Below are 57,671 nucleotides of genomic sequence, written 5' to 3'. Positions count from 1 at the left end.
ACCTTCGGCGGCATCAATACCAGTTGCCACAACGGATACACGCATCATGCCATCCAATGTTGGATCCATTGTAGAACCAACGATGATGTTTGCATCTGAATCCACTTGGTTACGGATACAATTTGCAGCTTCGTCGACTTCGAACAATGTCAGATCGGAACCACCAGTGATGTTGATCAACACACCTTTGGCACCGTTCAATGAAATTTCGTCTAGCAATGGGTTTGCAATGGCTTTTTCTGCCGCTTGGATCGCACGATCTTCGCCTGCTGCTTCGCCAGTACCCATCATCGCTTTGCCCATCTCGTCCATGACAACGCGAATATCGGCAAAATCGAGGTTGATAAGACCTGGGCGAACCATCAGATCGGTCACGCCTTTCACACCTTGGTATAGAACATCGTCGGCAAGGCTGAATGCTTCGGTGAATGTAGTTTTTTCATTCGCAATCCGGAACAAGTTTTGGTTTGGAATGATGATCAGTGTATCGACAACCTTTTGTAGTGCTTCCACGCCTTCTTCGGCTTGGCGCATACGTTTGTTGCCTTCAAACTGAAACGGTTTGGTGACAACACCAACAGTCAGAACGCCCAATTCACGTGCAGCTTGTGCAATGATTGGCGCGGCACCTGTGCCTGTACCACCGCCCATACCGGCCGTGATGAAACACATGTGGCTGCCTGCCAGATTATCAACGATTGTTTCGATGCTTTCTTCGGCGGCGGCTGACCCAACGGATGGGCGCGCACCGGCACCCAAACCTTCGGTGATTTTTTCACCCAGTTGGATACGGTTACCTGCTTTATTGCCTTGCAGCGCTTGCGCGTCTGTATTGGCGACAATAAAATCAACGCCTTCGAGGTTTTTCTCGATCATGTTATTGACCGCGTTACATCCTGCGCCACCAACACCGAATACGGTGATTTTTGGACGCAGATCGGCCACTTCGGGGATCTGGAGATTCAGAGTCATGGGTCTGTCCGCCTGTAGTTTGTTTTTGTTTTTATAAATGCCGCGTTGAACGGTCATACTGCTGCAACCATGGTAACAAAGCGATTCGCATTCGTCACGAAAAATCGTAACGAAAACAGATAAAATCAGTGATTTAATTGGGATTTTTGCGAAATCTTGCCGAAGATTATTCCAAATCTACCAATTTTCTCGCAACCATTGCGCTGCACGCTTGAACGAACGTCCGCCAACACGCGGTGCTGGCATGGCAAAATCCCAACATTCGTCCTGTGGGTGGGCAGCATATAATGACAATCCGATACAGGCCGCGAAATCCGGCCCCGTTGCAGCCTGTGGCAATCCGTGGATACGCAACGGGCGACCAAGGCGCACGTTTTGCCCCAAAATACGGCTCGCCAATCCTTCCATTCCGGGGATTTGGCTACTGCCACCGGTTAATACGATGCGTTGGCTTGGCAGATTGTTGAACCCTGCCCCGTCAAGTTTTGTGCGCACCTCTTCCAGGATTTCTTCGACGCGTGGGCGCATCACACCGATCAATTCGGAACGCGATACCTGACGGCGATCAATTTCCCAATCACCCGTATCCCCGCCCGTGTCGATCATTTCGCGATCATCAAGCCCCGTGGCAACCACGCCGCCATGCAATGCTTTGATTTTTTCGGCCATGGATTTTGGAACTTGCAACCCTTGTGAAATATCAGAGGTAATATGATTACCCCCCATGCGCACGCTGTCGGCAAATATCATGTGTTTGCGTAAAAATACGCTTACAGCCGTGGAGCCCCCGCCAATATCAACGCAGGCTGCACCCAATTCTTGTTCATCCTCAACCAATGCGGAAATTCCGCTGGCATAGGATGATGATGCGACACCTGCCAATTCCAAATCACAGCGTTTGATACAGATCAAAAGATTCTGCATTGAACGGCTGTCGATGGTCAACAGATGCATATCAACGGCCAATTCATGGCCGATTTGCCCGCGCGGATCAGACAGACCAGATGTTTGATCAAGTGCAAAATTCACGGGCATAGCGTGGATCGCCTCGCGCCCAGCACCATAATCAGGCACATCACATGACGCCAAAACGCGCCCGATATCTTGGTCTGTAACCAGCCCTTTGTCCAAATCAACCTTGCCAACCAGACCGTAAGATCGTGGGCGTGCGCCCGAAAAACATGCGATCACGTGATCAACACGGATACCCGCCATTTTTTGGGCACCTTGAACAGCCGTGCGAATGGCACGCTCAGATTCTTCCATGGAGTTGATTTCGCCAAACCGCACACCGCGCGATTGGGTTTTGGCAACACCTGCCACACGAAACGCGCCGTGATTGGCAATGGCACCCATGCCGCTGGCCGCGTCCACCTGCACGGATGGATCAAATTGCAAAATCATACAGACAACCTTGGATGTCCCAACATCCAAAATCGCAACCACACCGCGTTGTAATGCGGCACGACGTTTTTGGCGCATGGCCTTTTGGGATTCATACAGGCTGCTCATAATTTTGTTTCCACCCCTAAATTTATGGAACGCACACGGCGCAATTCTTCCATCGCAAATGGTGTCAGGCGCAAATACGGGCGCGACGGATTGCGAAGATCAATGGTTTTAATATCGCGCGCCAAAATTTGCTGCGCAGATTGCCAAGCGACAAGCCGTTCCACGGCGGCCACAGGTTCGGTTTCGGGCAATTGAATAATTTGCCCACGATCCAAAACCAAATCCCAGCGACGCGCACCAATGCGCATCAAACCGCGCACACGGTTTTCAAACGGGCGGGCAGCGGCGAAAATCGACATGGCCTGTGCGATATTTGCATCCGCACCTTCGCCCGCGATCAGCGGCAATTCGGCATAATCAAGGCGCGATTGAGATACGCCAGCACGCACACCGTCGCCATCCAACAATTCCAGACCTTTTTGATTGCGCCAAATCACAACAGGGTTGCGCTGTTCGACCACGATATCAAGCACACCACCCGTGCGCAAAAACAACGATGCGGCCTTGACGGAATCCAATGCTTCGATCCGTTTGCGGATGATGGGTAGATCCAGTTCGAACGAACTGGCGGGCAATGTGATTTTACTGGCCTCGCGAACCTGATCGCCAACACGATCGGTTGCACCGTTGACTTTCATCAAGTCGACCATGAATTCGGGGCGCGTTTGAATGGATTCACGTGTTTCAGCGTAACGTGTTGAAATATGATCGCGAAGCCCTTGGTTATTCACCAAATAAAACCCAATCGCAAACAAACCAAGCGTTGGGATTGCAGCCTTGGCCATAGACCGCACTATCGGAGTGAGCCAGAGGCGTTGCAATTTATATGATGTACGGCTGGGCGCAGGATCGCGTTTTGGCAATTGTTTTGAAGCCTTTTGCCCAAACAATGTTTGCGCGGTTCCCTGTGCAACAGACCCCAAGGGTTTTATGTTGCTGGAATAGCTCAGATGCTGTTTGCGCTGTTGCTGCGCGTTTGGCGTGCCCTGATTTGGGCGCTTGTTGTTTATCGGTTGCATGACGCATCCTCCACCATCCAGCGCAACAATGTGCCAAAGCTCATGCCCGTTTTGACCGCCTGTTCAGGGGTCAATGATGTGGGTGTTAATCCTGGCTGTGTGTTGGTTTCCAACAGGATCAAACCATCCAAACCTTTGGTGTCATCCCAGCGAAAATCGGTGCGCGAAACACCACGACACCCCAACGCGTTATGCGCACGCACTGCGTATTCCATACAAGCGTCAAAAATTTCGGCGGGAACATCGGCGGGGACCTCGTGGCGGGAACCGCCAACCTCGTATTTCGCGCTGTAATCATACCAGCCATCGGTGATGATATCGGTCACAGTTAATGCGCGATCACCCATTACACTGGTGGTTAATTCGCGCCCCGGAATGAACTGTTCGACCATCAATTCATCGGGCATGTCATCAGTCATTGACGCAATCGCGTTTGACCCTTCTTGCACGATATATACCCCCACTGATGATCCCTCGTTATAAGGTTTCACCACGTAAGGTGCGGGCATTGGATGCCCCGATAAAACGTCTGATTTTGAAACCAGTTTGCTGTCGGCCACAGGCAGACCCGCCATGCGGTATGCAACCTTGGTTTTTTCTTTGTCCATGGCTAGTGCGGATGCGTAAACGCCCGAATGAGTATATGGAATTTGCAACCATTCCAATATGCCCTGAACACAACCATCTTCGCCCCAACGACCATGAAGTGCGTTAAAAACAACGTCTGGATTAAGTGCTTGCAGATCGGCCGCCAGCGTTGGACCTGCATCCAATTCTGTAACATCGTATCCTTCGCCGCGTAACGCAGATGCAACTTCATGCCCTGAACTCAACGAAACATCACGTTCCGCCGAAGGGCCGCCCATTAATACCGTCACACGGGTGATTGCCTTGCTCGACATGCCCGCCTCTTTCCCCGACATTTATGATGCCTTTGGGGTTTCTTATTATTCGTTTGCGAATTCTCCGACCCGCATTATTTCCCACACTAATTCAATTCCGCTATTTTGGAAAACCTTTTTTCGCACTTCTTCGCCCAAGTTTTCTAAATCTGCGGCAGATGCGCCACCCTTGTTAATCAGAAAGTTAGAATGCATCGGCGACATTTGTGCGCCACCGATGGTTGCACCGCGCATTCCTGCATCATCAATCACCTTCCATGCCTTTAAATCATGGGTATCATCGGCACGCCCAGTGGAGCTGTAACCGGCGGGATTGCGAAATGTGGAACCGCATGATCGTTCCTTGGTCGGTTGGGTTATTTCGCGTTTTTCCAACGCCTCGATCATTTTTTGCTCGATGGTTTCAGGATCATCCGCGATCCCTTGTAAAACAACGGATGTGATAATCATCCCATCGGGAATATTTGTGCTGCGATAGGCAAAGCCCATATCATCAGGCATTAACGTCACACGTTGCCCATCGCGTGTGATTGCATCGGCGGATACAAACGCATCGGCGGTGTACACACCATAACAGCCAGCGTTCATTTTGACCGCGCCACCAATTGCACCGGGGATCGTGCGCAAAAATGCCAGATCAATACCAGCAGCGGCCGCTTTGCGTGCCACATGTGCATCCAATGCCGCACATCCCACGCGCACACGGTTATCATCCAAAATTTCAATGCCGTTAAATCCACGCCCCATGCGCACAACCACACCGCGTATCCCACCATCACGGATAATCAGATTGGAACAAACACCAATCGGAAATACGGGGATGTCAGCGGATAGGTTTTGCAAAAACGATTGCAGATCATCAACATCAACCGGTTGAAACAAAACCTCTGCGGGGCCGCCAACACGCAGCCACGATAAATCCGCCATCACGCGATTGGGTGTTAGTGTTCCACGGGTTTCCGGCAGATTTTTCATAAACTTCACTCTTTGGTAAACAGGCCTTCGATATAGCGCCAAGCATAGTAAACAGGCCAGCGCAAAATCCAACCGCCCCCCAGCAACGCCAGAAAACCAATCAACCAGCCGTTTTCATAGGTTAACCACCCCAAAAGTGGAATACCGACGACCATCAAAATATAGGCATGGCGCCAGTGGTTATCATTGGATGGGATCATCGCCAGCACATTCGCGATCAAAAACCAAATACCAGCGCAAAGAATGGACAAGTTCATGGCAATTTCTCAGTTTCAAAGCCACGCGCGCGGCGGTAAAAATAACGTAGCGGATTGCGAAACATGGATACAAATGCGGCTAGGCCAGCAACAGATATCCACCCGCCGTAATCATATCCAATCCAGATGATTAAAATAGGTGCGGCGACCAGCAATAAAAAACCCGGTTTCATCTGCCAGCGCATCGGGAACATTGCCACCACCGTGGAACAAATTACCCAGATTGCCGCGAGCAGAATTGACCAAGACATCAGCCAATCGCCTTTGGCAGGTTATTCGCCCAAGCACTGATCGTGCCCGCACCCAAACAGATTAACATATCACCTGGTTTGCATTCATTTTTCACAAACGCTTGCAATGCAGGCTCGTCATTTACCGCCATTGCGGCCTTGTGGCCATGACGGGTTAGGCCAGTCACCAAATCTGATTGGCTCGCACCCTCTATCGGGTCCTCGCCAGCGGCATAAATTTCGGTGATACCGACGATATCGGCATCATTGAAACAGCCACAGAAATCTTCGAAAAGATCATGCAAACGCGTAAAACGGTGGGGTTGGTGCACCGCAATTACGCGCCCTTGTGTTGATTGACGCGCAGCAGATAACACCGCCTTTATTTCCACGGGGTGGTGGGCGTAATCGTCGATCACGGTCACACCGTTGACATCACCCACACGGGTAAAGCGACGGTTCACTCCTTTGAAGTTTTTCAAGGCATCTTTGATTTCGTCCAGCTTTACACCCAAATGGCGCGACACAGCGATGGCCGCCAATGCGTTGGACACATTGTGATCGCCGGGCATGGGCAAGATAATACCATCGATGCGTTTATCTTCGCCTTGTAATGCGACATCAAACACCGCCATGCCATGTTCATAGCGCAGGTTTTCCGCACGCACATCGGCCTGCTTATTAAAACCATACGAAATGACGCGTCGATCATGCATATTGCCGACCAATGTTTGCACAACGTTGTGGTCGGTGTTGCAGATCGCCACGCCGTAGAATGGGATGTTATGCACGAACTGGTTAAACGCGGCGTGCAAGTTTTCCACCGTTCCATAATGTTCCATATGCTCTGGATCGATATTTGTGACAACGGCAATGGTCGCGGGCAGTTTGTTAAAAGTGCCATCGGATTCATCCGCTTCGACCACCATCCATTCGCCACCACCCATACGTGCATTTGACCCAAACGCGTGAATGATACCACCGTTAATCACGGTTGGATCAACGCCGCCTGCTTCCAGCAAGGTGGCAACCATTGTGGTGGTTGTGGTTTTGCCATGCGTGCCCGCAATCGCCACGTTTGATTTCAAACGCATCAATTCGGCAAGCATTTCTGCGCGGCGCACCACAGGCAAACCCATTGCGCGCGCGGTGTCCAATTCGGGGTTACCCGGTTTAATCGCAGATGAAATGACGATAACCTCTGCCCCATCAATATTTTCGGCACGCTGGCCTTCGAATATTGTGGCACCCATTTGTTCCAAACGATCCGTTATCTTGCTGGTTTTAAGGTCAGACCCTTGCACGGTATAACCGTGATTTAATAAAACCTCTGCAATGCCAGACATGCCAATGCCACCGATCCCCACAAAATGTATCGGACCAAGTTGGGTGGGGAGTTTTGTTACTGCGTTCACGATACTATCCTTTGTGGGCCAAGTTTTGCACAAGATCGGCCAATTCTGTTGCTGCGTTGGGCTTGCCTGCGTTCAACGCCGCTGTTGCCATTTTTAATGCACCATCTGGTTCTTGCAAAACCGATGTGATGCAATTTGCCAATGTTTCTGGGGTGAGTTCATGTTCAGGGATCAAAATCGCCGCATCCACACCCGATAATCCACGCGCATTGGCGGTTTGATGATCGTCCATCGCAATGGCCAGTGGGATCAAGATTGACGGGCGCCCAATCACGGAAATGTCCGCCACCGATGATGCGCCTGCACGCGATACGACCAATTGTGCCTCGGCGATCCGTTCGGGGATATCGTCAAAAAATGGCGACACCTCGGCGGTGACGCCAGCGTTGGCGAAAGCGGCCATTGTTGTTTCAACATCTTCTTCGCGTGCTTGTTGCACCACGCGTAAATTCCCGCGCAGTTTTTCGGGCAACAAGGCGACAGCCTGTGGCATGGTTTGGGATAAAATCCGCGCGCCTTGTGATCCACCGATGGACAGGATGCTCATCGGCCAATCGCCTGGGCTTATGTAGTTTGCACCAGCGCGTTCGCGCACAACACCGCGCACAGGGTTGCCCACATGCACCGCATGTGCACCCGCTGGCAGGATTGTTGGCCAAATCGAACAGGCGACAACATTCACGGATTTTGCAAATTTCTTGTTCACGCGCCCCAAAACACCGTTTTGTTCATGGATAATGCGTGGGATTTTCAACCAACCCGCGGCAACCATTGCGGGGATGGCAGGGTATCCACCAAAACCCGCAACCACATCGGGGCGATCTGCGCGCATTGATTTTTTCGCGGCCATCGCACCTGAAAATAATTGAAATGGCACGGCAAGTTTGGCCAGTATTCCACCACGTGCAAATGTGCCTGATTGCACAACCTCGATTTCAACCGCGTCGGGAAAACCGCTGGTGTAGCGTGCGCCGCGTGGATCGGTGGATAATTTCACCCGCCAGCCACGGTTCAACATTTCTTCGGCAAGCGCTTGGGCGGGGAACATATGCCCCCCTGTTCCACCTGCAGCAATCGTTAACAAAGGTTGCACCATGATAAAACCCTAACCGTTGCGAAGCGCGTCAGACATGTCACCCTGTGGGCGGCTACGAGTGAATGCGAGCAACATGCCAAGTGCGATGCCCCCCGCCACAAGCGATGAACCACCATAGCTGATAAACGGAAGAGTCATGCCCTTGGCAGGTAACAATCGCACTGCAACGCCCATGTTGATCAAGGCCTGCATGCCAAACAGCGCAACAAGCCCTGTGCCCGCAAGGCGAATGAACACATCGCGTTCATTCATAAGGCGAAACAATGATCGTACAGTCAGCGCCATGAATAATGCGATGATGAATAAAACCATCACCAGCCCGTATTCCTCGGCGGCGACGGCGATAATGAAATCGGTATGCGCATCGGGCAATGACCATTTCACGGTGCCTTCACCCACACCAACACCAAAAAATCCGCCTTCTTGGATTGCGTTGGTGGCATAGCCAAGCTGTGTGCGTGGATCGACCTCTGGGTTCAAAAAACCATCAATACGACGGGCAAAGTGTTCGGAATTGTTATAAGCAAGGTAGCCAAACCCAGACACACCCAGCGCCATCAGTATCAACAAGATCACGGGTGCACCCGCCACGAAATACATCAAACCCCATGCCGCCAAAACCAACGAGGCCTGACCAAAATCAGGCTGCATTGCCAAAATGAATGTTACCACAATGGCCACAATAAACGACCAGCGTTTACCAGGTGGACCACCGACATCAAATGATGCCGCCATCAACCATGCGCAAAACACAACAAAACAAGGTTTCAAAAATTCGGATGGTTGTAATGAGGTAAAGCCAAGCGAATACCAACGCGTTGCACCCTTGCCAAAATCCGTACCCAAGACAGGCAGCAATAAAATGGCGACAAATCCGATGATAAAACCAAATACGCCCAAACGGCGGATGGTGCGCGGTGACATCATTGATGTAACGATCATCGCCGTGAGCGCAACGCCACCAAAAAATGCTTGTTTATAGACGTAATAAAACGGCGTCAGCCCGTTTCGCTGTGCCAAAGGCACCGATGCCGCAAGGCCAAGCAATATCCCGACACAAAACAAAATCACCACCGCGAACAGTGACCAGCGATCCAAACTGCGCCACCAGCGCGGAAGAATCGGATCACCCGGCTGCGACGCAACCGTACCAAATACCATATCTGTCATGAGAGCCTGCCTGCCTTCATATCTGTAATACTGCCTGATGCTGCCTCATTTTTTTGGGTCAGCTTTTTATTATGGGGTAACTATACACGAAAATTCATACAGTTCCAGCATTATGACCCAAGCGTTGCGATCCAATGAGTAAATCCACCGCAATCTGGATCTTGGGTGGTGTATTGAATATCTGAAAACCCATTTTCGGTAAATAATTGACAATAATGATCGGGGGCAAGGCTTGAATGATAAACTGGAGTGTCGGCAACGGTTCCATAAACTTCGCCATCTTGATCCCCCGTGGCCACAAGGATTGCACCCTGTGGTGTCAACCAACGCGCGAATTTGGGAAACATCGCGATTTGATCGGGGCGCGTTAGGTGAAACAAGCCAGACCAACTGATGATCGCATCAAATTTCTGATCCGTTTCGAAATCACGCATGTCCGCGGCGATCCAGGTATGATCGGGAAAGCGTTTTTGGGTGGTCGCCACCATTTCAGCTGCGAAATCAACGCCCGTAATTTGGGCACCCTTTGCAATCAGATAGGCCGCCATCGGTTCGCCTGCGCCACTTCCAAGGTATAATATACGTGCATTGTCAGGACAGCGCGACAACAGCGCATCCAAAACGGTTTTTTCAAACAGCGATTTGTTGCGCCCCGCATCATATTCCGCCGCCGCGCGACGGTATAGTTTTTGGGTATCGCCGTAAGGATCAGCCATCCAAATGCGGTGTTACCGCTGCGATAAACGCATCACCACGTTTTTCAAAATTGGGGTATTGATCAAAACTGGCGCAGGCAGGAGCAAGCAGTATCACATCGCCCGCATCCCCATCAGCCACAGCCGCCGCGACCGCGCGTTCAATGGTTTCACATTGCGCCTGTGGCGTGGTTCCCAATTGGCTGGCGAATTCGGTTGTTGCCTCGCCAATCAAATACGCTTTTTTCACACGATCAAACAGCGGGGCAAGCGCGGTAATACCGCCCTCTTTCGCCTGACCCCCAACAATCCAACGAATATTTTTGAATGCTTTCAACGCCTGTTCAGCGGCATCAATATTGGTGGCCTTGCTGTCATTTACAAATGTCACACCGTTCCCAGTGCCAAGCACCTGACAACGATGGGGCAGACCTGGGTAGGTTTTCAATGCCGCCTCAATCACCTTGGGCGGGATATTCAAGCTGCGACATGCAGCATAGGCAGCACAAGCATTTTGGTGATTATGCGCACCGGGTAAACCGATAATATCGCGCAGATCAATTGATGCGACCTGTCGGTTTTTCCGCCATTCGGCAAGGAAACCTTTGCGCGCAAAAACGGACCAACCTTGGCCTTGCAACTTTTGCCCTGATGAAATGGCGATCACGGGATCACCTGTTTTATCTTGGCGAATTTGGTTGGCCAAAAAACGACCTTCGGGTTCATCAACGCCAATGATAGCCTTGTCTGGGCCACCCTCGACAAACAAACGCCGTTTGGCGGCGAAATAGCCCCCCATGCCATTGTGACGATCCAAATGATCAGGGGATAGGTTCATAAACACAGCAACATCGGGCGCAAGCGCACGTGCCAGATCGGTTTGATAGGATGATAATTCCAACACCACCACATCGCCATCTTGTGCAGGTGGCAGATCAAGCACACCGCGCCCGATATTACCCGCCATCGTGGCATTACGCCCCGCAGCGTTCAGGATGTGTTGGATTAACGCAGTTGTCGTGGATTTCCCGTTCGACCCTGTGACACAAATCACCTTGGGAATGGTGTCGAATTGTTCCCAATCCTCTGTTGCATAGGATCGGAAAAACAATCCGATATCATTATCAACGACAACCCCGTGCGACCATGCCTTTTGCACAATCGGATGGGGTGTTGGATAAAGATGTGGAATGCCAGGGGATACGATCAGGCTGACCACTTCTTCCCAAGATTTATCCTTGGTCAGATCGGCAACTTCGATCCCCTCGTCCATAGCCTTTTGGCGTGCGGCCTCGTTATCATCCCAAACTACGGGGATTGCACCACCAGCGCGCAGCGCCAGCGCCGCTGTCAGACCGGATCGCCCAAGGCCCAGAACAGCAACGCGTGCACCGCGATATCCACGAACAGGAATCATTAGCGCAGCTTCAACGTTGCCAGACCAATCAACGCCAAGATCAGCGCGATAATCCAGAAACGAATAACGATTTGCGATTCATGCCAGCCCTTTTTTTCAAAATGGTGATGAATGGGCGCCATCAAGAAAACACGACGACCCGTGCGTTTGAAATAGAGCACTTGGATAATCACCGACAATGCTTCGACCACGAACAGGCCACCGACAATAGCCAACACCAGTTCGTGTTTCGTAGAAACCGCGATTGCACCAAGTGCACCGCCCAATGCCAATGAACCCGTATCACCCATGAACACCGCGGCAGGTGGTGCGTTATACCATAAAAATCCAAGTCCCGCGCCGATCAATGCCGATGTGAACACCAGCAATTCACCCGTGCCAGCCACATAATGCACATCCAAATATTCGGTAAAGTCGGTCCGCCCAACCACATATGAAATCGCACCAAGCGTGCCGCCCGCGATAATCACAGGCATAATCGCCAAACCATCTAACCCATCCGTCAAGTTCACCGCATTTGCAGCACCCACAATCACAATCATTGCAAATGGAACGAACAGAACACCAAGGTTAATCAATGTATCCTTGAATACCGGCAGTGCGAGCTGATTTGTTAATTCCGCGGGATGTAATTGCGTGGCCCAATACCCCGCCACCAGTGCGATAACCAACCCAATCCCCATACGTGCCTTGGACGAAAACCCTGCAACGGTTTGTTTTGTCACCTTAAGGTAGTCATCGACAAACCCGATCAAACCAAAACCAACAGTCACCATCAGAACCAGCCAGACAAAGCCGTTGTCAGAGCGCGCCCAAAGCAGTGTTGATATAATCAGCGTGCCCAAAATCAGCACACCACCCATGGTGGGCGTGCCTGCCTTTTGGATGATATGGCTTTCGGGGCCATCATCACGAATTGGCTGACCTCTTTTTTGTTTGCGCTTTAGAAAATTGATCAGTGGACGACCAAAAATAAAGCTCAGGAACAATGCGGTAAAAAACGCGGCACCTGCGCGAAAGGTGATATATCGGAAAATATTGAAAATATCCCCGCCGTCAGACAGCTCACTCAGAAAATAAAACATTGTTGTCCCCTATTTATACTGTAGCTTTTGGATGGATTTCACCACCAACGCCAGCCGCGACCCTAACGAGCCTTTGACCATAACCACATCGCCTGCGTCCAGCAATTGATGTGTTTTGTCCGCCATTTGTTGCGCATCTGCAAACCATGTGCCGCGTTTTTCAACGGGCAGCGCATCATGCAGCGATTGCATTAATGCGCCTGCAGAATGCACGATATCGACCCTTGCGATTGCAGGGTGATCGGCCAATTCTGCGTGCATTTGGCGTTCGTCTGGTCCCAATTCCAGCATATCACCCAACATCGCAATGCGTCGCCCCTTGCGGATACGCCCGACGTTATCAATCGGCTGTGCCGCCGCGAGCACGTCCAGTGATGCCCCGACAGAGGTTGGATTGGCGTTATAACTTTCATCAATCAATTCAAGCGATGCGCCATCAATGTTTGCCAGTTCAATAGTTTGACGCGCACCGCGACCGCTTGGTGCGGTAAAATCTTGTAATGCCAACATCGACATCGCCAGATCTGCACCCGCACCAACGGCACCCGCCAGAACCGCGAGCGCATTCATCGCCAAATGCTTGCCAGGCGCCGATAATTTAAACATAATCGGATCGCCAAATGCGGTGGCCGATACATTCGTGGTGTCATTTCCAACAATGACATCGCCCAAATGATAATCAGCACCATCCGTTTGCCCAAACTCGATCAGTTTCGCACCTGCATTATTCGCACCATCACGCAAAATCTGTGCAGTAGGGATATCGATGTTGATCACCGCCGTGCCACCCTTGCGCAAGCCATCGAAAATTTCAGCCTTGGCATGAGCGATTTCATCGACATCCTTGAACGCCGCCATATGAACCGCCGCCACCGTGGTGACAATCGCCACATCCAGATCGGCCATGCGCGCCAGTGGTGTGATTTCATTGGGGTGGTTCATGCCAATTTCAATCACGGCATAATCCGTGTTCATTGGCATGCGTGCCAATGTCAGGGGCACACCCCAATGATTGTTAAAACTACGCTCGGCGGCATGAACGCGACCCTGCCCTGCCAATGCGGTGCGCAACATTTCCTTGGTTCCCGTTTTACCAACCGAACCGGTTACGCCAATCACTTTGGCGCTTGTGCGGTTGCGTGCAAACCGTGCCATGTTTTCCAAGGCATGCAAAACATCATCGACAATCAAAAGTGGTGCATCGGAGGATACGCCGTTGGGAATGCGTGAAACCAATGCAGCGGCGGCACCTTTTTCCAACGCCTGCGCGACAAAATCATGCCCATCGCGCTGGTCTTTCAGCGCAACAAATATATCGCCTGCTTCGATTTCGCGCGTATCAATCGACAACCCGTTGGCCACCCAATCGGTGGTGGATCGACCACCTGTTGCCAAAACCGCGTCTTGAGAAGTCCACAAATTCATTATGCGCCCATCCCATCCAAAGCCGCAACAGCAACGCTCGCCTGTTCCACATCGTTAAACGGCAGCACATCATTGCCGATGGTTTGCCCTGTTTCATGCCCCTTGCCCGCGATCAACAATGCATCACCCGGTTGCAATGCATCGACGCCGCGTAAAATCGCCTGCGCGCGATCACCCACGTTATTGGCATCTGGGCAGCCCTGCATCACCATTTCGCGAATGCTGGCGGGGTCTTCGCTACGCGGGTTATCGTCCGTCACGAACACCACATCTGCATTTGCCGCGGCTGCCGCGCCCATCAATTTACGTTTGGATGTATCGCGATCACCGCCCGCGCCCAACACTACGATCAGGCGCCCCATGATATGGGGGCGCATCGCGCGCAATGCGGTTTCAACGGCATCCGGCGTATGGGCGTAGTCAACAAAAACGGGCGCGCCGTTTTGACGTGTTGCTGCCAATTCCATACGTCCAGAAACCGTGCGCATTTCAACAAGTGTGTCAAAAACATCCTTGGCCTGTTCACCACTGGCAATCACAAGCCCCGCCGCCATCATCACGTTTTGCACCTGAAACCCACCGATTAACGAGAGGCGCACCGTGCGCACATCACCGCGCCATGAAAAACGCACATCTTGGCCAGTCGCATCAAAGCGGCTGTTTAATATTGTAATATCGCAATCGTTTGATCCGATGGTAATCACATCTTGGCCACGTGCATCCGCAAGTTTTTTGATGTCAGCGCCGCGCGGATCATCCATGTTGATCACGGCCGACCCTTCGGGCGGCAGGACGCGGGTAAACAACCCCGCTTTAGCATCAAAATACGCCTCGAACGTTTCGTGATAATCCAAATGGTCTTGGGTGAAATTGGTAAATCCAGCCGCCGTTAGATACACGCCATCAAGGCGACGTTGATCAAGCCCGTGGGATGATGCCTCCATCGATGCATGAGTGATGCCAGCATCGGATAATTCGGCCAATAATTTGTGCAAGGTGACGGGTTCTGGCGTGGTGTGACTGAGCGGGGCGGTATATGCGCCCTCAACCCCAGCCGTACCAAAATTGGTTGCCTGTTTGCCAAGGTTTTCCCAAATCTGACGGGTGAAATTGGCCACCGATGTTTTGCCGTTTGTGCCCGTGACCGCTGTCATCGTGGCGGGTTGTTTGGCATAAAAACGCGCCGCAGCACGTGCCAGATCAAGACGCGGATCATCTGATATAATAAATGGTACATCCAGCTTGGCCACATTGCGCTTGGCAATTTCCAGCCCTGCCGCATCGGTCAACACGGCCGCTGCATCCATGCGTAATGCGTATTGAATGAATTCGCCGCCGTGTCCATTCACACCAGACATCGCCACAAACAAATCACCCGCATTGGTTTTGCGGCTATCAACACAAATGCCCGTAATGCGAGGATCAGCATCCATCGCTCCTGCATTGGCACGAAGCCCCATTTCCAAAAGAGATTTGCCAGCAGGTTTCGCGTTTGCCATTTATATGCCTTTGACTCTGTCGATCAGTTACCAGCGGACGTGTATGTTATCTGATCGATGGCTGCAACTGCTGGACGCAAATCCAATACGGGTGCAACACGCGAAATAAGTTCGGCGGCAACAGGCACTGCTGTCCACCCTGCCGTGCGGCGTTTTTCGCCGTGAACGAATATTTCTGGTTCATCAAGGCTTAGGATCAGCACATATTTTGGATTGCTCGCAGGAAACACTGTCGCGAATGTTGCAATCACGCGGTCCTCGTAATACCCACCCGATGGCTTGGGTTTGTCCGCCGTACCTGTTTTACCCGCAACTTCGTATCCTTCGACTTCACCAAGGCTCGCCGTGCCTTTGGCGACAACTTGGCGCAGCATATAGCGAAGTTGCGCTGATGTTTTTTCCGAAATCACCTGTGGGCGATCCTTGGCAACACCGCGTTGTTTGATCAAGGTCGGTTTCACCCTGTATCCACCATTCGTTATGGATGCATATGCGGTTGCCAAATGCAGCGGCGTTGCGGCGATCCCGTGGCCATATGAAATGGTCATGGTCGAAATATCAGACCAGCGTTTTGGCAAAATCGGGCGAGTTTGCGTCGCAGATCCCAATTCAACATCGACAGGTTCGAAAAAGCCAAGATCAGACAACATTTGTTGCTGCGCACCTGCGCCTGCCTCCAGCGCCATACGCGCGGTGCCAACGTTGGATGATTTAACGATCACATCGGTCAGGCTGAGCGTTTTGCCGTAATTATGAAAATCGCGAATACGAAATTTGCCAACGCGCATCGGGCTTTCTGTGTTGATCAAGGTATCAGGTGTTGCCAGACCCTTTTCAAGGTGGGTCGCAGCGGCAAATAATTTGAATGTTGAGCCAAGCTCGTAAACACCTTGAGCTGCGCGATTAAACAATGGGCTGTCGGATGGATCACCATCAACGGCGGGGCGTGGGCGATCATTTGGATCAAAGTCGGGCAATGATACCATTGACACGATTTCGCCTGTGTTCACATCCATCAACACAGCGGATGCACCTTTGGCACCCATGATTTTCATTCCGCCGCTCAATACGCGGCGTGTGGTGGCCTGTGCAGTTAAATCGATCGACAATTGCAACGGAGCGCCGTTCATCGCAGGATCGCGCAGCAATTTGTCGTGGTATTTTTCAATGCCTGCAACGCCCACGATTTCGGCGGCCTGAACACCCTCTTTACCAAAACCAGCACCGCCCAAGATATGCGCCGCCAAATTCCCATTTGGATAGAGACGCATTTCACGCGGCCCAAACAACAGACCGGGTTCACCCAAATCGTGCACAGCCTGGCGTTGCTCGGGGCTAATTTTACGTTTCACCCACAAAAATTTTCGTTTGCCGCCCGTGAAATCACGCGTCAGGCGTTTTTCATCCAAATCGGGAAAGATTTTGATCAAATCTTTGGCCGCCTTGGCTGGATCAATCATCAATGGCGGTTGGGCATAAAGCGATTGCGTGGTCAAGTTTGTTGCCAACACCGTACCGTTACGATCAACGATATCGGCGCGTTGGTTCAAAATTTGGCTGGTCGATGCAATGGCATTGGGTTCGGCCGGTTCGGTTGCCGCCAACATCCCCATACGTGCACCAATCGCACCAAATGCGAAAAAGAACGCCACCCCCATTATCATCAACCGATTTTCGGCGCGTTTACGTTGGCGGGTCATCATTGCCTGATTACGTTTGGCACGTTCGCGGGCTTCGATCCGATCGGGATTTTCGCCCTTGGATCGTGCGGAAATAACAGATGCCAATGGGCGCAATGGGGTGCGTTTCATATCATTCAACCCCTTCGGAGTTTTGAACAGAAATGGGTTCGTTGACGATTTCCAGATTTGTTGGACGCGGAGGGAAGGCCACCAAATTGGTATCGCCAAAATGTTGTGATGACAGTGGGATCAAACCCAATGTTTCAAAATTCAAATCCGCCAATTCACGCAGACGTTCAGGGCGGTTTAAATATGCCCACTCGGCCTTTAACACGGAAATTTCTTCACGTTCGGATGCAATGGCTTGTTGCAATTTTTGCACACGTTTCGCCGTCGCTTGGGTGCGATAGTTTTCGGTATAAGCCCAATAGGCCATCCCAACGACCAATGCACAGCATAACAAATAGAGAAAATTCTTCATTTTACCGTAGCCTTTCCAAATCAAAATTGGGCAACCCTAATTTGCGCCCTTCAATACCACCCGCAGGTGCGGACAAGCGCCGCGCCAGACGTAATTTCGCCGAACGCGCACGTGGATTTGCATCTATTTCATCATCCCGCGCTGAAATTGCTTTGCGGCCGATGCGTTCAAACCGTGGTGCATCTTGCACTTCTTCGGGTTGATAACGGCTCCCGCGGGGCATTTCGGCGCTGCGTGCCTGTAAGAACCGTTTCACAATGCGATCTTCGAGCGAATGAAATGTGACCACGGCCAATATTCCACCCTCGCCCAATGCGGTTTCCGCCGCGATCAAGCCATCTACCAATTGGCCAAGCTCATCGTTTACCGCGATGCGCAATGCTTGAAAGCTACGCGTTGCAGGATGTGCTTGGTTTGGCTTTGCGCGTGGTAGCGAATTTTCAATCACGCGCGCTAATTCAGCCGTGGTTTGAAACGCGGTCTCTGTGCGTGCCTTGACGATATTGCGCGCTATGCGGCGCGATGCGCGTTCTTCGCCGTAAAGATACAACATGTCGGCCAATGTCGCTTCATCGGCAGTATTGACGATATCGGCGGCGGTCATACCCGATTGCGACATGCGCATATCCAATGGACCATCCTGCATAAACGAAAATCCGCGCTCTGCCTGATCGATTTGCATGGATGAAACACCGATGTCCAAAACCACACCATTCAGTGGCAATCCATCGTTTTCATCCGCAAGCGTATCAAGATTGCCAAATTCACCTGCAATCAGGCGCAAACGATCACCATATTCACCCGCCCAACTCGCCGCGCGTTCGAACGTTTCGGGATCGCGATCAATTGCATAAACCGTGTCGGCCCCTGCATCCAACAATGCGCGTGTATAACCACCCGCACCAAATGTGCCGTCTAACCAACGCCCAGAAACAGGTGCGATTGCATCCAAAATTGGGGACAATAATACGGGAATGTGCGGCGCGGTGGCTGTATCTTGCGAAGCCTGAACCATCGCTTATACCCCAGGTGTCGCATCAAGAAGGGTTAAAACATCAAACCCGTCTTCGAATTCATCTAGGTAATCATCCATCGCACTTGCTTGCGCTTCGTAGGTATCTGGATGCCAGATTTGAAACGTGTCGCCAGAGGCAATGAAAAACACTTGATTGCTGAGACCCAGTTTTTCACGCAATTTCGGGCTAAGCACGATTTGACCTGTTTCGTTCACCTGCAATTGCACGGCTTGCCCTGAAAAGGTGCGTTCCAAGGCGCGGCGCGGTTTTGATCCGCGTGGCAATTGTGCGATTTTATCATCAACCTCTTCCATCGCAGAAATTGTGAATCCTTCGATGAATTCACGGCGGTGGTCGCCGTAAACCAAAACCAATTGTGGTTCGCGATCTGGGTTGTGTTCTGGGTCACAATCTTCGAGCACACGTCGAAAGGCAGCCGGGATAGACACCCGACCTTTTCCGTCCATCTTTTGGACGAATTCACCTTTAAAACGTTGTGCCACCTTTGTGACTCCNGGGCCAGAAATGGAAACGGCGGATTGAGCTGCTGCCACTGCTCAATCCGCCGCTCTCTGTCCCACTTTGGACTGTCTGATTTGTGGTGCCACCTTGGGGGGGTGTCTGCTCGCACGCACGTCAGATCTTTCTTTCAATAAGGAGGGTGCCTGTACGAAACCTGCGAGGTTTTCTAATGTGGGTCTTAACGCCCGTTTAAAATTGCCCTAAACCTTATCTTGCAATTAGGAATACATGGGAATGCATAGTCTGCAAAGGGATTTTTTTAGGACATAGAGCAAAAATAGCGTATCTGATAGCGATATTTTGCATAACACCGCTGTGAAACCCGCATTCGAACACACATTATTGTGTCTAAATTTGTGATTTCCACCAGATATAGTGAAATCTGAAGAATTCCCATTTATTCCTATTTTTCTCGCTGTCAGGACTAAGTCTTGTGCCGATACGTCAGAACATATGCGGAACATACTGAAAACTATGTGATTTTCGCGGAATCGATGGTCGTTTTGATTCGTAACAACCCGCAGAAATGAAAAGACCGCCAAGCATCTTGGCGGTCTCAGTTCTGTGAATCGTTGTGATAACGGGTGTTAGTCGAGCGTGATGCGGAAACGCGCAAACCCATCGGGGCCGTCCCCTGCGGATGCAAGGTTTACACCCTTTACATCAGCGATGCGCTCTTTGGCCATTGGACCTGTGTCAAATAACACGCTGGTGTCTGGCAATGATTTAAACCGCCAGTTGGCATCGGCGCGAGGATTAATCGTGCCTTGTTCAACGATATAGCGCACGATCACATCACGGTTGGTATCTGGACCCTCAAATATAATTGTATCCCCCATGGCACCTGGGAACGATCCACCACCCGATGCACGGTAATTATTAGTGGCGATCACAAACGTCATATCGGGCGTGACGGGCGCGCCGTTATATTGCAGATCAACAATGCGGTTCGCATCTGGGTTCAACGCACCACCCTTTGAATCGAATTTGGATGGTTGGGACAAATCAACCTGATAGGTTACGCCATCAATCACATCAAAATTGTAGGATGGGAAATCAGGGTTCAGCAATACCTGATCCGCCTGCCCCACAGTTACCTGATTAAACATACCTGCAGAGCGTTCCAACCAATCCTTCACTTGTGCGCCAGATACCTTTACCGCGCGCACGGTGTTTGGATACAGATACAGATCAGATACGTTTTTAATCGCAACATCGCCCACGGGAACATCGGTGTAATATTCAGGACCCCCACGGCCACCCGCCTTGAACGGAGCAGCGGCGGATAGGATGGGCAAGCCTTCCCATTCAGTGCCTTGCATCATTTCATTGATATACCAAGTCTGTGCTTGGGATACGATTTGCACCGATGGGTCATCCGCGACAAGTGCGAAATAGGAATGCAATGGCGCCTCTGTTTGACCAACAGAGCGGCGCACATAGGCCAAGGTCGCATCATGTTCGGCGGCGATGCTTGCCTCGACCGATGCGACGCTTTCGACCAATGGCGTGATTTTGCGATCTTCGCCGCGCTGAGAAATGGGGCGTGCTTCGACGGATGATGTGACCACCTGCCATTCATTACCCGATTTTTCCAACATCAAATCGATCACACCCAAATGCGAACCCCAGAAACCACCCATCGCGGCAGGTTTGCCATGGATCGTGCCTTTGGCTGCATCAACAGCTGCAAAATCTGCATATTTTTCGCTTGGGAATACCAGATGGCTGTGGCCCGTCATCAATGCATCAATGCCGTCCACCTCTGCCAATGGAACAGATGCGTTTTCCATACCCTCTGTGTGGTTCGCAGAACCGATGCCCGAATGGGACAGCGCGATGATGATATCCGCGCCCTTCTCTTTCATTTCGGGAACGTATGCCCTGGCGGTCTCAACGATATCGCGCGCATTCACATTACCCTCTAGGTGGCGGCGATCCCAGCCCATGACCTGTGGCGGGACGAAACCGATCAAACCGATTTTAATGGTATGTGTTTCGCCATTCCCGTCTTTGATCTGTTTGTCGATCAACACATATGGTGGCAACAGCGTTTGATCGTCACGCGGGTTTGCTCCCATTTCCTTGGCGATATTCGCACTAACCACTGGAAAATCAGCACCCGCGACGGATTTCATCAAAAAATCCAAACCATAGTTGAATTCGTGATTACCAAGTGTGGATGCCTCGTAACCCAACGTATTCATTGCGGTAATGATCGGGTGCATATCACCCTCTTTCATCCCACGCTCATAGGCGATGTAATCCCCCATCGGATTACCTTGTAGAAAATCACCATTATCAACCAACATTGCATTGGTGGATTCTGCACGGATGTCCTCAATGATGGCGGCGGTACGTGCCAAGCCAACCGTATCGGCCGGGCGATCACCATAATAATCATATGGCATGACATGCACGTGCAAATCGGTTGTTTCCATAATGCGCAGATGCGCCTGATTGCCAGCAGCATTGGCCGAAAACGGGTGCAATGCAAACAGTGAACTGGCGGCAACACCCGTTCCAAGCAATGTGCGACGACTAAGTTTGGTTTTATCAATTGGCATGTGTGGCTCCGACGTTTTGAAAGACCAATGGTTTTCTTCTTTGCGGGCAAAGATGAAAAACATTGAAATCTGTGGTTCAAATTGACTATGCGGCGATTGTATCAATATCACGACACTGGATCAGACTAGCCATCAAAATTTTAAAAATCTAGGGTTGAACACAGATATTTTGCGGATGGCCTGTAAGCCGGATTTTGTTCAGGGCTTGCGCCCGTTGATGACCATTCATCTGGGCCTGCTGTTGCCAACAGGCTCTTGCAACCAACCCGGATCTGCTGGGGCCAAAGCAACCCCGACCGCAAGCGGTCACGCGATCCCTATTTGGTTTTGCACCAGGCGGGGCTTGCCTTGCCAGTGATGTTACCACCACCGCGGTGGGCTCTTACTCCACCGTTTCACCTTGACCTGCGTAAACGCGGGCTGTCTGTTCTCTGTGGCGCTTTCCCTTGGGTTACCCCAGGCGGGCGTTACCCGCCGCCGTTGCCTTGTGGTGTCCGGACTTTCCTCACGTAAACGTGCAGCCATCCAGCCATCCGCAATTGCGCATTACGCACAAGTTTGCCCAAGGTCAACATCCGCGCAGGGGTAATCGCGTGCCAGTGTTTCGATGATTGCAACATCTGCGCCTGTCAGTTTTCCAACCGCGGATGGGTTAAACCGCAAACGAAACGCATCCAGCACGGTTTTCCATGCCGTCAAATCATCATTGGGCGCACGATAACCAAAGGCCGTCGCGGCCATGCTGAACCGATCCCAATCCGGCACGGCCAAAAAATCGGGGCTTGGCCAAATGGATAGCCTCTTGTGGGCAAGGCGTTGCCAATCAAAATTGGGACCTGGGTCAAATTTGCGCCCTGGCGCCATGTCCGAATGGCCAATCACACGGGCAGCGGGTATATTGTTGCGATCACGAATACCCGCAAGCAATCCTTGCAGTGCAATCATTTGTGTATCAGGAAAATCGGGTGCATCGCTTTCTGGGCCTTTGTTGGCGATTTCAATGCCGATGCTGTGGGAATTGACATCAACCACATTACCCCAGCGCCCAGCGCCCGCATGCCAAGCCCGCATGGATTCATCAACCAATTGGGTGATCACGCCGTCTTCGGCAATGACATAATGCGCGGAAACTTCGACAGAAGGATCACACAGCCGTTCAATTGCTGCGTCTGCGGTTTCCATCGCGGTGTAATGCAGCACCACCATGTCGGGGTGCAGCCCGTGTTTACGCGGGCCGCAATTTTGGGATTTCACGTGGTGAATATCAACCATTCAACGCTTACTGTGCGGATGCACTACGCGAATTGAAATAACCATAAGGTGTCCATGAACAGGCAAAACCATCACCATCGGCATCCAGTTTCAATGGATCCTTGCGTGGGCCACCCTGCAATAAAAATGTCACCTGCGCCAAATCGCGATCAGTATAATTTGTACAGTTATTTGCGGTGTAATCTTTTTTGTTACGACGATAACGCGAACGACCAACGGTGCGATCTTTGTTATCTTGGGCATAGCTAGCCAAATCTGTGCCCCCTTGTTTTTGCGGCAATTCTTTGGCGTCAAACACGGTGTATGTGCGTTTCAATTCATCCAATTTCGCAGCGTCCGTTTCGATGGTCTCACGTTGTGTCACCGCCTCGAAATCTTGGGAATTGGAAATCGTTGAACGATCTGTTTCTGGCAGAGGCGCGGGTGTATCCGTTGCGTTCAATTCATTTTCGGCCTGTTCCAACAGATTATCAACCGAAGCGTCATTGCTTGGTGCGGTCGCCAATGTGTTTTCAGCCGCCAATTCACGCTGGGCTTGTGCCTGTTCAGCGCGTTGCAAACGTTGTTCTTCGATGGATAGCGCGGGCGACTGTGGCGTTACAGATTCAAAATAATCATCCGGCGTTGGCGGTGGTGGTGAACACGCCGCCAACAAACCCGCAGTAATCGTCATACCCAAAATTAAACGCATATTTGCCTCTTACAATTTTTAGGCATTCTATGCCCTTAACAAAAACTTACCACCATTTATTTGGTTTGGAAACAAAACCTGCGGATTGTTCCAAGCGATAAGCGATATTTAGCATATCACCCTCTTCCCAAGGGCGTCCAATCAACTGTAGCCCCAATGGCAACCCATTGGCATCCATGCCCGTTGGGATCGCCACGCCAGGTAAACCAGCCATGTTGACCGTCACGGTGAATACATCGTTGAGATACATTTTAATCGGGTCTGCGTTTTTCATTTCACCAATGCCAAACGCAGCGGATGGTGTTGCAGGTGTTAAAATCGCATCCACACCCGATGCATATACATCGTCGAAATCTTTCTTGATCAATGTGCGTACACGCTGTGCACGGCGATAATAGGCATCATAAAATCCTGCGGATAATACATATGCGCCAATCATCACACGGCGCTTGACTTCGTCACCAAAACCTTCGGCGCGAGTGCGTTCGTACATTTCATTGATGCCTTCGCCAGATTGCAACGTCGCGCGTTTGCCATACCGCACACCGTCGTAACGGGCGAGGTTTGATGATGCTTCGGCTGGTGCCAAAACATAATATGCAGGCAATGCGTATTTGGTATGAGGCAGTGAAACATCCACGATTTCAGCACCCGCATCGCGCAACATATCCGCACCATCGGCCCACAGTTTTTCAATTTCGGCGGGCATGCCATCAATGCGATATTCATTTGGAATACCGATTTTCTTGCCTTTGATATCACCCGTCAGCATCGATTCAAAATTTGGCACAGGCAGGTTTGCAGATGTGGAATCTTTGGCATCATACCCAGCCATGGCTTCCAACATGATCGCGGCATCGCGCACGTCTTTGGTCATTGGGCCCGCTTGATCCAGCGATGATGCAAATGCGATCACACCCCAACGCGAACAACGCCCGTATGTTGGTTTCACACCAGTAATCCCAACAAATGCCGCAGGCTGGCGAATGGAACCACCCGTATCCGTACCCGTTGCCGCCAAACACAAATCCGCAGCAACCGCCGCCGCCGACCCACCAGATGAACCACCCGGTGTCAATTTTGCATCCGAGCCTTCACGACGCCATGGATTGATTGCAGGGCCATAGGCAGATGTTTCATTGGACGAACCCATCGCGAATTCATCCATGTTCAATTTGCCCAACATAACCGCACCAGAATCCCACAGTTTGGTAGTGATCGTGCTTTCATATTCGGGTTTAAACCCATCAAGGATATTTGATGCCGCCTGTGATTTCACACCTTTGGTGCAAAACAAATCTTTGATACCAAGCGGAATACCACACATATCAGGCGCATCGCCTGCGCCGATGCGTGCATCCGCCGCCTTGGCCTGTTCTGTGGCGATTTCAGGGGTATGTGCACAATATGCGTTCAACGCATCCGCACCCGCCGCCGCATCCAGACAGCTTTGCGTTAATTCAACAGCTGTAATTTCTTTGGCACGGAGCTTTGCGCGAGCACCCGATATGGTTAGTTTTGATAATTCGCTCATAATCTATTCCACCACTTTTGGCACGGCAAAGAAACCTTCGCGCGCATCAGGCGCATTGGCCAAAATCTTGTCTTGTTGATAACCATCTGTCACCTCGTCCTTGCGCATCGGCAGGTTCATTGGGGTCACGGATGTCAACGGTTCCACACCTTCGACATCAACCTCAGACAGCTGTTCCATAAAATCCAAAATACCAGACAGTTCCCCTGCCAAGGCTTCTAAATCTTCGTCTTTTACTTCGATCCGCGCCAAATATGCTGCGCGGCGTGCTGTTTCTTTGTCGATCGACATGTGCTGTTCCGTTCGATGGTCATCTGTTTGGGCGATATTTATCGGGCAAGGCGCAGTTTCGCAAGGCGACAATGCACCCTGCTCGCTATTCACGCAGTTTTGCAAAAAAATCTGTTAACAAACGCTCTGCCCGCTTGGCGTTGATACCATCGTAAACCTCTGGTGCATGATGGCATTGGGCGTGCTGGAAAATGCGTGGTCCTTGTTCCACCCCACCCGATTTTGGATCACTTGCCCCATAATAAAGACGCGCGAGGCGTGCATTTGAAATGGCGGCAGCACACATCGGGCATGGTTCCAGCGTGACGTATAGGTCGGCATCGGTTAACCTTTCCGCACCCAATGCATCACAGGCTGCGCGAATGGCCAAGATTTCAGCATGTGCTGTGGGATCATTCAATTCGCGCGTCCGATTCCCAGTCGATGCGATCACATCACCATTTCGCACGATCACCGCCCCAACGGGCACTTCGCCACGATCGGCGGCGGCGGCGGCCTGTTCCAATGCTATATCCATAAAGCTGTTAAATTGTGTCATAGAATTGTCTTGCGCCAAAACGAACATAACTTGCAAGACCCAAGCGTTTGGCCCATAGGGGGCATATGAGCCAAGAACCAGAACGTATTGCCAAATTCCTTGCCCGCGCGGGCGTTGCATCGCGCCGCGAAATCGAACGTATGATTGAAGCGGGTCGGATCACATTAAATGGCGAGGTGTTGAAAACACCCGCGGTCAAGGTAACGGATGCCGATAATATCATTGTCGACAACAAACCCGCCCCAACAAAACAGCCCCCGCGGTTTTGGCGCTATTACAAACCGCTTGGTTTGGTCAGCACAGAACGTGATGAAAAAGGGCGCAAAACCATTTTTGATGATCTGCCTGAAGACATGCCGCGCACCATGAGCGTGGGGCGTTTGGATATCAATTCCGAAGGATTGTTATTGTTAACCAATGATGGTGGTATCAAACGCAAATTGGAATTGCCCGCCACGGGTTGGTTGCGCCGATACCGCGTGCGTGTGAATGGCCGCCCTACGGATGAAACGTTCGAACCATTACGCCAAGGTGTTGTGATCGATCGCGAAGTTTTCGCACCAATGGAAGTGGTTTTGGATCGTCAACAAGGTGCAAATGCGTGGCTCACTGTTGGCCTGCGCGAAGGTAAATACCGCGAGGTACGCCGCGCCATGGAACATGTTGGCATGAAAGTGAACCGCCTGATCCGTATCAGTTACGGCCCATTTCAATTGGGCGATATGGAACCGGGTGAAGTGCGCAGCATTCCAACCCGCGTGTTCAAAGAACAGCTTGGCCCAGAGGGTGCTGATTTATTTGACGCGGTGGATGAAAACGACAAGCCAAAACGCACGTTAAAGCCACGCCCAAACAAATCGCGCGGCACACGAAATTCGCCCCGCAGCGATGCAGGCAACAAAAAGCCAAATAAAAAACGGCGTTAATTAACTGGGTTTCAGATGGCCCGCCATCTGACGCCCATCGCGCCCATCAATCAATTCATATTCAATAGGTTGATCATCCTGAAGCGATTCAATCCCAGCTTCTTGCAACGCGGATACATGAACAAAAATATCCTTGTCGCCGTCTTCGGGTTGAATAAATCCATAACCCTTTGCGGCATTAAACCACTTCACTTTTCCCTTTGCCATTAGATTAGTCCCTTAATCTTGAACAGAAACACGGCGAAATTCCGTGCCACGCGCGCCTCTGCCATGCACCCTCGGGGGTGAGGTTCTAAAATTTGACAAAGTCACAGCAGACATCGCGACGTAGCGTAACTTAACCCAAAAAGTGATTTTTTCAAAATACTTGCTGGGACGCGCGCAGGTCGATTGGCCAAAAGTTGCTTGCAGGGATGATTCACAGCCCCTATTTCTGATGGAAATGAGTAATTTAGGCGGAGAATCCCCAAATGGCAGATTTATTAACCATCGAAAACCTCGGCAATTTGGCCGTATTGATCTTTTTGCAAGCCGTGCTTGGCTTTGACAACTTGTTATATATTTCAATTGAATCGCAACGCGCACCCAAAGAAATGCAAAAACAAGTTCGGTTCTGGGGCATTATCATTGCCGTTGTCCTGCGTGTTGTTTTGCTGTTCGTCATGATCCAATTGATCGAAATGCTAAAAGCACCGCTTTATGTGTTCGACATTCCAGGTGTACTGGAAGGGGGCATAAACTTTGCCACCATCGTGTTCCTGATAGGTGGGGTGTTCATTATGTACACCGCGTTCAAAGAAATCACGCATATGCTAACGATTGAACAGCTTGATCATGATGTCGAGAATAAAGGCGGTAAATCTGCCGGGCAAGTGATCATGTTGATCGTAATGATGAACTTGATTTTCAGCTTTGATTCAATCCTGTCTGCCCTTGCCATTACCGATGTGTTCCCTGTGCTTGCCATTGCGATTTTGGCCTCGGGTGCTGCGATGTTGATCTTGGCCGATGGCGTGACCGAGTTTTTAAAGAAAAACCGCATGTACGAGGTTTTAGGCCTGTTCATTCTGTTGATCGTTGGTGTTGTTCTGTTGGGCGAAGCAGGCCCCGCCGCCGCACATGCAATGCATGATGATGGGCTGCAAATTAAAATCTTTGGATATGAATTGTTACCGATGTCTAAAACAACGTTCTACTTCTCTGTGATCGTTTTGGTTGCGGTGGAAATCATCCAATCTGGCTATCAGAAAAAGCTGGCGCATGAACGCAAATCAAGCGCTGAACACTAAAATAAGTAAAAATAATGAAAACCGCAGACTAGTATCTGCGGTTTTCCTTTATATATTGGTTGTACTTGGGGTTTTCTCGAATTGAGGAAAGAATGTCTGCATCCAGCCTGAAATGGTTTAACTTTATTATCCTTGTTGCCGTGATCGTCACGGTGTCCTTTGGCGCATTTGCAGGTGGTCTGTAATGGCGCAACGATTTGGCGGGAAATATAGCCCTACAGTGCAAACGAATAAATTTCGTGGGCGCAAAACATATCAATCCAACATCCGTACCAAGATTTTGTTCTTGGCGCCGCTGCCCTTGTTATTTGCTGCAATTGGCGAACTGCGCGCAGGGGATGCAATGGGAATGCTGGCCGAACTGGGCGCATTTTCGATTTTGATTTTGGCGGCGTGGTTGTTGCGCGATGGGTTAGACGCCGAACAGGCGTATCACGCACGTAAAATTGCACGTCCCCCCGCGATCCCACGCAAAATTTTTGCATCCGTTCTCACCGCTTTTGGCGTTGGCATTGCCAGCTATTTTGGTTGGCAACAGAGTTTTGTTGCATCCACCGTTTTTGCAATTATCGCGGGCATGGCACACACGTTCAGCTTTGGCATTGATCCCCTGCGTAAAAAAGGCATGGAAGGTGTCAATGAATTTGACGCACAGCGCGTCGCCAAGGCCGTGGAAAAAGCGGAAAAACTGGTTGCTGAAACACTCGCTGCATCCAAACGTATTGGTGATCGCCAGATCGAAGGTCGCGTCGAAGCATTGGCATCCGCCGCACGCGATATGTTTCGCACCGTCGAAGAAGACCCTCGCGATTTGACAACGGCGCGAAAATTCATGAGCATCTATTTAAAAGGTGCGCGTGATGCGACTGTTAAATTTGCCGATTTTTTTAGTAAAACCAAAGATGAAAACGCGCGCCAAGATTATAAAGATTTGCTCAGCGATCTTGAACACAGCTTTGATGCGCAACGTGAAACCATGCTGTTAGATAACCGCACAGACCTTGATGTCGAAATCGAGGTTTTACGCGACCGATTGAAACAAGAAGGCCTTCAGGCCAAACCATAACACCGACCGATTAGGAGAGATTATATGTCCGATGTCCGCGTAAAGGCAGAAACTGCCCTCAAAGAAGTGGAAGAAGTCACCGCCGTGATTTTGCCAGAGCCAAAGGGCGAATTGGTTGTGATCGAAGAGATGAAACCAAATGAACAGGCCGCGATTGATGCGCGTGTCAAAGAAATCGACATGGACAACACGCAATCCATCATCGAATTTGGATCATCCGCACAAGCGGAATTGCAAGCCATCAGCCAGGAAATGTTGGCAGGTGTACGCAACAAGGATGTTGGCCCAGCGGGTGAAAGCCTGCGATCAATGGTGACGTCCATTCGCGGATTTTCAGTCGATGAACTAAACCCAAATCGCAAATTGTCATGGTGGGAACGTCTAATCGGGCGTACCGCCCCTGTTGCAAAATTCATGGCGCGTTACGAAACCGTGCAAGGGCAAATTGACACAATCACCGATGAATTGCTGAACCACGAACATGTATTGCTCAAGGATATTAAATCACTTGATAAACTGTACGGTAAAACACTCGCGTTTTACGACGAGATTGGTTTGTACATCGCCGCAGGTGAAACCAAAATCGCCGATCTAGACGCCACAACCATCCCTGCCAAAGAAAAGCAGGTCGAAAAGGCCAAAAAAGACCAAGGTGTTATCAAGGCACAAGAATTGCGCGATCTGCGTTCGGCGCGTGATGATTTGGAACGCCGTGTCCATGATTTGAAACTGACCCGTCAGGTGACAATGCAATCCTTGCCATCCATTCGTTTGGTTCAGGAAAACGACAAATCGCTGGTCACAAAGATCAATTCAACATTGGTTAACACGGTTCCACTGTGGGAAACCCAATTAGCGCAATCCGTGACTATCCATCGTTCACGCGAAGCCGCAGAAGTGGTGAAAGAAGCCACCGATTTGACCAACGAATTGTTGGAAAGCAACGCGGAGAACCTACAAGCCGCAAACCGCGAAGTGCGTCAACAAATGGAACGTGGTGTATTCGATATCGAAAGCATCAAAAAGGCGAACCAATATTTGATCGACACGATCGAAGAAAGCCTGCAAATCGCCGACGAAGGCAAAGCACGCCGTGCAACCGCCGAAACCGAATTGCAAGAAATGGAAGCCAAGCTGAAAGAGACTTTGGCCGCGGCGAAGGCCAAGGAAACTGGCACTGGCGATAACATCGCAACATCTGCGGACAGCTAAAATAGGCGCGCGGCATCCCTAAATGCCGCGCATTTCGACACTAAGGAGCGGTGAAATGGGTATTCTGGATTTTATCACGGGTGAATTGATTGACGTTATCCATTGGACGGATGACAGCGACGATACAATGGTTTGGCGTTTTGAACGCGAAGGCCACGAAATCAAATACGGTGCCAAACTGACCGTGCGCGAAGGCCAAGCGGCCGTATTCGTGCATGAAGGCCAGATTGCCGATGTGTTTTCGCCGGGGCTTTATATGTTGGAAACCAACAATATGCCAATCTTGACCACATTGAATTACTGGGATCACGGTTTCAAAAGCCCATTTAAATCCGAAATCTATTTCGTGAACACAACACGGTTTAGCGATCTGAAATGGGGCACAAAAAACCCTGTGATGTGTCGCGACGGCGAATTTGGCCCTGTGCGATTACGTGCATATGGGACATACGAGGTTAAGGTTTCTGATCCTGCACGTTTCTTGACCGAAATCGTCGGTACGGATGGTGAATTCACCACCGATGAAATCAGCTATCAAATCCGCAATATCATCGTGTCTCGTTTTTCCTCTGCGATTGCGACTTCGGGCATTCCCGTGCTTGATATGGCCGCGAATACGCCAGAGCTGGGCAAACATCTGGCACAACGCATCGCGCCAGAAATTGCCGAATACGGCATTGAATTGCCAAATCTGTTTATCGAAAACATTTCCCTGCCCGATGCGGTCGAGGCTGCATTAGACAAACGCACATCCATGGGCATCGTTGGTGATCTGCGCACATTCACGCAATATTCCACTGCAGAAGCATTGACCACTGGTGCGGCCACACCTGGAAACGGCGGCGGTTTGGCCGCTGGCATGGGTGCGGGCATGGGCATGGCAATGGCGGGACAAATGGCACAAAACCATGGCCCTTGGGGTGCACGCGCTGATAACGCCTATATGCCCCCCCCACCACCGCCTGTGGAAAAGGTGTGGCACATTGCCGACAATGGTAAAACCAAGGGGCCATATGCGCGCGCAGAACTTGGCCGCATGGCCGAAGAGGGTAAATTGAAACGCGACACCTTTGTCTGGACTGTTGGTTTGGATGGTTGGAAAACCGCGGCCGAATTGGATGAATTGGCACAGCTTTTCACCATCATGCCGCCCCCCGCACCAAAGGGTTAATCACAGAACATGGCCGAGGCACCCGCCTTTGAACAAATTTCCATGACCGAGGAACACCGTTTTCCCTGCCAAAGCTGTGGTTCGGATCTACGGTTTGAACCGGGCACGGATTTGTTAAGCTGTGATCATTGCGGCAATCAACAACAAATTGAACACAGTGCTGGGTTTCGTGGCCAAGCGGTTCGTGAATTGGATTTTCGCCGCGCAATCAAAGAAGGCCTGTCCGAATTTGACATGGCCGAAATCCAAACTGTTACCTGTACCAATTGCGGGGCGCATAACGAATTTGATGCGGACACCCACGCCGCCGAATGCCCGTTTTGTGCCACGCCCATTGTCACAGGCACAGGGGTTGAGCGCCAAATCAAACCGCGTGGCCTGTTGCCATTTCATCTAAGCGAAAAAGAAGCGCGCAAACAGATGACAGATTGGCTGGGGCGTTTGTGGTTTGCGCCATCGGGGCTCAAGGCGTATGCCCGTAAGGGGCGCAAAATGTCAGGGGTTTACGTCCCCTATTGGACATATGATGCGCAAACACAATCGGATTATACTGGTCAACGTGGCACGGTTTATTATGAAACCCGCCGTGTTTCGGTTGTGGTGAATGGACGGCGTCAGATGCGCAATCGTCAGGTTGCCAAAATCCGTTGGAAGAATGTGCGTGGGCGTGTTTCACGATTTTTCGATGATGTATTGGTACTGGCCTCCAAGAGCCTGCCGAAAAAATATACCGATGGTTTGGCGCCTTGGGATCTGTCATCCATGCAACCCTATCGCCCCGAATATCTGGCAGGGTTTCGCGCCGAAGCGTACACCGTGACACTCGAAGATGGCTATGCCGAGGCCGCCGATTACATGAACCGCATGATTGAGCGCGATGTGCGGTTTGATATCGGCGGGGATCGTCAACAAATTGATCACATCGCAACAGATGTGGGAACGCTGACGTTCAAACATGTGTTGCTGCCTGTTTGGGTGGCCGCATATAAATATCAGGGTAAAACCTATCGCTTTGTTGTGAACGGACGCACGGGCAATGTTCAGGGTGAACGCCCATTTTCCAAATGGAAAATCTTTTTCGCGGTTCTGTTTGGGTTGCTGGCGGCAGCGATCATTGGCTACATGGTTGCGCATGGCCAAAATAACGGAAGCTTTTCAAGCGGCAATTTCAACATAGAATGGTTAGACTAATCCATGTTTCCAATTCGCGATCACAATCCATCCCGCCACCCTGCTTATGTGACATGGGGACTTATGGCGGTGAATATTATTGTATTCATGATGTATGTCCCGCTACTGGGAGACGAAATCGCGCTGTCCACGTTTTTTGATAACTGGGCGATGGTGCCCGCCGAAATTACATCAGGCAGCGATTATCACACTGCCCTGACATCAATGTTTTTGCATGGTGGGTTTATGCACATTGCGGGGAACATGCTGTTCTTGTGGATTTTTGGTGACAACGTCGAGGATGCAATGGGGCATATCCCATTCCTTGCATTTTACCTTGCCGCGGGGTTCGCGGCGGACGCAATCCATGTTTTATCCGATCCCAATTCCCCCATTCCAACCGTTGGTGCATCGGGTGCGATTGCGGGCGTCATGGGGGCGTATTTGTTATTATACCCCAATGCCAAGGTCGATATCTTGATCATCCTAGTGGTGATATTTCGCATCTTTACCCTGCCTGCATTTATCGTACTGGGCGTGTGGATGGCGATGCAATTGTTTGGCGGTGTGGCCAGTTCTGCTGCGGGTGGTGGCGTTGCATATTGGGCGCATGTCGGCGGATTTATCGCAGGTGTTATTCTGACACTGCCCTTATGGGCGAAACGCGGTGGCGTACAGTTTTGGAAACGCAGCGATTACCATCCGCCACACAAACCCACATTTGAAACGCGCAGCACAACAATCCCAGTGGTACGCAGACGAAAATGAAACAAAAACTAACCTGTCATTGTGGCGCGGTTGAACTGCGCGTTGAATTTAAACACGGGTTGAAATCCGCACATCGTTGCACCTGTTCATTTTGTCGCCGTCGTGGCGCGCTGAGCGCGGCGGTGGCCTATCCCGATGGATTGGAAATTGTTAAAGGTGCGGATAAGTTGACTCTTTATCAATTCAACACCCATGCCGCGGAACATTACTTCTGTTCGATTTGTGGAAATTATACGCACCACCGTCGCCGTTCAAATCCGAATGAATATGGTGTGAATGTCGGCGCAATTGATGGGGTCGACCCGTCCAAAATCGAAAACCCGCCATGGATGGATGGGGTTAACCATCCAAGTGATGAATAGGCCGCTGTCGGTGTTAAAGCTGTTCTAACACCGTCTCAGTATTCATAACCGTTGCAAATTCGCCGTGTAAATTCGCCATGCTCACTGCATGAACCGTATCTGCGGGGATTACAGAACCATCGATGCCGTCCGCATTGTAGGCCCACACCGCATCGGAAACATAGACAGCGTCAAAGCCAAGGTTCCCTGCCATCCGCGTGGTGGTTTCCACACAATGGTTGGCCGTGCCACCGCAGAGGATCAATCGTTCAATCCCAGCATCGCGCAAATCGGTTTCTAAACTTGTCCCGATAAAGCTGCTGTTCACGTGTTTCACATAAACAGCCTCGTCATTTTGAGGTGCTGCGAATGGTTGAACGTCTGATCCGCTCAGCTCTGCGCGAAATGCGGAATTTTCTTCCAATGAATGATGGTGCACGTGGATCACGGGCAAACCGTTCGCCCGCGCAGCGCTTAATAACATCCCAATGTTTTGGCTCGCCTCTGGACACGAACGAACAGCACCCGCTGCGTCTCGATGCACAAATGCCATTTGCACATCGATCACCAAAAGTGCGGTATTCGTCATAGACCCAGACAAAACCGCATCACCGCTTTTTGTGCGTGCAATCGGTTTTCTGCCTCGTCAAACACAACGGATTGCGGGCCGTCCATGACCTCTGATGTCACTTCTTCTTCACGGTGCGCTGGCAGGCAATGCATGAATACCGCTTGTTCACCTGCGGTTTTCATCAATGCTTTGTTCACCTGATAGGGGCGCAACATATTATGGCGGCGTTCACGTGCGGATTGTTTGTCGTGCATCGACAACCATGTGTCAGTGACGATCAAATCGGCACCTGCAACAGCCTTGTCCGCGTCGCGCTCGATCAAAATTTCGGATCCTTTGCCACGGGCATATCCAATAATCTCGGCCTCTGGTTCCAACTGTGCAGGGCCTGCGAAAGTGACGTCAAATTCAAACTGCCCCGCCGCATGAAGCAAGCTGTGACAGACATTATTGCCATCACCTAGATATACCACTTTCTTACCTTTGATCGGGCCGCGATGTTCTTCGAACGTCATGATGTCGGCCATAATCTGGCAGGGATGCGTGCGATCCGTCAGGCCGTTGATCACTGGCACATCGGCGTATTCCGCCAATTCCAGCAGAATGCTTTCGTCGAATGTGCGGATCATGATCATGTCGACATAGCGTGACAAAACACGCGCGGTATCCGCAATCGTTTCACCATGTCCCAATTGCATTTCGGACCCAGACAGAACCATTGATTGTCCACCCAATTGACGCACGCCCATATCAAATGAAACACGTGTGCGTGTAGATGGTTTTTCAAAGATCAGTGCGACCATGCGCCCATCCAGCGGGGTTTCAGAATCTGGCGTGCCCTTTGGCAATCCCGCACGCGCAGATTTCATCGCATTTGCCTGATCCAAAATTTCACGCAGATCATCCGCACCCGTTTTGTGAATATCTAAAAAATGGTTCATAATTTTGCCTCCAACGCAGTTGCGGCCTGATCCAGCCGATCAACTGCTGTCGCGATTTCTTCGTTTGTGATGTTTAATGGCGGCAACAGGCGGATCACATTATCCCCACCTGGCACGGTTAATATTTCCGCGTCGTAACCTGCATTCACCACATCGATATTTGTGACCTTGCATTTAATGCCCAGCATCAAACCAGATCCGCGTATCTCTTCAAATATATCAGGATGGATTGCGACCAAACCTTCTAGCTTTTGGCGAAACAGCCCTGCCTTTTCGCCAACACCCGTTAAAAACGTATCATCGGCAACAATGTTCATCACCGCCTTGCCCACGGCACAAGCCAATGGATTACCGCCATATGTGGATCCGTGCGTACCCGCCACCATGCCACTGGCCGCGCGTTCTGTTGCCAGACACGCGCCAAGCGGAAAGCCACCACCGATACCTTTGGCAATCGCCATAATATCGGGTGTGACACCTGCCCATTCGTGTGCAAACAATTTACCAGTACGCCCCATGCCACATTGGATTTCATCCAAGATCAACAAGATACCGTTTTGATCGCATAGCTCGCGCAATGCTTTTAAGAACGGATCAGGAACGGGAACAATACCGCCCTCGCCCTGAACAGGTTCGATCAAAATCGCGGCTGTTTTATCGCTGATCGCAGCCTTGGTTGCGTCAAGATCGGCGAATGGAACATGTGTGAACCCAGGCAACAATGGCCCAAACCCTTTGGTCAGTTTTTCTGCACCAGCGGCAGAAATCATGCCCAATGATCGGCCATGAAATGATCCGTTGAATGCAATGATTTCGCTGCGTTCTGGTGCGCCGTTTTCATAATGAAATTTGCGTGCCATTTTGACCGCGCATTCCATGCTCTCGGTTCCCGAATTGGTGAAAAACACCGTATCAGCAAAGGTATGTACAACCAACGCATCGGCCAATGCCTGTTGATTTGGGATATTGTACAAATTGGATGTATGCCACAATTGTCCAGCTTGGTCTGTCAACGCAGATACCAACGCAGGGTGCGCGTGGCCCAATACGTTTACCGCAATGCCACCAGCCACATCCAAAAATCGTCGGCCCGTTTCATCAATCAACCAAGCGCCTTCGCCTTTTACAAACGAAAGAGGTGCACGAGAATAGGTTGGCAATACTGAAGAAATCACAGCGTTTACTCCTGTTGATGAAACGTCAAAAAACCCTGTTGGCGCAATTACTGTGACGAGTCAATTATTGCTTGTGGATTGCGCGCAATACTATATCGCTAGTGACGAATTTCTAACAATATCAAAGGCTGCGTGATGCCTCGCCAAAATCCATTGCTGGCCGCAAGCCTGATCCTATTTGCGGGGCTGTTTATCGCAGGCACGATGGTACTGGCGAAAATGTTAGGCCAAGATACCTTGGGCCCTGCATTACATCCGTTTCAAATCAGCTTTGGCAGATTTTTGTTTGCTTTCATCATCTTGTCATGCGCATTCGTTGTATTGCGTGAAAAAATTGTAAAACCCAATTTGAAATTACATGTTTTGCGATCCGCCTGCGGCTGGTTCGGGGTCAGTTTGATGTTTGCATCCGCATCCATGATCCCATTGTCAGATGCCACCGCGATCAGTTTTTTGAACCCAGTATTTGGCATGATCTTTGCCATTCCATTATTGGGCGAACGTGTTGGGCGGTATCGTTGGATTGCGGCAATCACCGCCATCATTGGCGCGGTCATATTGTTACGCCCCAGCGCAACCAGCGTACAATTCGGCGGGCTTGTCGCATTGACGGCGGCCCTCGCACTTGGTTTGGAATTAATTGTCATCAAACTGATTTCAAACACCGAAAATTCAATGCAAATTCTCTGGGTGAACAATGCCATCGGGTTGGCGTTGGCCAGCATCGCCGCCAGTTTTGTGTGGCACCCACCAACTGGTGCACAGTGGATTGCGCTGGCCGGCGTTGGCGCATTGATGGTCTGTGCGCAAACCTGTTTTGTAAACGCAATGAAACGCGCGGACGCCAGTTTCGTGGCACCGTTTTCATATGCAACATTGGCCTATGCTGCGCTCTATGACTATGCATTTTTCGGCCAAACACTTGATCGGATCAGCGTGATTGGCGCGGTTTTCATTCTTGGCGGAGCGCTATTGCTGGCGTGGCGCGAAGGCTTGCAACAAAAAACTTAAACCTTTGGCGATAAAAATAAGGCTTTGCCTTGTAACCCTTTGACCAATCGCTATTATAGAACAGTTGAATTTTTTCAGATCCGTTGGCAATATGGTGCGCCACTGTTGATCTGATAGGCTTGGAGGCCCAAAATGGCTTGGACAGATGATCGCGTAGAAGTTCTTAAAAAAATGTGGGGCGAGGGTAAATCCGCAAGTCAAATCGCCAAGGAACTTGGTGGTGTGACCCGCAATGCCGTGATCGGCAAAGTACACCGTTTGGGTTTGTCCAACCGTGCGACAACAACAAAGGCCCCTGCAAAGAAACCAGCCGCGGCGGCCAAGCCCAAGGCCGCATCCGCGCCCAAGACCAAGGCCGCACCAGCATCATCCAACAAGCCAGCGCCAAAAGTCGCGGCAGAAACCCCGTTGCCGATCAATGCTGTGAACATTCCGCCGCGCAAACCGATCATCAAGGCAGGCCAACCATTACCGCCACAACCATCTACCAATGAAATCAGCGAAGAGGCGTTAACCAAAGCCGCCGAAGTGGTGAAAAAGGCCAAGAAATTGCACCTGATGGAATTGACGGAAAAAACATGCAAATGGCCTGTTGGCGATCCCGCCACAGATGATTTTTGGTTTTGTGGTTTGGGCACCGAAACGGGCAAACCATATTGCGAGGCACATAACGCCGTTGCATTCCAACCCATGTCTGCACGGCGCGATCGCCGTTCACGCTAGGGTGTAAAAATGTTACGCGCGCCTGTTCCAATCTTGCGTATGTTTGACGAAGATGCGGCGCGCGCATTTTACATTGATTATTTAGGTTTTGTTCCGTTTTTCGAACATCGTTTTTTTGGCGATGCACCGTTGTATATGGGGCTAACTAAAGACAACTGCGTGATCCATCTATCCGAACATCACGGCGATGCCACCCCTGGCAGTGCGATCCGTATCGAAACCGATGACATTGATGCATTTCATGCCGCCCTGCCCGAATATAAATACGCACGCCCCGGTATCATGGACCAAGATTGGGGATGTCGCGAGGTGATCATCACCGACCCGTTTGGCAATCGGTTGGTGTTTTTTGAAGACACGCCAGCCGTTCCACGTAACCGCCCACAGGCAAAAACATGATAAAATACACGTTAAAATGTGAAGATGGCCATCAGTTCGAAAGCTGGTTTGAATCCGCCAGCGCCTATGACAAATTGTTTGGCGCGGGCATGGTGATCTGTTCTATTTGTGGTACTTTAGGCGTGGAAAAATCCATCATGGCACCGCGCGTGCAAACCTCGCGCGAACGCCCCGCCAAGGGGCCGTTATCGCAACCCGCATCACCTGCCGAACAAGCGTTGGCCGAAATGCGCAAAAAAATCGAGGCAGAGGCCGAAAATGTCGGTGAAAACTTCGCCACCGAAGCACGTAAAATGCATGATGGTGAAACGCCCGAGCGTTCCATCATTGGCGAGGCAAAAATCGACGATGCCAAAGCATTGATCGACGATGGTATTCCAGTCGTACCGCTCCCGTGGGGGCGCAACAAGCGCTCCAACTAGATATTATTGCGCCCAATTTGCGCCAAGGCGTTCCAGTTGCGTTGCTATGAGCGCAGGGTAATCGCGATGCGCCCGCAAATTCGCAAATGATTTTGCACGGATCACCATATCCAATGGGTACAACGTGTCATGTTCGATACAGACATTCAGATGCGCCATTGCATCATCAACATGCCCTATTTCAGACAGCAACGCGGCATAGTTTATCAATCCATTGGGGGTTAACCGTTTAATTTCTGGCAAAATTTTATTGAATTCGCTCAACGCGTTAAATTGTGCACGCGCATCGCCGTGGATGTTGATTAACGACAATACCGCACCCAGATTACACAACCGCTCGCCCGATTTTCCCACCATGTGAATGGCCGCACGTGCTTTGATTTCTGCCTTGCTCAAAAACGCCAAACGTTGTTCATGATCGTCACATGTCAGCGCCTGATGCACCAAACAAACCACCCATTGGGTCTGGATATGGGCATTCGTTTGTGAATTCAGCTCAGCACCTGTCACCACCCGTGCGGCCAAGTTTTCCGCGATCTTAGCACAGGCGGAATATGCTGCAAAATCCGTTGATTGTTCGCGCATCAAGCGATGCAAATCCAACCATAACGCCAATTGTTGAAACTGTGACTTTCCAATGAAACGCGGTTTTACACGCGCCAAATACTGCCCCGCCAATTCAAGTGAATCGCGCGCCATCGGACGTGGAAGATAATAAGCCAACGCATTTAGGATATAACACAACAGATAGACGCGGCGTTTAAACTGTTTTCCATCTGACAGGCTGGCAATTGCCATATCTTGGGCGGCCAAGAACAACGTCTTTCGCGCGCCGCCAATTTGCATCTGACCAAGCTCGAAATCACAATGTGCAATTCCCGCCATCGCGGCACAATCGGTCGACACCAGATCCAGCGCCGCATTAAATTGCGCGCGCGCCAATTCCAGCATGCGAGCGCGTTCATCCGATCCTTCGCATAAACGCAATCCTTCGATTAACAAAAACCCATATTGACGAAATGAAACCCCATCCCCACCGTTTGCGATATTTGTCTGCGCGGTCGCGACGGCCGAATTAAACAGCGTCGCTGCATTTGCCTTGTCACCAAGCTGCATTCGAAATGTCATCCATTCGATACGAAGCCCTGATAATGATTGATTGAACCGCATTATGATTTCACCAAAAGATGCTTTTGACACCGATAATGGGAATGGACAAACTTGTCACCCAGATTACGCCTATTTACGGGGTGCAAATCGCAGTTTCCCTTGCCCTTTGCGGTTGCAATCGCTAACCAACAATCCGAATGAATACAAAGACGCAGGAGAATGTGATGTCTCGTCTCGTGATGAAATTTGGTGGAACCTCGGTTGCAGATCTGGAACGTATTTCAGTTGCCGCCAAAAAGGTTGCACAAGAGGTTGCAAATGGCCACGAGGTGGTCGTGATCGTATCCGCCATGTCGGGTAAAACCAATGAAATGGTGGGCTGGGTACGCCAAACATCCCCGATCTATGATCGTGCTGAATATGATGCGGTTGTATCGTCGGGTGAAAATATCACTGCTGGGTTAATGGCAATGACATTGCAGGAAATGGGGATCAACGCGCGAAGCTGGCAGGGCTGGCAAGTGCCCCTAAAAACCACCGATGCGCATGAGGCCGCGCGGATTGAGGAAATTCCAACCGATAATCTGGATGCATCATTTGCTTCGGGTCATAAGGTTGCGGTTGTTGCTGGGTTTCAGGGGATCGGGCCCGATGGTCGCATCACGACACTTGGTCGCGGTGGATCGGACACCACCGCCGTGGCATTTGCGGCCGCTCTGAGTGCCGAGCGTTGTGATATCTATACCGATGTGGATGGCATTTACACTACCGATCCACGCATCGTAGACACAGCTCGTAAAATCCGTAAGATTTCTTACGAAGAGATGTTAGAATTAGCATCATTGGGTGCCAAAGTTTTACAAACCCGCTCGGTCGAGCTGGCCATGCGTTACCAAGTACCCCTGCGGGTTCTTTCAAGTTTTGACGACGATATATCAATGACAGCCGGCACGATGGTTGTTCAGGAGGATGACACAATGGAAAGCAAAGTAGTTCACGGGATCGCCTATTCCAAAGACGAAGCAAAGGTCACATTGGTGTCCGTTGCCGACCGTCCAGGCATTGCGGCGGCGATCTTTGGGCCGCTTGCAGATGCAGGTGTAAATGTTGACATGATCGTTCAAAACATCTCCGAAGATGGGCGCACAGACATGACATTTTCATGCCCAGTCGATCAGGTGGAGCGCGCCGAAAATGCTATGAACGCATTGAAAACATCGGGCGAATTGAACTTTGCCGAATTGGCCACGGATAAAGAAGTCGCCAAAGTTTCCATGGTTGGGGTAGGTATGCGGAGCCACGCTGGCATCGCCGCGCAAATGTTCCAAATTTTGGCAAATGAGGGCGTGAATATTCGCGTCATCACAACATCCGAAATCAAAGTTTCCGTTCTGGTTGATCGGAAATATATGGAACTCGCCGTTCGCGCGTTGCATGATGCATTTGAGTTGGAGAAAGTAGCCTAACTAAATGGACATAAATGCAGGGGGTAATTCCCGCGATCTTCTGAAAAAGCTGCGTGAAACGCTCGCCGTCGAAGGCGACGGGCAGGAACGCTTGGACCATATTGTTGGGCTTGTCGCCGAACATATGGGCACAGAAGTTTGTTCAATTTACCTGCGCCGTGACCGTCAAACGCTGGAACTTTGTGCGACCCAAGGGTTAAAACAAGAATCCGTTCACCAAACCCGCCTGCGCTTTGGCGAAGGTTTGGTGGGCTTGGTCGCTAAACGTGCCGCACCCATCAATGCCGCCGACGCTCCCCAAGAAAAGGGTTTCCGTTACATGCCCGAAACGGGCGAGGAATTATACACCTCGCTTTTGGGTGTTCCTGTGCAACGTCTGGGCGAGGTTTTGGGCGTTTTGGTTGTGCAAAACAAATCCGCACGCCAGTTTTCCGAAGATGACGTATACGCATTAGAAGTGGTGGCCATGGTCATCGCCGAAATGAAAGAGCTGGGTGCTTTTGTGGGAGATGGCGAGGCCATGACCGCCCCACACCAACGTCCGCACCTGTTCAAAGGCGCATCCGCCCAAGAAGGTTCAGCCAAGGGTGTGGTATTGCTGCATGACCCACAAATCGTGGTGTCAAACGTGGTGGCCGATGATCCAGAGGCTGAAAAAGAACGGCTTAGCACCGCAATGGATCAATTGCGCCTGAATGTTGATGATCTGCTGACCAGCACAAACACAGGCGGGCAAGACCAAAAAGACGTGATGGAAGCGTATCGCATGTTTGCGAATTCCAAAAGCTGGGTATCACGACTTGAAACCAGCATTGATCGCGGCCTGACCGCAGAGGTTGCTGTTGAAAAAGAACAATCGGCAACACGCGCACGTATGGCGCGTGTCCCCGATCCGTATTTGCGTGAACGCCTGCATGATCTGGATGATTTGTCGAACCGTTTGCTGCGATTGCTAACAGGTCAAGGCCGCCGGGCAGGTGACGCCGTGCCAGAAAACGCAATTCTGGTTGCGCGCAATATCGGGCCTGCGGAACTATTGGAATATGGCAAAACCCTAAAGGGCATCGTTCTCGAGGGCGGTTCGGTTGGATCACACGCTGCAATCATTGCGCGGGCGTGGGCGATCCCAATGGTAATCCATGCCGAACCAATCACCCGCGAAGCATTGAACAACGACCCAATCTTGGTTGATGGCGATCAAGGTGTTGTACACTTACGCCCAACAGAAGAAGTAACATCAGCGTTCCAAGACAAAATCGCGATGTTAACCGCAGCACAAACCAAATACGCAGCAATTCGCAACGAACCCGCAACCACGCTGGATGGTGTGACCGTCGGTATGCAAATGAACGCAGGGCTGATGGTTGATCTGCCAAGCCTAGAGACATCAGGTGCAGAGGGCGTTGGATTGTTCCGCACTGAATTACAATTTTTGATGCGCAATGCCGTACCAAAACGCGATGAATTGGCGGCGCTTTATTCACGCGTGATGGATGCGGCGGGGGATAAACGCGTCACATTTCGCACGCTTGATATCGGGTCGGACAAGGTATTGTCCTATATGAAAAACATCAATGAACCCAACCCTGCGATGGGCTGGCGTGCAATCCGCATGGGGCTTGATAAACCTGGCGTAATGAAAATGCAGCTGCAGGCATTGTTGCGCGGCGCCAAGGGGCGCCCAATGAACATCATGTTTCCGTTTATCGCGCAATACAGCGAATTTTTAGATTCTCGTGCGATGTTGGAAGCCGTGGTCGAAAGCGAAAAAAAACTGGGCCATGCTGTCCCGTCTGAATTAAAGGTCGGCGCGATGTTGGAAACCCCCAGCCTTGCATTCGCCCCAGATCAGTTTTTCGAAACCTGTGATTTTATTTCCATCGGTGGCAATGATTTGAAACAATTTTTCTACGCCGCTGATCGTGAAAACGAACGCGTACGTAGCCGTTATGACACGCTGAATGTCAGCTTTTTGTCGTTCATCGAATTGATTGCGGAACGCTGCAAAAGCTTTGACACACCCGTCAGTTTTTGCGGCGAAGACGCTGGTAAACCAGTAGAGGCATTGTGTTTCGCTGCGATGGGTTTGCGCAATCTATCGATGCGCCCCGCCTCCATCGGGCCAGTGAAACACATGCTGCGCAAGGCCAATTTAGCCGAGGCGAAACAAGTGATCGACACTGCGCGCGGATCAGGCGCACAGTCGGTTCGCAAAGATTTAATGGATTGGTTGAAAAATCGCGGTTAAGCGCGGTTATTTCACCTGAACACCACGCGATTCCAGTTGATTAATCATATTGGTATCTACGCGTGAAACGTTGCTGAGTAATAACTCTTCTAACCCTGTCAGGTTTTCCAAAAAGCTAAGATCAGTCACACGCGTATCGCGCATGTCTAGATTTTTCAGCTTTTTCAAATTCGCCAGTGGTTTCAAGCTGCTCACGTTTGTGCCCGAAATATTCAGCGTTTCCAAATTTTCCATACGGTTAAGTGGTGTCAAATCAGAAATATCAGTGTCTTTGATATTCAGCATCTGCAAATCGACATTTTCGCTAAAGTCAGGCAAAATCCGTAGGTTGGTATTCGAAACATCAACAGATATCAGCGATGACAATCGCGCCAAATATGACAGGTCCAAAATGTTGGAATTGCTCAGGTTCAATTCTTGCAATTGGTACATTTCTTTTAGTGGTTCCAGCTCGCTCACACGTGTATTGCTGGCGTCAAGGCTGGTCAGGCTGAACAGTTCGCGCGCTGGCGACAAATCGAACACTTTTGTATCGGCGATGTTTAAATATTCAAGCGCGGCCAAATCTTTGACGGGTGTAATGTTTGTGACTCGTGAACCTTGCAAATCGATTGATTTTAAACCACGCAAACCTTCGATCGCGCGCAAATCATTAACAACGCCGTCTTTCATCACCAAATGGCGGATATTGCTCAGGCCATCAAGCGCATTGATATCGGCCATTTTTGGTCCAGAGGTGATATGGTTTACACGGCGCAAATCACGGATTTCATCGGGTAGCCACGATAGTGTGAAATCGGAAAAATCCAGTGAATCACATTTATTTAGACGGCATTCCTCGACCAATGTCCAAATCCGCAAAACCTGCATCCGATCCGCCGTTGCCAAACGATCGGCGTTTGACGGTGCCGCAGGAGTCGGCTCAACTGGGGCGGCCTGTGTTTGCACGGGCGCGGTTGTTGTTGGGGTTTCTTGCGTCACAGCAACAGCAGTATTTTCTGGCGTTTGAACAGGCTGAGCAGGTTCCACCGGGGTTGGCGTCGCTGTTGCGGGTTGTTGCTCTGGTTCAGGGGACGGTGTTTCTGTTACATTCACAGTGGGTGCGGCGGGTTGTTCGGGTGATGTAACGGCATTTTGCACACCCTCTGGCTGTGGCCAATATTGGTAAATACCAATGGCAACAACAACATAAGCCAACATGATTCCCAAGAACCGAATTCTCATAGTGCAGTATCCCCCTGAACGCGCCAGATGTTTTGACCACCAATTGGTAAAAGTAGAATGGAAAAGCGTCAACAGTGCGGCGCGTTTCTCACTCCATTTAAATTTTGCTGTTGTGATTATACATAGCAAACCAAGAAAATCAGCGTTATTTCCCCTAAATATGCTAAGAAATTCATTTTTTTCGCTACGTTTACTTTAAAAACTTATGAATCTTTCCCGATGTATTTTCGAATCCTTGGGGCAAAAGTTCCAAAAACAACAGCCGTTCGGGGTTGGTTGGTGGTGGAAATTCCAGATTCGTAGCCCGTCGGAACCCGAATCGCGCATAGTATGGCGCATCCCCAACCAAAATCACCCGCGCCCAGCCCAGATCGCGTGCAATTTCCAGCGATTTTTGAATCAGTAACGCACCAAGTCCTTCGCCTTGATGTGTGGGGTGCACCGCAACTGGGCCGAGCAAAAGCGCAGGCGCATTTTTATCCCCAATGACAACCGGCCAATACCGAATAGCGCCAGCAACGCTATTGCCCTCGTCACGTGCCACCAAACAAAGTTGTGCAACGCGCTCCACATCTTCGCGCAAGCGATACGAGCTTAGCGCCTCGCGCCCAGGTGCGAACGACAAATCATACAAGAATTCAACCTCCCACAGGTCATCTTTGGATTCTTGGCTGATTTGAAACATTGCTTACCGTTAGAATTTTGAATTTGTTCTGGAATTGGCGATAACATGCGGCTAGTCCTTGATCAAACAAAGATAGAGAATTTTAGATGTTTTACGAACCGGACAAGAATAATCACGGATTGCCATACAATCCGTTCAAGGCAATTGTATCCCCACGCCCCATTGGTTGGATTTCTACAATTGACAATCAAGGCCGGGCAAACCTTGCCCCCTATTCATTTTTCAACGGTGTCTCCGCCATGCCGCCAATGATTGGTTTTGCGTCCTCTGGCAACAAAGCAGGCATTGACGAGGGCAAAGATAGCCTGCGCAACATCATGGACACAGGCGAGTTTTGCGTCAATATCGTCAGCTACGCCTTGCGCGACGAAATGAACATCAGCAGCGGCCATTACCCCCATGGTGCCGATGAATTTGAAATGGCGGGCCTAACAAAACAGACGGGTAATATCGTCAAAGCGCCGATGGTCAAAGAAAGCCCGATTTCGATGGAATGCACCCTGTTTTCCACAACCGGTTTGCCCGGTGGTACGACTTGGGTCATGGGCAATGTCGTTGGTATTCATATTGCCGATGAACATATCAAAGACGGTATTTTGGATGTGACAAGCTACCAACCCGTTGCGCGTTTGGGGTACAAAGATTATTCGGTTGTCACCGAACTATTTTCGCTCGATCGTCCAGATCAGAAATAGCGTTCAACCCACGCTTGAGTTTATCCAACCAATCGTTAAATTGTCCACGAACAACAGGGATTATCAATCATGGAAACAATGATCGGCGTCATTGGCGGCAGTGGCGTATATGATATTGACGGGCTTGAAAACTCACAATGGATTCAAATTGATAGCCCATTTGGAACACCATCCGATGATATCCTGTTTGGCCAGTTAAACGGCGTGAAAATGGCGTTTTTACCCCGCCATGGGCGCGGGCATCTGCAAACACCAAGCACCGTGAATTATCGCGCCAATATTGATGCCTTGAAACGTGCGGGTGTGACGGATGTAATTTCCGTGTCCGCCTGTGGTTCCTTTCGCGAAGAAATGGCACCGGGTGATTTTGTGATCGTGGATCAATTCATTGATCGTACATTTGCGCGCGAGAAAAGCTTTTTCGACGCGGGATGTGTGGCGCATGTTTCAGTGGCACACCCAACCTGTCCACGTCTGGGCGATGCCTGTTATACGGCGGCCAAGGATGCGGGGATCAATGTGCATAAGGGTGGCACATATCTGGCAATGGAAGGCCCTCAATTTTCCACCCTTGCCGAAAGCAAAATGTATCGCGAAAGCTGGGGTGCGGATGTGATTGGCATGACAAATATGCCAGAGGCAAAATTGGCACGCGAGGCAGAGCTTTGCTATGCCTCCGTTGCGATGATTACTGATTACGATAGCTGGCATCCAGATCACGGCGAGGTGGACGTGACCCAAATCATCGAAACCTTGATGGAGAATGCTACCAAAGCGAAATCCATTGTCGCACGATTGCCCGAATTGCTGGGAGCAACGCGCGAAGATTGCCCGCATGGTTGTGATCGTGCGTTGGAATATGCGATATTAACGCAACCAGAAATGCGTGACCCTGCATTGGTTGCAAAATTGGATGCGGTTGCTGGGCGTGTGTTGAACCGTTAATCGGGATGTGTGGATGAAACGATTATTGATTTCACTGGTGTTGATCGTTGCGGCCTGTGCGCCGCGTGGTGAAATCACATTGATCACGCAAACTATCCAAAACGGTTTTTTGCAACAAATTTACGTCGCCACATCGCGTGAACCCATCAACGAACCTCGCCGTTTCTCACAGGTTCGCAGCGAAACTATCCATTTTTCGCGATATGATGTTTCTGTCCCCCCGCTACATAAGCCTGGTCAAGTTGAATGGCCAAAATCCACACCCAATCCGCAAACTGATTTTATCACCACGAGTATCTCGAATTTCGACAACTCCGCACGCATGATTGCAGATACAAAAAAACAAACTGTTAAAAACCCTGATGAGGCATTTGTTTTTATCCACGGATATAACAATAATTTCGCCGAAGGCATTTACCGCTTTGCTCAGATGTCCAAAGATTTGGAATTAGATGGCACAAAATATCATTATTCATGGCCATCTGCGGGGGATGCACGGGGATATATTTACGATCGTGACAGCGTGCTGTTTGCGCGTGACGGTTTGGAAACATTTCTGAATGACATTGCAAAAACGGGTGCCAAGGATATTTTCATTGTCGCCCATTCCATTGGTTCTGCATTGACGGTTGAAACCTTGCGCCAAATGTCGATTGGTGGTGATGCAACCTTAAAAAACAAAATTCGCGGGGTGGTTTTAATTTCGCCCGACATAGATGTTGATGTGTTTGCCACGCAATTAACTCGCATTAATCCCCTGCCCCAACCGTTTTTGATATTTGCATCGCGCAAAGATTTGGCGCTGCGTATTTCATCGCTGTTGACGGGCACACGCAATCGCGTTGGATTGCTGGACAACGAAAAAAAATTGGCACGCTTTAATATTGATATGATTGATGTGACCAATATCAAAGACGGTGGCGATATGCTGAACCATTCTATTGCGGCAACGTCCCCGACGTTACTCAAACTTTTGGGAAATACACAGCGTATGCGCGAAGTGTTCGATCCAACACGCGAGGCACGCAAAGGCGCCAATGTTGTGTCCTTGATCATACAAACCGCAAATGATGCGACCCAAATTATCGTAAATCCGCTTAACGCCAACTAACAGGTATTTCATGCAAAAAGATCTTCGCGAATTTATTCGCACCATCCCCGATTTCCCACACGAGGGAATCATGTTTCGCGATGTGACAACACTGTTTGGTCATCCCGAAGGATTGCGTTTAACGATTGAACGTATCGTTGACCTGTTCAAAGACAGCGGTATCGACAAGGTCGCCGCATTGGAAGCACGCGGATTTATTCTGGGCGGTGCCGTGGCGCGTGATTTGGGCGTGGGATTCGTGCCCATTCGCAAGGCGGGTAAGTTACCTGGTAAAACCATTTCCGAAGATTACGAATTGGAATACGGCAAGGCGACGCTGGAATTGCATGATGATGCATTGGAACCGGGTGAAAAGGTGTTGTTGTTGGATGATTTGATCGCAACAGGTGGCACCGCAGAGGCGGGAATAAAGCTGGTGGAACGCCTTGGCGCACAAGTCACACAATCCGCATTTGTGATTGATCTGCCCGATCTGGGCGGGGCTGCCAAAATCGAGGCGATGGGCATCCCAGTGCATGTTTTATGCGCGTTCGAAGGTCTTTAACCCACGTTAACCAATAAGTAAGTTTTTTGCGCCAAATATCAGGTGTTTAGATAAAAACGATGTTTGTACCCTTAACGCCCTGCATACCCTTGGCAGGGCGTTAATCGTTTCTCAACACTGCTCCAGGGTTCATAATCCCCTTTGGATCAAGTGCGAATTTGATCGCACGCATCGCGGCAAGTTTGGCAGGATCGCCATATTTTTCCAAGTCCGCAACCTTTAACCGCCCAATTCCGTGTTCGGCGGACATTGAACCATCAAACCGTTGAACCTGATCATGTACTGTACCTTGCACGTCATCGCGCAGATATACGTAATCTTTTTTCAGACCACCTTTTGGCGGGTAGACATTATAATGCAAGTTCCCATCACCCAGATGCCCAAAACAGTTGATGCGGATATCGCCAAATTTCGCAAGTAACGCTGGGGTTTTTGCGATGAATTCAGGGATACGTGAAATCGGCACCGATATATCATGTGATGAAATTGCACCAATCATACGGTTTGCCTCTGGTATGGTTTCGCGCAAGTTCCAAAATTCATCGCGCTGTGATTGTGATTGCGCTAATAATGCATCAATCACCAATTCCGTTTCCATCGCGGTTTCCAATACGTTCATCACCCGATCGTCCAAATTGAAATCGGAACCGCCCGAAACCTCTAGCAAGACCGACCATTCGGGTGGCGTGTCAAATGCTTGGCGCAGGGTTGGCATGGTTTCGGTCAGAAATTCGAAACCGTTGCGATGCATCAATTCAAACCCAGATACCAATCCACCCGTTTGATCCTGAACCAAGCCAAGCAACTGTACGGCGGCATCCACACTTGATACCGCCAGCAAAGCCGTTGTGGTTTCTTGCGGTTTTGGAAACAGCTTAAGCGCAGCAGCCGTAATAATACCAAGCGACCCTTCTGATCCGATCAACAAATTGCGCAGATCATATCCAGTGTTATCCTTGCGCAAGCGACGTAATCCGTGATGGATCGAACCATCTGGCAACACAGCCTCGACCCCCAAACACAAATCACGCGCATTGCCGTATCGCAACACCTGTGTGCCCCCCGCGTTGGTTGCAAGGTTGCCACCAATACGGCATGACCCCTCGGCGGCGAGCGATAAGGGGAACAGGCGGTTACTGTCATCCGCAGCACTCTGAACATCAGACAAAACCATCCCGGCCTCGACCACAATCACGTTTTCGGTTGGGAATACATCACGGATTTTATTCAGACGCTCGATAGACAAAATAACCGCATTACCATCTGTTTTGGTTTGTCCGCCCACCAACCCCGTGCCACCAGCATATGGAATGATTGCAATGTGATGCTGATGGCAAAATGCCACCACTTCGGACACGCCTTGTGTATCATGTGGACGGATCAGGGGCATGGGGGCGGATTGATATGTTCCGCGCGGCTCTTCCAGATATGATTGCGGCGCTTGTTCCACAACGCCCGCGCCAAATTTATCCAGTAATTGCCCAAGTATATCCGCCACTATCAAAGACTCCTTTATCGTCAATCGCAGCTAACATTCTTGGACGGATAACCACAAGTTATTCGTCAAATACTGGTAAAAATTTCGGGTTTAAAACCTTGACTGTTGGCACGTCTGGTAATGTATCAAGCGACAGGGTTATCGCATTGGTATCCAAGCGTTCAATCACGAATGTATCGCCCATTTCGCGCAGATATGTTTCCAATGTACCACGTCCAAACCAATGCATCGGCAAAACAACCACAGATCGAAACCGCTTTAACATGCGGGTCATGCTGGGAATATCCAAGGTGCGCCCGCCATCCATTGGGGCCATCACCACATCAAGACGTCCAATCATGGCATATTGTTCCTCTGTGGGTTCATGGTGAATATGACCCAGATGCCCAATACATAATCCCGCCACCTCGAATATGAAAATCGAATTTCCGTCTGGTTCTATCCCAGTGTAACCTGATCGAATATCCGTGGTCACATTGCGGATCAGCATTTCATCAAGTTCCAGCGCATGTTCCGCCCTGCCCCCGTTTGGGTCCCAACCCCGTAAAACATGTTTAATATCTGGGTGTGGGTTAGAAGTGTAATGGCTTGAATGTGCGTGGTTCATGGTGACAACGTCAGGTGGGCTTGGCACGCGCCCGTTAAAATCGGTTACGACCGACAGGCCACCATATGTATCAATCTGGTACATCGAATGATCGATGAAGGTCAGGTTGATTTCGTCTTGCGCCAATTGCGTGCTGGCAAGTCGAATTGGGTTGGTTGGCGCGCGCTCTGCAAATGCCAAACAATGGCTTGGCATGCGTTCGGCCTGTGCCATCGGTGCCAGTAAAAGTGATAGTCCAAACAAAATGCGTTTCATGTTACATTCCCTTGTCGCTATGATAGGGATGCTACCCGATGTTTGGGAAAGCACAAAGTAACATTAACCGGCGTCGGTTTTCCCACGGCGATCATTGCGCAAATTTGCGTATAAAACATGGGTGCGCCAGCGTCCATTAATTTGAAGATAGCTTTGCGCAACGCCTTCGTATTTAAACCCGGTCTTTTCCAAAACGCCGCGTGATGGTGCGTTTTCGGGTAATGTTGCGGCCTCTATTCTGCTTAGGTCCATTTTGGCGAATGCGTAGTTCACAACCGCATTTATTGCCTCGGTCATATAACCCGCGCGGGCGAATTCTTGGCCAACCCAATATCCAATTGTACCCGCCTGTGCCGGGCCACGACGAATATTATCAAGCGTGATTGCACCCATCAATTGATCGGTTTCTTTGTTGATCAAAAACAGCGGCATGCCATCGTCGCTATCAAATGATTTGCGCGCCCAGTAAACTCGGTTTTGAAAGGCGCGTTTGGAAAAATGATTGCTTGCCCAATCGGGTTCCCATTGGCGCAAAAACTCAACACCCTGTTCGCGCAATGCCACCCAATGCAAATGATCCGTCATTTCGGGGAGGCGTAGATATAAACGCGGTGCTTCGATACGAACTTTGGGAGCGCGCAAAAACATGTGTTACGCCGCCAAACGATCAGATAATTCACCATGCGTTGGCGCATCATCCACCGGCCCATAAAGCGCAACCGCAGGTGCGCCGCCCTGTTGTAACCCGTCGGCAAATGCAGCCACTTTTTCAAGTGTGACGGCATCAACCTTGGCCACGACTTCGTCCAATGTTGGCACGCGATTCCAAATACAAACCATACGTGCCAGACGTTCGCAACGTGACGATGGGCTTTCCAGCCCCATCAACATCCCCGCCTTAAGCTGAACACGGGCGCGATCAACCTCTGCCAATGTCATGTCTTTGGCGCTGCGTTTAATTTCATCAATGGTCAATTCGGCAAGCCCTGCCAGATCACCACCACTTGTCCCCGCATAAATGGTCAACAAACCCGTATCGACAAATCCGCCAGCGGATGCGTAAATCGAATAACATAGCCCACGTTTTTCACGGATTTCTTGAAACAATCGCGATGACATGCCCCCGCCAAGCGCACTGGCGTAAATCTGTGCGGTGTAAATGTCATCATCGCGATAGCCAACCGTTTCCAGCGCCAGCGTGAAATGTGCCTGTTCCAAATCCTTGGATTGACGATATTCGCCACCTTTGAACTGTGCCACTAGTGCTGGTTTTTGCACCTGTTTTTGCAGATGACCAAATGTGGCCTCTGCGGCGCGTACCAACGCATCGTGATCCACCGCACCGGCGGCGGCCAGCACCATTTGTTCAGGCCCGTAATGTTCGCCAACGAAACCCTGCAAATCTGCACGCGAAAAATTTTGCACACGTTCAGCAGGGCCAAGGATAGATCGACCAATGGGTTGATCTGGATATGCAACTTCTTGTAGCCAGTCGAATACGATGTCATCAGGCGTATCCAATGTTTGCCCGATTTCCTGTAATATCACACCGCGTTCGATTTCCAATTCACGCGGATCGAATACTGAATTCAAAACAATGTCAGAAATCACATCAAATGCGAGCGGTACATCATTTTCCAAAACGCGCACGTAATAGGCCGTCATTTCGCGGCTGGTATAGGCATTGATAAACCCGCCGACATTTTCAATCGCCTCGGCAATTTCCAATGCATTGCGCCGCTTTGTGCCCTTGAACGCCATATGTTCCAAGAAATGCGCGATACCGTTTTGTTCCACGCGTTCATGGCGGCCACCCGCACTAACCCATACACCAATCGATGCAGATGCCAGACCGGGCATGCGCTCGGATACAATGCGAAACCCGTTTGCAAGGGTTGTTATTTCAACGCGGTCTTTCATGCGCCTATGCGATCCTTAATCAATTTGGTCACGGCATCCAATGTACCGTCAACACGGGTAAAACGTTCATCGCGATCAAACAGATCGGCCATGCGTGGGGGCAGTTCGGGGTGAATGCCACAGGCATCTTTTACCGCTGCGGGGAATTTTGCGGGATGTGCGGTGGCCAATGTGATCATCGGTGTCGCACCATCGCGGTGTTCATTTGCAACCTTTACGCCAACGGCGCTGTGCGGGCAGAGGATTTCACCGGTACGTGCCGCCATTGATTTGATGGTCGCACTTGTTTCACCTTCTGAACAACGGCCGCTATCAAATTCATCGCGCAATTTACCAAGCGCACCTTGCGATAGCGCAAAATTGCCATCCGTTTTCAGCGCATCAAACAATTGCGCCACGGCCAATCCTTCGCGATCATAAAGATCAAAAACCAAGCGTTCAAAATTCGAGCTAACCTGAATATCCATTGACGGGCTGATGGATGGAGTCACACCGGTTTTGGCGTGATCCCCGCTTTCCATTGTGCGATGCAAGATGTCGTTTTGATTGGTCGCAATCACCAAACGATCAATCGGCAACCCCATGCGTTTGGCAACGTAGCCTGCAAAAATATCGCCAAAATTGCCCGTGGGCACGGTGAATGAAACCTTGCGATGTGGCGCACCAAGTGCAACGGCAGAGGTGAAATAATACACCACCTGCGCCAAAACTCGCGCCCAGTTAATAGAATTCACGCCGGCCAATTTCACACCGTCACGAAATTCGAAATCGTTGAACATATCCTTGAGCAAGGCCTGACAGGTGTCAAAATCACCATCCACCGCCAAGGCGTGAACATTTGATTCTGATGGTGTTGTCATCTGTAATCGCTGCACATCGGATACACGCCCATGTGGGTACATAATGAATAGATTAACCGCGTCCAAACCTTTGAATGCTTCCATCGCGGCGGAACCCGTATCGCCCGATGTTGCCCCCACGATTGTGACGGTTTCACCACGGCGTTTCAGCGCCACTTCGAACATTTGTCCGATCAATTGCATGGCCACATCTTTGAATGCCAATGTCGGCCCGTGGAACAATTCCAACAAGAAATGGTTTTCGTCCAGTTGCACAAGCGGGCAACGCGCATCATGTTCGAATGATGCGTATGACTTGGCCAAAATTTCGCGAAACTCTGCATCGCTAAATGTATCGCCAATGAATGGTTTCATTACCGCGAATGCAACGTCTTCGTATTTTTGCCCTGCAAAACCAGCGATTTCATCGACGCTTAACGTTGGCCATGTTTCAGGAACATAAAGCCCTCCATCACGTGCCAAACCCGTCAGCATCGCTTCTTCGAAGGTGAGTTCGGGCGCCTGCCCGCGTGTGGAAATATATTTCATGTGATCAAGCCTTACACGGTTTTGCGCTTAATACGCCAAAGCAGATAGAGTGTCATCCCAAACCATACCAATGCCAGCGAAAACCATGTGATCGCATATTGCAAATGATCATTGGTGATATTCACGCTCACGGGTTGGGGCAGTGTGTCGTTATATTCGCCCCCATCCACAAGTGTTGCAGATTGCATCACAACCATAATTGGCGCGGTTTTGAAATTTTCAGACATGCGCGGTAAATCGCGTGCAAACCAAATGTTTTTGGTCAAATCAGGTTCAGGTGTGAACGCTGGATCCCATTCATTTGGCCAAATCAGATTGCCGATGAATTGCAATTCTTCACCCGTACGCGGAGTGTTTTTTGATTCCTCTAACACAAACCCAAGATCGACCAAGATCGTTTGGTCATTCCAAATCGCCTCTGCCACCACACGAAACCCAGGGCCCTTGAATTTGATCGAGGTCAGCACATGCATTTCGCGCCCCGTCAGGGTCGCGTTTAATTTCACACGCTGATAATTATTTACATCCTTGCTCAATTGTTGCGGTAATTCAGCCAGCGCCACAGGCTCTGCTGCCATGCGCGTTTCAATTGCGTCAATGATGCCCAGCTTCCATTCCAGCCGCTGCATCTGCCACAGCCCTAGCCAAAGCAACACCGCAATGCCCGCCACCCCAAAGATCAGCGGTAAGATCATTCGTTTTGTCATTCGTGCCCTACAAATGCAAAAGCGCAGGACAATCGCCCTACGCTTTTAAATTAGTTATTGATGGATGGTTCAGCCACCCCAGATGTAAACGGCTGCGAACAAGAACAACCATACAACATCAACAAAGTGCCAGTACCATGCGGCGGCCTCGAACCCGACGTGGCGTTCTTGGGTAAAGTGACCTTTGAGCGCGCGCGCCAGACATACCGCCAAAAAGATCGTACCGATGATCACGTGGAAGCCGTGGAACCCTGTCGCCATGAAGAAGTTCGCACCGTAAATATTTTCGCGGAAGCTAAACGCGGCATGGCCATATTCATATGCTTGGAACACGGTAAAGATCGCGCCCAGAACAATCGCGCCAACCAGCCCCCACACCAAACCTTTGCGGTCATTTTCATGTGCCAATGCGTGGTGCGCCCATGTTGCGAAACAACCAGAGCACAACAAAATCAACGTGTTGATCAGTGGCAAATGCCATGGATCGAATGTTTCAATCCCAACGGGTGGCCAAACGCCATCGATTGCAGGGGAGCCCTCTGTCATTGGGTACATTGCATGTTTAAAGAATGACCAGAACCAAGCGGCAAAGAACATTACCTCTGACATGATGAACATGATCACGCCGTAACGCAGACCAATCACAACAACGGGTGTATGATCGCCGACATGGGATTCTTTGACAACCTCTGACCACCAGCCGAACATGGTGTATAACACCATCACAAGGCCAAGGATGAACAACCAAGGTGACATTGGAATGCCAACAAATGTTACCGGATCATTGCCACGCCCCAAGTGGTGCGATGCCAAAACAGCGCCGAACAACATTGTAAACGCGCTTAACGCACCAAATGCAGGCCAAATGCTGGGTTGAAGAATGTGATAGTCGTGATTTTTTTCATGCGCCATGAATCAAGTTCCCTTGTTATTGAGCCGCTTTTACTTGGCTTTTGTCGTCCGTGGCAAGACTTGCTTGTGTATTAGGTAAATCTGTCACATGGAATGTGTAAGATAAAGTGATGGATTTGATCAAACTTGTCTCTGGATCGTCCTTGATTTCGGGATCAACAAAGAAAGTCACTGGCATTTGCACCCGCTCGCCTGGTTGCAAAACCTGCATTTCAAAACAAAAACAATCGATTTTTGTGAAATATGCACCGGCAACATATGGGTAAACGTTATAGCTGGCCGTGCCTGCAATGGGTTTATCGGTTGGGTTATAGGCTTCGTAAAATGCCAAACCGGTTTCGCCAATTTTGATTTTCATCTTGCGTTCAACGGGTTTAAATTCCCAAGGCATCCCAGATTCAAGCGACCCATCAAAACGAACATTCATGGTTTCATCCAAGATTTCATCGCTTTGTTGCACGGCAACTTGTGTCACGCCACCAAATCCAGTGACACGGCAGAACCAATCATAAAACGGCACCGCCGCAAATGACATTGCCAGCATGAATGCGGCAACCCCTAAGAAACGGAATGCGATTTTGTTGTTTTGGTTCATTGCCATCACTCGGCCTGTGTTGTTGCGTTTTCAGATTGCACACGTTGTGCTTCGCCCACCATCTTAGAAATGGTAATCGCAAAAACCAACAGGACAAATGCGCCCAATACAATGCCCAATGTCATATTGGTTTTGCCGCGGCGTTTATGCACTTCGTGATCTTTTCGTATCGTCATTTTATATCCAAACGGGCCAAGCGCCCCAAGTAAGGTTCAAGCCGCGCAACGCGGCCTCTATCAACAGTGCGAAAAACAAGGTGAACAAGTATAACAGCGAAAATTTAAAAACGCCGCGCTCGGCGCGATAATCGTCA

60 protein-coding genes and 1 other RNA gene (2 of these 61 cut by a window edge) are annotated in these 57,671 nt (G+C 50.4%); 18 read left to right on the top strand and 43 right to left on the bottom strand.

Annotation, left to right across the window (positions count from 1 at the left end):
• The 26 genes from ftsZ to IE094_RS08975 all read right to left on the bottom strand — a co-directional run.
• On the bottom strand, positions 1 to 972 hold the 5' portion of the coding sequence (gene ftsZ / locus IE094_RS09100; protein WP_189640386.1) for a cell division protein FtsZ. The gene continues 672 nt to the left of window position 1, outside the view; the window shows 972 of its 1,644 coding nt (coding positions 1-972); its start codon is at positions 970 to 972; the stop codon falls past the left edge of the window.
• Between the two features lie 177 nt (positions 973 to 1,149).
• Positions 1,150 to 2,484, bottom strand: a complete 1,335-nt coding sequence (gene ftsA, locus IE094_RS09095; protein WP_189640385.1) for a cell division protein FtsA — start codon at positions 2,482 to 2,484, stop codon at positions 1,150 to 1,152.
• Positions 2,481 to 3,503, bottom strand: a complete 1,023-nt coding sequence (locus tag IE094_RS09090; RefSeq protein ID WP_189640384.1) for a cell division protein FtsQ/DivIB — start codon at positions 3,501 to 3,503, stop codon at positions 2,481 to 2,483. The genes ftsA and IE094_RS09090 overlap by 4 nt, the downstream gene beginning before the upstream one ends.
• Entirely contained in the window at positions 3,491 to 4,426 is a 936-nt protein-coding gene (locus tag IE094_RS09085; protein WP_229802202.1) for a D-alanine--D-alanine ligase, read from the bottom strand. The genes IE094_RS09090 and IE094_RS09085 overlap by 13 nt, the downstream gene beginning before the upstream one ends.
• Before the next feature lie 24 nt (positions 4,427 to 4,450).
• Complete coding sequence (murB, locus tag IE094_RS09080) at positions 4,451 to 5,380, bottom strand: UDP-N-acetylmuramate dehydrogenase (RefSeq protein ID WP_189640383.1); 930 nt, start codon at positions 5,378 to 5,380, stop codon at positions 4,451 to 4,453.
• Positions 5,381 to 5,385: 5 nt separating this feature from the next.
• Positions 5,386 to 5,637: a DUF2484 family protein gene (locus tag IE094_RS09075; RefSeq protein WP_189640382.1), complete on the bottom strand. Its 252-nt coding sequence runs from the start codon at positions 5,635 to 5,637 to the stop codon at positions 5,386 to 5,388.
• On the bottom strand, positions 5,634 to 5,888 hold the full coding sequence (locus IE094_RS09070) for a DUF2484 family protein (protein WP_189640381.1): 255 nt from the start codon (positions 5,886 to 5,888) through the stop codon (positions 5,634 to 5,636). The genes IE094_RS09075 and IE094_RS09070 overlap by 4 nt, the downstream gene beginning before the upstream one ends.
• Positions 5,888 to 7,282 (bottom strand): UDP-N-acetylmuramate--L-alanine ligase, encoded by a 1,395-nt coding sequence (gene murC / locus IE094_RS09065; protein ID WP_189640380.1) that lies wholly within the window; start codon positions 7,280 to 7,282, stop codon positions 5,888 to 5,890. The genes IE094_RS09070 and murC overlap by 1 nt, the downstream gene beginning before the upstream one ends.
• 4 nt (positions 7,283 to 7,286) lie before the next feature.
• A complete protein-coding gene (gene murG / locus IE094_RS09060; RefSeq protein WP_189640379.1) occupies positions 7,287 to 8,378 on the bottom strand; it encodes an undecaprenyldiphospho-muramoylpentapeptide beta-N-acetylglucosaminyltransferase in 1,092 nt (363 codons plus the stop codon).
• Positions 8,379 to 8,387: 9 nt separating this feature from the next.
• Entirely contained in the window at positions 8,388 to 9,548 is a 1,161-nt protein-coding gene (gene ftsW, locus IE094_RS09055; RefSeq protein WP_189640378.1) for a putative lipid II flippase FtsW, read from the bottom strand.
• 110 nt (positions 9,549 to 9,658) lie between these two features.
• Positions 9,659 to 10,264, bottom strand: coding sequence for a class I SAM-dependent methyltransferase (locus tag IE094_RS09050; protein WP_189640377.1), 606 nt, complete (start codon positions 10,262 to 10,264; stop codon positions 9,659 to 9,661).
• Positions 10,257 to 11,660, bottom strand: coding sequence for a UDP-N-acetylmuramoyl-L-alanine--D-glutamate ligase (murD, locus tag IE094_RS09045; protein WP_189640376.1), 1,404 nt, complete (start codon positions 11,658 to 11,660; stop codon positions 10,257 to 10,259). The genes IE094_RS09050 and murD overlap by 8 nt, the downstream gene beginning before the upstream one ends.
• Positions 11,660 to 12,745 (bottom strand): phospho-N-acetylmuramoyl-pentapeptide-transferase, encoded by a 1,086-nt coding sequence (mraY, locus tag IE094_RS09040; protein ID WP_189640375.1) that lies wholly within the window; start codon positions 12,743 to 12,745, stop codon positions 11,660 to 11,662. The genes murD and mraY overlap by 1 nt, the downstream gene beginning before the upstream one ends.
• 9 nt (positions 12,746 to 12,754) lie before the next feature.
• Positions 12,755 to 14,170 carry a UDP-N-acetylmuramoyl-tripeptide--D-alanyl-D-alanine ligase gene (locus IE094_RS09035; RefSeq protein WP_189640374.1) on the bottom strand — a complete coding sequence of 472 codons (1,416 nt, stop codon included), beginning with the start codon at positions 14,168 to 14,170 and terminating at the stop codon, positions 12,755 to 12,757.
• A complete protein-coding gene (locus tag IE094_RS09030; RefSeq protein WP_189640373.1) occupies positions 14,170 to 15,669 on the bottom strand; it encodes a UDP-N-acetylmuramoyl-L-alanyl-D-glutamate--2,6-diaminopimelate ligase in 1,500 nt (499 codons plus the stop codon). Before IE094_RS09030 ends, IE094_RS09035 begins: the two co-directional genes overlap by 1 nt.
• 23 nt (positions 15,670 to 15,692) lie before the next feature.
• A complete protein-coding gene (locus IE094_RS09025) occupies positions 15,693 to 17,480 on the bottom strand; it encodes a peptidoglycan D,D-transpeptidase FtsI family protein (RefSeq protein WP_189640372.1) in 1,788 nt (595 codons plus the stop codon).
• A 1-nt stretch (position 17,481) separates the two neighbouring features.
• Complete coding sequence (ftsL, locus tag IE094_RS09020) at positions 17,482 to 17,832, bottom strand: cell division protein FtsL (protein WP_189640371.1); 351 nt, start codon at positions 17,830 to 17,832, stop codon at positions 17,482 to 17,484.
• Between the two features lies 1 nt (position 17,833).
• Entirely contained in the window at positions 17,834 to 18,847 is a 1,014-nt protein-coding gene (gene rsmH, locus IE094_RS09015) for a 16S rRNA (cytosine(1402)-N(4))-methyltransferase RsmH (RefSeq protein WP_189640370.1), read from the bottom strand.
• Between the two features lie 3 nt (positions 18,848 to 18,850).
• Positions 18,851 to 19,351 carry a division/cell wall cluster transcriptional repressor MraZ gene (gene mraZ, locus IE094_RS09010; protein ID WP_189640369.1) on the bottom strand — a complete coding sequence of 167 codons (501 nt, stop codon included), beginning with the start codon at positions 19,349 to 19,351 and terminating at the stop codon, positions 18,851 to 18,853.
• 606 nt (positions 19,352 to 19,957) lie between these two features.
• Positions 19,958 to 21,937, bottom strand: coding sequence for a bifunctional 2',3'-cyclic-nucleotide 2'-phosphodiesterase/3'-nucleotidase (locus IE094_RS09005; RefSeq protein WP_189640368.1), 1,980 nt, complete (start codon positions 21,935 to 21,937; stop codon positions 19,958 to 19,960).
• Between the two features lie 167 nt (positions 21,938 to 22,104).
• Positions 22,105 to 22,474, bottom strand: an RNA gene (gene rnpB, locus IE094_RS09000) — RNase P RNA component class A.
• 9 nt (positions 22,475 to 22,483) lie between these two features.
• On the bottom strand, positions 22,484 to 23,209 hold the full coding sequence (locus IE094_RS08995; protein ID WP_229802200.1) for an N-acetylmuramoyl-L-alanine amidase: 726 nt from the start codon (positions 23,207 to 23,209) through the stop codon (positions 22,484 to 22,486).
• A gap of 7 nt (positions 23,210 to 23,216) precedes the next feature.
• Positions 23,217 to 23,882 carry a hypothetical protein gene (locus IE094_RS08990; protein ID WP_229802199.1) on the bottom strand — a complete coding sequence of 222 codons (666 nt, stop codon included), beginning with the start codon at positions 23,880 to 23,882 and terminating at the stop codon, positions 23,217 to 23,219.
• A 64-nt stretch (positions 23,883 to 23,946) separates the two neighbouring features.
• On the bottom strand, positions 23,947 to 25,434 hold the full coding sequence (gene gatA / locus IE094_RS08985; RefSeq protein WP_189640366.1) for an Asp-tRNA(Asn)/Glu-tRNA(Gln) amidotransferase subunit GatA: 1,488 nt from the start codon (positions 25,432 to 25,434) through the stop codon (positions 23,947 to 23,949).
• 3 nt (positions 25,435 to 25,437) lie between these two features.
• Positions 25,438 to 25,725 carry an Asp-tRNA(Asn)/Glu-tRNA(Gln) amidotransferase subunit GatC gene (gene gatC / locus IE094_RS08980; protein ID WP_189640365.1) on the bottom strand — a complete coding sequence of 96 codons (288 nt, stop codon included), beginning with the start codon at positions 25,723 to 25,725 and terminating at the stop codon, positions 25,438 to 25,440.
• An 85-nt stretch (positions 25,726 to 25,810) separates the two neighbouring features.
• Complete coding sequence (locus IE094_RS08975) at positions 25,811 to 26,263, bottom strand: nucleoside deaminase (protein ID WP_189640364.1); 453 nt, start codon at positions 26,261 to 26,263, stop codon at positions 25,811 to 25,813.
• Between the two features lie 65 nt (positions 26,264 to 26,328).
• On the opposite strand from IE094_RS08975, the gene IE094_RS08970 reads away from it, so the two are divergent.
• Complete coding sequence (locus IE094_RS08970) at positions 26,329 to 27,189, top strand: pseudouridine synthase (protein WP_189640363.1); 861 nt, start codon at positions 26,329 to 26,331, stop codon at positions 27,187 to 27,189.
• Here IE094_RS08970 and IE094_RS08965 read toward each other — a convergent pair whose 3' ends face one another.
• Complete coding sequence (locus IE094_RS08965) at positions 27,190 to 27,396, bottom strand: cold-shock protein (RefSeq protein WP_099592480.1); 207 nt, start codon at positions 27,394 to 27,396, stop codon at positions 27,190 to 27,192. It lies immediately after the preceding gene.
• 263 nt (positions 27,397 to 27,659) lie between these two features.
• Between IE094_RS08965 and IE094_RS08960 the strand changes: the two genes are divergently transcribed.
• From IE094_RS08960 to IE094_RS08930, 7 genes are all read left to right on the top strand, one after another.
• On the top strand, positions 27,660 to 28,478 hold the full coding sequence (locus IE094_RS08960; protein WP_189640362.1) for a TerC family protein: 819 nt from the start codon (positions 27,660 to 27,662) through the stop codon (positions 28,476 to 28,478).
• A 184-nt stretch (positions 28,479 to 28,662) separates the two neighbouring features.
• Positions 28,663 to 29,544 carry a 5-bromo-4-chloroindolyl phosphate hydrolysis family protein gene (locus IE094_RS08955; protein WP_189640361.1) on the top strand — a complete coding sequence of 294 codons (882 nt, stop codon included), beginning with the start codon at positions 28,663 to 28,665 and terminating at the stop codon, positions 29,542 to 29,544.
• 24 nt (positions 29,545 to 29,568) lie between these two features.
• Positions 29,569 to 30,756 carry a toxic anion resistance protein gene (locus IE094_RS08950; protein WP_189640360.1) on the top strand — a complete coding sequence of 396 codons (1,188 nt, stop codon included), beginning with the start codon at positions 29,569 to 29,571 and terminating at the stop codon, positions 30,754 to 30,756.
• Positions 30,757 to 30,811: 55 nt separating this feature from the next.
• The gene (locus IE094_RS08945; RefSeq protein WP_189640359.1) at positions 30,812 to 31,927 is read left to right on the top strand and encodes an SPFH domain-containing protein; all 1,116 of its coding nucleotides are present in this window, start codon (positions 30,812 to 30,814) and stop codon (positions 31,925 to 31,927) included.
• Positions 31,928 to 31,936: 9 nt separating this feature from the next.
• The gene (locus IE094_RS08940) at positions 31,937 to 33,118 is read left to right on the top strand and encodes a TFIIB-type zinc ribbon-containing protein (RefSeq protein ID WP_229802198.1); all 1,182 of its coding nucleotides are present in this window, start codon (positions 31,937 to 31,939) and stop codon (positions 33,116 to 33,118) included.
• 3 nt (positions 33,119 to 33,121) lie between these two features.
• On the top strand, positions 33,122 to 33,865 hold the full coding sequence (locus IE094_RS08935; protein ID WP_189640358.1) for a rhomboid family intramembrane serine protease: 744 nt from the start codon (positions 33,122 to 33,124) through the stop codon (positions 33,863 to 33,865).
• Positions 33,862 to 34,227, top strand: coding sequence for a GFA family protein (locus tag IE094_RS08930; protein ID WP_189640357.1), 366 nt, complete (start codon positions 33,862 to 33,864; stop codon positions 34,225 to 34,227). Before IE094_RS08935 ends, IE094_RS08930 begins: the two co-directional genes overlap by 4 nt.
• Positions 34,228 to 34,240: 13 nt before the next feature.
• Here the strand turns inward: IE094_RS08930 and IE094_RS08925 are convergent, their stop codons facing one another.
• Genes IE094_RS08925 through IE094_RS08915 form a run of 3 tightly spaced genes read right to left on the bottom strand, consistent with a single transcriptional unit; the run spans position 34,241 to position 36,893 of the window.
• On the bottom strand, positions 34,241 to 34,795 hold the full coding sequence (locus IE094_RS08925; protein WP_189640356.1) for a cysteine hydrolase family protein: 555 nt from the start codon (positions 34,793 to 34,795) through the stop codon (positions 34,241 to 34,243).
• Positions 34,792 to 35,718 carry an ornithine carbamoyltransferase gene (argF, locus tag IE094_RS08920; RefSeq protein WP_189640355.1) on the bottom strand — a complete coding sequence of 309 codons (927 nt, stop codon included), beginning with the start codon at positions 35,716 to 35,718 and terminating at the stop codon, positions 34,792 to 34,794. Before argF ends, IE094_RS08925 begins: the two co-directional genes overlap by 4 nt.
• Complete coding sequence (locus tag IE094_RS08915; RefSeq protein WP_189640354.1) at positions 35,715 to 36,893, bottom strand: aspartate aminotransferase family protein; 1,179 nt, start codon at positions 36,891 to 36,893, stop codon at positions 35,715 to 35,717. Before IE094_RS08915 ends, argF begins: the two co-directional genes overlap by 4 nt.
• A gap of 135 nt (positions 36,894 to 37,028) precedes the next feature.
• Between IE094_RS08915 and IE094_RS08910 the strand changes: the two genes are divergently transcribed.
• From IE094_RS08910 to IE094_RS08895, 4 genes are all read left to right on the top strand, one after another.
• Positions 37,029 to 37,904: a DMT family transporter gene (locus IE094_RS08910; protein ID WP_189640353.1), complete on the top strand. Its 876-nt coding sequence runs from the start codon at positions 37,029 to 37,031 to the stop codon at positions 37,902 to 37,904.
• A 132-nt stretch (positions 37,905 to 38,036) separates the two neighbouring features.
• Positions 38,037 to 38,627, top strand: a complete 591-nt coding sequence (locus IE094_RS08905) for a GcrA family cell cycle regulator (protein WP_189640352.1) — start codon at positions 38,037 to 38,039, stop codon at positions 38,625 to 38,627.
• Positions 38,628 to 38,636: 9 nt separating this feature from the next.
• Positions 38,637 to 39,026: a glyoxalase superfamily protein gene (locus IE094_RS08900; RefSeq protein WP_189640351.1), complete on the top strand. Its 390-nt coding sequence runs from the start codon at positions 38,637 to 38,639 to the stop codon at positions 39,024 to 39,026.
• Positions 39,023 to 39,448: a DUF1178 family protein gene (locus IE094_RS08895; RefSeq protein WP_189640350.1), complete on the top strand. Its 426-nt coding sequence runs from the start codon at positions 39,023 to 39,025 to the stop codon at positions 39,446 to 39,448. The genes IE094_RS08900 and IE094_RS08895 overlap by 4 nt, the downstream gene beginning before the upstream one ends.
• A gap of 3 nt (positions 39,449 to 39,451) precedes the next feature.
• On the opposite strand, the gene IE094_RS08890 is transcribed toward IE094_RS08895, so the two are convergent.
• On the bottom strand, positions 39,452 to 40,648 hold the full coding sequence (locus tag IE094_RS08890) for a tetratricopeptide repeat protein (RefSeq protein WP_229802197.1): 1,197 nt from the start codon (positions 40,646 to 40,648) through the stop codon (positions 39,452 to 39,454).
• 134 nt (positions 40,649 to 40,782) lie between these two features.
• Here IE094_RS08890 and IE094_RS08885 point away from each other — a divergent pair, with 134 nt between their 5' ends.
• Positions 40,783 to 42,024 carry an aspartate kinase gene (locus IE094_RS08885; protein ID WP_189640348.1) on the top strand — a complete coding sequence of 414 codons (1,242 nt, stop codon included), beginning with the start codon at positions 40,783 to 40,785 and terminating at the stop codon, positions 42,022 to 42,024.
• A gap of 4 nt (positions 42,025 to 42,028) precedes the next feature.
• Positions 42,029 to 44,272 carry a phosphoenolpyruvate--protein phosphotransferase gene (gene ptsP, locus IE094_RS08880; RefSeq protein ID WP_189640347.1) on the top strand — a complete coding sequence of 748 codons (2,244 nt, stop codon included), beginning with the start codon at positions 42,029 to 42,031 and terminating at the stop codon, positions 44,270 to 44,272.
• Between the two features lie 6 nt (positions 44,273 to 44,278).
• Here the strand turns inward: ptsP and IE094_RS08875 are convergent, their stop codons facing one another.
• Both IE094_RS08875 and IE094_RS08870 read right to left on the bottom strand, forming a co-directional pair.
• Positions 44,279 to 45,496, bottom strand: coding sequence for a leucine-rich repeat domain-containing protein (locus tag IE094_RS08875; RefSeq protein ID WP_189640346.1), 1,218 nt, complete (start codon positions 45,494 to 45,496; stop codon positions 44,279 to 44,281).
• Between the two features lie 190 nt (positions 45,497 to 45,686).
• A complete protein-coding gene (locus IE094_RS08870; protein ID WP_189640345.1) occupies positions 45,687 to 46,181 on the bottom strand; it encodes a GNAT family N-acetyltransferase in 495 nt (164 codons plus the stop codon).
• 86 nt (positions 46,182 to 46,267) lie between these two features.
• On the opposite strand from IE094_RS08870, the gene IE094_RS08865 reads away from it, so the two are divergent.
• From IE094_RS08865 to IE094_RS08850, 4 genes are all read left to right on the top strand, one after another.
• A complete protein-coding gene (locus IE094_RS08865; RefSeq protein WP_189640344.1) occupies positions 46,268 to 46,876 on the top strand; it encodes a flavin reductase family protein in 609 nt (202 codons plus the stop codon).
• 69 nt (positions 46,877 to 46,945) lie between these two features.
• A complete protein-coding gene (locus tag IE094_RS08860; protein WP_373295866.1) occupies positions 46,946 to 47,821 on the top strand; it encodes an S-methyl-5'-thioadenosine phosphorylase in 876 nt (291 codons plus the stop codon).
• Positions 47,822 to 47,834: 13 nt separating this feature from the next.
• Positions 47,835 to 48,932, top strand: coding sequence for an alpha/beta hydrolase (locus tag IE094_RS08855; RefSeq protein ID WP_189640343.1), 1,098 nt, complete (start codon positions 47,835 to 47,837; stop codon positions 48,930 to 48,932).
• A gap of 10 nt (positions 48,933 to 48,942) precedes the next feature.
• Positions 48,943 to 49,476 (top strand): adenine phosphoribosyltransferase, encoded by a 534-nt coding sequence (locus tag IE094_RS08850; protein WP_189640342.1) that lies wholly within the window; start codon positions 48,943 to 48,945, stop codon positions 49,474 to 49,476.
• Positions 49,477 to 49,576: 100 nt separating this feature from the next.
• Here the strand turns inward: IE094_RS08850 and IE094_RS08845 are convergent, their stop codons facing one another.
• The 10 genes from IE094_RS08845 to cyoE form a co-directional block, all read right to left on the bottom strand.
• The gene (locus tag IE094_RS08845; protein WP_373295865.1) at positions 49,577 to 50,974 is read right to left on the bottom strand and encodes an FAD-binding oxidoreductase; all 1,398 of its coding nucleotides are present in this window, start codon (positions 50,972 to 50,974) and stop codon (positions 49,577 to 49,579) included.
• A 58-nt stretch (positions 50,975 to 51,032) separates the two neighbouring features.
• A complete protein-coding gene (locus IE094_RS08840; protein ID WP_189640341.1) occupies positions 51,033 to 51,836 on the bottom strand; it encodes an MBL fold metallo-hydrolase in 804 nt (267 codons plus the stop codon).
• A 63-nt stretch (positions 51,837 to 51,899) separates the two neighbouring features.
• A complete protein-coding gene (locus IE094_RS08835) occupies positions 51,900 to 52,484 on the bottom strand; it encodes a GNAT family N-acetyltransferase (protein ID WP_189640340.1) in 585 nt (194 codons plus the stop codon).
• 3 nt (positions 52,485 to 52,487) lie between these two features.
• Positions 52,488 to 53,756, bottom strand: a complete 1,269-nt coding sequence (locus IE094_RS08830) for a M16 family metallopeptidase (RefSeq protein ID WP_189640339.1) — start codon at positions 53,754 to 53,756, stop codon at positions 52,488 to 52,490.
• Positions 53,753 to 55,144, bottom strand: a complete 1,392-nt coding sequence (gene thrC, locus IE094_RS08825) for a threonine synthase (protein ID WP_189640338.1) — start codon at positions 55,142 to 55,144, stop codon at positions 53,753 to 53,755. The genes IE094_RS08830 and thrC overlap by 4 nt, the downstream gene beginning before the upstream one ends.
• Before the next feature lie 11 nt (positions 55,145 to 55,155).
• Positions 55,156 to 55,851: an SURF1 family protein gene (locus IE094_RS08820; protein WP_189640337.1), complete on the bottom strand. Its 696-nt coding sequence runs from the start codon at positions 55,849 to 55,851 to the stop codon at positions 55,156 to 55,158.
• A gap of 69 nt (positions 55,852 to 55,920) precedes the next feature.
• Positions 55,921 to 56,763, bottom strand: a complete 843-nt coding sequence (locus tag IE094_RS08815) for a cytochrome c oxidase subunit 3 (protein ID WP_189640336.1) — start codon at positions 56,761 to 56,763, stop codon at positions 55,921 to 55,923.
• A gap of 16 nt (positions 56,764 to 56,779) precedes the next feature.
• On the bottom strand, positions 56,780 to 57,364 hold the full coding sequence (locus IE094_RS08810; RefSeq protein WP_189640335.1) for a cytochrome c oxidase assembly protein: 585 nt from the start codon (positions 57,362 to 57,364) through the stop codon (positions 56,780 to 56,782).
• Positions 57,364 to 57,534, bottom strand: a complete 171-nt coding sequence (locus tag IE094_RS08805) for a cytochrome c oxidase system small membrane protein (protein WP_189640334.1) — start codon at positions 57,532 to 57,534, stop codon at positions 57,364 to 57,366. The genes IE094_RS08810 and IE094_RS08805 overlap by 1 nt, the downstream gene beginning before the upstream one ends.
• Position 57,535: 1 nt before the next feature.
• Positions 57,536 to 57,671, bottom strand: the 3' end of a protein-coding gene (gene cyoE, locus IE094_RS08800; protein WP_229802195.1) for a heme o synthase. The gene runs 800 nt beyond the window's last position; the window shows 136 of its 936 coding nt (coding positions 801-936); its start codon lies beyond the right edge, outside the window — the gene reads right to left on this strand; the stop codon is at positions 57,536 to 57,538.

Source organism: Paramylibacter ulvae, from assembly GCF_014652655.1.
GTDB lineage: Bacteria > Pseudomonadota > Alphaproteobacteria > Rhodobacterales > Rhodobacteraceae > Amylibacter > Amylibacter ulvae.
The sequence above is the reverse complement of the archived record's forward strand: the minus strand, read 5'-3'. Positions and strand labels throughout refer to the sequence as shown.

Coding starts and splice junctions, on each gene's coding strand:
- rsmH (WP_189640370.1), bottom strand. CDS start 18,847: ATGGTTCAGGCTTCGCAAGATACAGCCACCGCGCCGCACATTCCCGTA.
- gatC (WP_189640365.1), bottom strand. CDS start 25,725: ATGTCGATCGACAAAGAAACAGCACGCCGCGCAGCATATTTGGCGCGG.
- ftsW (WP_189640378.1), bottom strand. CDS start 9,548: ATGACAGATATGGTATTTGGTACGGTTGCGTCGCAGCCGGGTGATCCG.
- ftsA (WP_189640385.1), bottom strand. CDS start 2,484: ATGAGCAGCCTGTATGAATCCCAAAAGGCCATGCGCCAAAAACGTCGT.
- IE094_RS08870 (WP_189640345.1), bottom strand. CDS start 46,181: ATGTTTCAAATCAGCCAAGAATCCAAAGATGACCTGTGGGAGGTTGAA.
- IE094_RS08930 (WP_189640357.1), top strand. CDS start 33,862: ATGAAACAAAAACTAACCTGTCATTGTGGCGCGGTTGAACTGCGCGTT.
- gatA (WP_189640366.1), bottom strand. CDS start 25,434: ATGAGCGAATTATCAAAACTAACCATATCGGGTGCTCGCGCAAAGCTC.
- IE094_RS08975 (WP_189640364.1), bottom strand. CDS start 26,263: ATGACACAATTTAACAGCTTTATGGATATAGCATTGGAACAGGCCGCC.
- IE094_RS08950 (WP_189640360.1), top strand. CDS start 29,569: ATGTCCGATGTCCGCGTAAAGGCAGAAACTGCCCTCAAAGAAGTGGAA.
- thrC (WP_189640338.1), bottom strand. CDS start 55,144: ATGAAATATATTTCCACACGCGGGCAGGCGCCCGAACTCACCTTCGAA.
- IE094_RS09030 (WP_189640373.1), bottom strand. CDS start 15,669: ATGGCAAACGCGAAACCTGCTGGCAAATCTCTTTTGGAAATGGGGCTT.
- IE094_RS08900 (WP_189640351.1), top strand. CDS start 38,637: ATGTTACGCGCGCCTGTTCCAATCTTGCGTATGTTTGACGAAGATGCG.
- IE094_RS08860 (WP_373295866.1), top strand. CDS start 46,946: ATGGAAACAATGATCGGCGTCATTGGCGGCAGTGGCGTATATGATATT.
- IE094_RS08955 (WP_189640361.1), top strand. CDS start 28,663: ATGGCGCAACGATTTGGCGGGAAATATAGCCCTACAGTGCAAACGAAT.
- IE094_RS08990 (WP_229802199.1), bottom strand. CDS start 23,882: ATGACGATTACTGCGGGTTTGTTGGCGGCGTGTTCACCACCACCGCCA.
- IE094_RS08875 (WP_189640346.1), bottom strand. CDS start 45,496: ATGAGAATTCGGTTCTTGGGAATCATGTTGGCTTATGTTGTTGTTGCC.
- IE094_RS08835 (WP_189640340.1), bottom strand. CDS start 52,484: ATGTTTTTGCGCGCTCCCAAAGTTCGTATCGAAGCACCGCGTTTATAT.
- IE094_RS09005 (WP_189640368.1), bottom strand. CDS start 21,937: ATGCCAATTGATAAAACCAAACTTAGTCGTCGCACATTGCTTGGAACG.
- IE094_RS09070 (WP_189640381.1), bottom strand. CDS start 5,888: ATGTCTTGGTCAATTCTGCTCGCGGCAATCTGGGTAATTTGTTCCACG.
- IE094_RS09090 (WP_189640384.1), bottom strand. CDS start 3,503: ATGCAACCGATAAACAACAAGCGCCCAAATCAGGGCACGCCAAACGCG.
- IE094_RS08945 (WP_189640359.1), top strand. CDS start 30,812: ATGGGTATTCTGGATTTTATCACGGGTGAATTGATTGACGTTATCCAT.
- murB (WP_189640383.1), bottom strand. CDS start 5,380: ATGAAAAATCTGCCGGAAACCCGTGGAACACTAACACCCAATCGCGTG.
- IE094_RS08910 (WP_189640353.1), top strand. CDS start 37,029: ATGCCTCGCCAAAATCCATTGCTGGCCGCAAGCCTGATCCTATTTGCG.
- IE094_RS08810 (WP_189640335.1), bottom strand. CDS start 57,364: ATGGCAATGAACCAAAACAACAAAATCGCATTCCGTTTCTTAGGGGTT.
- IE094_RS08905 (WP_189640352.1), top strand. CDS start 38,037: ATGGCTTGGACAGATGATCGCGTAGAAGTTCTTAAAAAAATGTGGGGC.
- IE094_RS08850 (WP_189640342.1), top strand. CDS start 48,943: ATGCAAAAAGATCTTCGCGAATTTATTCGCACCATCCCCGATTTCCCA.
- IE094_RS08830 (WP_189640339.1), bottom strand. CDS start 53,756: ATGAAAGACCGCGTTGAAATAACAACCCTTGCAAACGGGTTTCGCATT.
- IE094_RS08820 (WP_189640337.1), bottom strand. CDS start 55,851: ATGACAAAACGAATGATCTTACCGCTGATCTTTGGGGTGGCGGGCATT.
- murG (WP_189640379.1), bottom strand. CDS start 8,378: ATGGTGCAACCTTTGTTAACGATTGCTGCAGGTGGAACAGGGGGGCAT.
- IE094_RS08940 (WP_229802198.1), top strand. CDS start 31,937: ATGGCCGAGGCACCCGCCTTTGAACAAATTTCCATGACCGAGGAACAC.
- IE094_RS08815 (WP_189640336.1), bottom strand. CDS start 56,763: ATGGCGCATGAAAAAAATCACGACTATCACATTCTTCAACCCAGCATT.
- murD (WP_189640376.1), bottom strand. CDS start 11,660: ATGATTCCTGTTCGTGGATATCGCGGTGCACGCGTTGCTGTTCTGGGC.
- IE094_RS08855 (WP_189640343.1), top strand. CDS start 47,835: ATGAAACGATTATTGATTTCACTGGTGTTGATCGTTGCGGCCTGTGCG.
- IE094_RS09025 (WP_189640372.1), bottom strand. CDS start 17,480: ATGAAACGCACCCCATTGCGCCCATTGGCATCTGTTATTTCCGCACGA.
- IE094_RS08970 (WP_189640363.1), top strand. CDS start 26,329: ATGAGCCAAGAACCAGAACGTATTGCCAAATTCCTTGCCCGCGCGGGC.
- IE094_RS08965 (WP_099592480.1), bottom strand. CDS start 27,396: ATGGCAAAGGGAAAAGTGAAGTGGTTTAATGCCGCAAAGGGTTATGGA.
- argF (WP_189640355.1), bottom strand. CDS start 35,718: ATGAACCATTTTTTAGATATTCACAAAACGGGTGCGGATGATCTGCGT.
- IE094_RS08840 (WP_189640341.1), bottom strand. CDS start 51,836: ATGAAACGCATTTTGTTTGGACTATCACTTTTACTGGCACCGATGGCA.
- IE094_RS08995 (WP_229802200.1), bottom strand. CDS start 23,209: ATGGTTGATATTCACCACGTGAAATCCCAAAATTGCGGCCCGCGTAAA.
- IE094_RS08885 (WP_189640348.1), top strand. CDS start 40,783: ATGTCTCGTCTCGTGATGAAATTTGGTGGAACCTCGGTTGCAGATCTG.
- IE094_RS08895 (WP_189640350.1), top strand. CDS start 39,023: ATGATAAAATACACGTTAAAATGTGAAGATGGCCATCAGTTCGAAAGC.
- mraY (WP_189640375.1), bottom strand. CDS start 12,745: ATGTTTTATTTTCTGAGTGAGCTGTCTGACGGCGGGGATATTTTCAAT.
- IE094_RS08960 (WP_189640362.1), top strand. CDS start 27,660: ATGGCAGATTTATTAACCATCGAAAACCTCGGCAATTTGGCCGTATTG.
- IE094_RS09050 (WP_189640377.1), bottom strand. CDS start 10,264: ATGGCTGATCCTTACGGCGATACCCAAAAACTATACCGTCGCGCGGCG.
- ftsL (WP_189640371.1), bottom strand. CDS start 17,832: ATGAAGAATTTTCTCTATTTGTTATGCTGTGCATTGGTCGTTGGGATG.
- IE094_RS08865 (WP_189640344.1), top strand. CDS start 46,268: ATGTTTTACGAACCGGACAAGAATAATCACGGATTGCCATACAATCCG.
- IE094_RS08805 (WP_189640334.1), bottom strand. CDS start 57,534: ATGACGATACGAAAAGATCACGAAGTGCATAAACGCCGCGGCAAAACC.
- IE094_RS09035 (WP_189640374.1), bottom strand. CDS start 14,170: ATGAATTTGTGGACTTCTCAAGACGCGGTTTTGGCAACAGGTGGTCGA.
- ptsP (WP_189640347.1), top strand. CDS start 42,029: ATGGACATAAATGCAGGGGGTAATTCCCGCGATCTTCTGAAAAAGCTG.
- IE094_RS08935 (WP_189640358.1), top strand. CDS start 33,122: ATGTTTCCAATTCGCGATCACAATCCATCCCGCCACCCTGCTTATGTG.
- IE094_RS09085 (WP_229802202.1), bottom strand. CDS start 4,426: ATGTCGGGGAAAGAGGCGGGCATGTCGAGCAAGGCAATCACCCGTGTG.
- IE094_RS09075 (WP_189640382.1), bottom strand. CDS start 5,637: ATGAACTTGTCCATTCTTTGCGCTGGTATTTGGTTTTTGATCGCGAAT.
- IE094_RS08925 (WP_189640356.1), bottom strand. CDS start 34,795: ATGACGAATACCGCACTTTTGGTGATCGATGTGCAAATGGCATTTGTG.